The 42,871-nt window shown below is 71.9% G+C and carries 43 protein-coding genes; 11 read left to right on the top strand and 32 right to left on the bottom strand.

The window, feature by feature from the left end; genetic code table 11:
• Together gltB and dctA are read right to left on the bottom strand one after the other, a co-directional pair.
• Positions 1-3,923 (bottom strand): glutamate synthase large subunit (gene gltB, locus AC156L_RS28460; protein WP_484407419.1); only part of this gene is annotated, 3,923 nt, incomplete at its 3' end.
• A 523-nt stretch (positions 3,924-4,446) separates the two neighbouring features.
• A complete protein-coding gene (gene dctA, locus AC156L_RS28455) occupies positions 4,447-5,829 on the bottom strand; it encodes a C4-dicarboxylate transporter DctA (RefSeq protein ID WP_330875830.1) in 1,383 nt (460 codons plus the stop codon).
• Between the two features lie 156 nt (positions 5,830-5,985).
• Here dctA and AC156L_RS28450 point away from each other — a divergent pair, with 156 nt between their 5' ends.
• The gene (locus AC156L_RS28450) at positions 5,986-6,912 is read left to right on the top strand and encodes a TAXI family TRAP transporter solute-binding subunit (RefSeq protein ID WP_330875831.1); all 927 of its coding nucleotides are present in this window, start codon (positions 5,986-5,988) and stop codon (positions 6,910-6,912) included.
• Positions 6,913-6,933: 21 nt separating this feature from the next.
• Here the strand turns inward: AC156L_RS28450 and AC156L_RS28445 are convergent, their stop codons facing one another.
• The 11 genes from AC156L_RS28445 to AC156L_RS28395 form a co-directional block, all read right to left on the bottom strand.
• A complete protein-coding gene (locus AC156L_RS28445) occupies positions 6,934-8,292 on the bottom strand; it encodes a sensor histidine kinase (RefSeq protein WP_330875832.1) in 1,359 nt (452 codons plus the stop codon).
• A complete protein-coding gene (locus AC156L_RS28440; protein ID WP_330875833.1) occupies positions 8,292-8,957 on the bottom strand; it encodes a response regulator transcription factor in 666 nt (221 codons plus the stop codon). The genes AC156L_RS28445 and AC156L_RS28440 overlap by 1 nt, the downstream gene beginning before the upstream one ends.
• Positions 8,958-8,975: 18 nt before the next feature.
• Positions 8,976-10,112 carry a prolipoprotein diacylglyceryl transferase gene (gene lgt, locus AC156L_RS28435; RefSeq protein WP_330875834.1) on the bottom strand — a complete coding sequence of 379 codons (1,137 nt, stop codon included), beginning with the start codon at positions 10,110-10,112 and terminating at the stop codon, positions 8,976-8,978.
• A 72-nt stretch (positions 10,113-10,184) separates the two neighbouring features.
• Positions 10,185-10,637 carry a type II toxin-antitoxin system PemK/MazF family toxin gene (locus tag AC156L_RS28430; protein ID WP_330875835.1) on the bottom strand — a complete coding sequence of 151 codons (453 nt, stop codon included), beginning with the start codon at positions 10,635-10,637 and terminating at the stop codon, positions 10,185-10,187.
• Positions 10,638-10,900: 263 nt separating this feature from the next.
• On the bottom strand, positions 10,901-11,206 hold the full coding sequence (locus tag AC156L_RS28425; protein ID WP_330875836.1) for a hypothetical protein: 306 nt from the start codon (positions 11,204-11,206) through the stop codon (positions 10,901-10,903).
• Positions 11,207-11,782: 576 nt separating this feature from the next.
• Positions 11,783-12,565 carry an NAD-dependent epimerase/dehydratase family protein gene (locus AC156L_RS28420; protein ID WP_330875837.1) on the bottom strand — a complete coding sequence of 261 codons (783 nt, stop codon included), beginning with the start codon at positions 12,563-12,565 and terminating at the stop codon, positions 11,783-11,785.
• Positions 12,566-12,774: 209 nt separating this feature from the next.
• On the bottom strand, positions 12,775-13,566 hold the full coding sequence (gene trpA, locus AC156L_RS28415; protein WP_330875838.1) for a tryptophan synthase subunit alpha: 792 nt from the start codon (positions 13,564-13,566) through the stop codon (positions 12,775-12,777).
• Positions 13,563-14,813 carry a tryptophan synthase subunit beta gene (gene trpB / locus AC156L_RS28410; RefSeq protein ID WP_330875839.1) on the bottom strand — a complete coding sequence of 417 codons (1,251 nt, stop codon included), beginning with the start codon at positions 14,811-14,813 and terminating at the stop codon, positions 13,563-13,565. Before trpB ends, trpA begins: the two co-directional genes overlap by 4 nt.
• An 18-nt stretch (positions 14,814-14,831) precedes the next feature.
• Positions 14,832-15,641, bottom strand: coding sequence for an indole-3-glycerol phosphate synthase TrpC (gene trpC, locus AC156L_RS28405; RefSeq protein WP_330875840.1), 810 nt, complete (start codon positions 15,639-15,641; stop codon positions 14,832-14,834).
• Positions 15,642-15,873: 232 nt separating this feature from the next.
• Positions 15,874-16,347: a Trp biosynthesis-associated membrane protein gene (locus AC156L_RS28400; protein ID WP_330875841.1), complete on the bottom strand. Its 474-nt coding sequence runs from the start codon at positions 16,345-16,347 to the stop codon at positions 15,874-15,876.
• Positions 16,348-16,363: 16 nt separating this feature from the next.
• Entirely contained in the window at positions 16,364-17,911 is a 1,548-nt protein-coding gene (locus tag AC156L_RS28395) for an anthranilate synthase component I (protein ID WP_330875842.1), read from the bottom strand.
• Positions 17,912-18,018: 107 nt separating this feature from the next.
• Between AC156L_RS28395 and AC156L_RS28390 the strand changes: the two genes are divergently transcribed.
• Entirely contained in the window at positions 18,019-18,633 is a 615-nt protein-coding gene (locus AC156L_RS28390; RefSeq protein ID WP_330875843.1) for a TetR/AcrR family transcriptional regulator, read from the top strand.
• Here AC156L_RS28390 and hisI read toward each other — a convergent pair.
• Genes hisI through hisF form a run of 3 tightly spaced genes read right to left on the bottom strand, consistent with a single transcriptional unit; the run spans position 18,630 to position 20,121 of the window.
• A complete protein-coding gene (gene hisI / locus AC156L_RS28385) occupies positions 18,630-18,974 on the bottom strand; it encodes a phosphoribosyl-AMP cyclohydrolase (RefSeq protein WP_330875844.1) in 345 nt (114 codons plus the stop codon). The genes AC156L_RS28390 and hisI overlap by 4 nt on opposite strands.
• Positions 18,971-19,351, bottom strand: a complete 381-nt coding sequence (locus tag AC156L_RS28380) for a hypothetical protein (RefSeq protein WP_330875845.1) — start codon at positions 19,349-19,351, stop codon at positions 18,971-18,973. The genes hisI and AC156L_RS28380 overlap by 4 nt, the downstream gene beginning before the upstream one ends.
• Positions 19,348-20,121 carry an imidazole glycerol phosphate synthase subunit HisF gene (gene hisF, locus AC156L_RS28375; protein WP_330875846.1) on the bottom strand — a complete coding sequence of 258 codons (774 nt, stop codon included), beginning with the start codon at positions 20,119-20,121 and terminating at the stop codon, positions 19,348-19,350. The genes AC156L_RS28380 and hisF overlap by 4 nt, the downstream gene beginning before the upstream one ends.
• A gap of 278 nt (positions 20,122-20,399) precedes the next feature.
• Here hisF and AC156L_RS28370 point away from each other — a divergent pair, with 278 nt between their 5' ends.
• Together AC156L_RS28370 and AC156L_RS28365 are read left to right on the top strand one after the other, a co-directional pair.
• Positions 20,400-20,780: a PPOX class F420-dependent oxidoreductase gene (locus AC156L_RS28370; RefSeq protein WP_330875847.1), complete on the top strand. Its 381-nt coding sequence runs from the start codon at positions 20,400-20,402 to the stop codon at positions 20,778-20,780.
• Positions 20,781-20,812: 32 nt separating this feature from the next.
• Entirely contained in the window at positions 20,813-21,550 is a 738-nt protein-coding gene (locus tag AC156L_RS28365; protein WP_330875848.1) for a Clp protease N-terminal domain-containing protein, read from the top strand.
• Positions 21,551-21,746: 196 nt separating this feature from the next.
• Here AC156L_RS28365 and priA read toward each other — a convergent pair whose 3' ends face one another.
• From priA to AC156L_RS28340, 5 genes are read right to left on the bottom strand one after another with little or no spacing between them, the layout of a single operon-like run.
• Positions 21,747-22,493 carry a bifunctional 1-(5-phosphoribosyl)-5-((5-phosphoribosylamino)methylideneamino)imidazole-4-carboxamide isomerase/phosphoribosylanthranilate isomerase PriA gene (priA, locus tag AC156L_RS28360; RefSeq protein ID WP_330875849.1) on the bottom strand — a complete coding sequence of 249 codons (747 nt, stop codon included), beginning with the start codon at positions 22,491-22,493 and terminating at the stop codon, positions 21,747-21,749.
• Between the two features lie 10 nt (positions 22,494-22,503).
• Positions 22,504-23,136, bottom strand: a complete 633-nt coding sequence (gene hisH / locus AC156L_RS28355) for an imidazole glycerol phosphate synthase subunit HisH (RefSeq protein WP_330875850.1) — start codon at positions 23,134-23,136, stop codon at positions 22,504-22,506.
• A 9-nt stretch (positions 23,137-23,145) separates the two neighbouring features.
• Positions 23,146-23,658, bottom strand: a complete 513-nt coding sequence (locus AC156L_RS28350) for a hypothetical protein (protein WP_330875851.1) — start codon at positions 23,656-23,658, stop codon at positions 23,146-23,148.
• Between the two features lie 9 nt (positions 23,659-23,667).
• Positions 23,668-24,564, bottom strand: coding sequence for a transketolase family protein (locus AC156L_RS28345; RefSeq protein ID WP_330875852.1), 897 nt, complete (start codon positions 24,562-24,564; stop codon positions 23,668-23,670).
• The gene (locus AC156L_RS28340) at positions 24,561-25,241 is read right to left on the bottom strand and encodes a thiamine pyrophosphate-dependent enzyme (RefSeq protein ID WP_330875853.1); all 681 of its coding nucleotides are present in this window, start codon (positions 25,239-25,241) and stop codon (positions 24,561-24,563) included. Before AC156L_RS28340 ends, AC156L_RS28345 begins: the two co-directional genes overlap by 4 nt.
• Before the next feature lie 53 nt (positions 25,242-25,294).
• Here AC156L_RS28340 and soxR point away from each other — a divergent pair, with 53 nt between their 5' ends.
• Positions 25,295-25,756 (top strand): redox-sensitive transcriptional activator SoxR, encoded by a 462-nt coding sequence (gene soxR, locus AC156L_RS28335; protein ID WP_330875854.1) that lies wholly within the window; start codon positions 25,295-25,297, stop codon positions 25,754-25,756.
• A gap of 62 nt (positions 25,757-25,818) precedes the next feature.
• On the top strand, positions 25,819-26,367 hold the full coding sequence (locus tag AC156L_RS28330; RefSeq protein ID WP_330875855.1) for an RNA 2'-phosphotransferase: 549 nt from the start codon (positions 25,819-25,821) through the stop codon (positions 26,365-26,367).
• On the opposite strand, the gene AC156L_RS28325 is transcribed toward AC156L_RS28330, so the two are convergent.
• The 4 genes from AC156L_RS28325 to hisD are packed head-to-tail and all read right to left on the bottom strand — an operon-like array spanning position 26,364 to position 29,531.
• Positions 26,364-26,519 (bottom strand): hypothetical protein, encoded by a 156-nt coding sequence (locus AC156L_RS28325; RefSeq protein ID WP_330875856.1) that lies wholly within the window; start codon positions 26,517-26,519, stop codon positions 26,364-26,366. The two genes, AC156L_RS28330 and AC156L_RS28325, sit on opposite strands and share 4 nt — an antisense overlap.
• On the bottom strand, positions 26,519-27,118 hold the full coding sequence (gene hisB / locus AC156L_RS28320) for an imidazoleglycerol-phosphate dehydratase HisB (RefSeq protein ID WP_330875857.1): 600 nt from the start codon (positions 27,116-27,118) through the stop codon (positions 26,519-26,521). The genes AC156L_RS28325 and hisB overlap by 1 nt, the downstream gene beginning before the upstream one ends.
• Entirely contained in the window at positions 27,115-28,218 is a 1,104-nt protein-coding gene (locus AC156L_RS28315; RefSeq protein ID WP_330875858.1) for a histidinol-phosphate transaminase, read from the bottom strand. Before AC156L_RS28315 ends, hisB begins: the two co-directional genes overlap by 4 nt.
• Positions 28,215-29,531, bottom strand: a complete 1,317-nt coding sequence (gene hisD, locus AC156L_RS28310; protein ID WP_330875859.1) for a histidinol dehydrogenase — start codon at positions 29,529-29,531, stop codon at positions 28,215-28,217. The genes AC156L_RS28315 and hisD overlap by 4 nt, the downstream gene beginning before the upstream one ends.
• 156 nt (positions 29,532-29,687) lie before the next feature.
• Between hisD and AC156L_RS28305 the strand changes: the two genes are divergently transcribed.
• Positions 29,688-30,974, top strand: a complete 1,287-nt coding sequence (locus AC156L_RS28305; protein WP_330875860.1) for a M14 family metallopeptidase — start codon at positions 29,688-29,690, stop codon at positions 30,972-30,974.
• On the opposite strand, the gene AC156L_RS28300 is transcribed toward AC156L_RS28305, so the two are convergent.
• Genes AC156L_RS28300 through AC156L_RS28290 form a run of 3 tightly spaced genes read right to left on the bottom strand, consistent with a single transcriptional unit; the run spans position 30,955 to position 34,407 of the window.
• Entirely contained in the window at positions 30,955-32,142 is a 1,188-nt protein-coding gene (locus AC156L_RS28300; protein ID WP_330875861.1) for an aminotransferase class V-fold PLP-dependent enzyme, read from the bottom strand. The two genes, AC156L_RS28305 and AC156L_RS28300, sit on opposite strands and share 20 nt — an antisense overlap.
• On the bottom strand, positions 32,127-33,701 hold the full coding sequence (locus AC156L_RS28295) for an ABC transporter substrate-binding protein (RefSeq protein ID WP_330875862.1): 1,575 nt from the start codon (positions 33,699-33,701) through the stop codon (positions 32,127-32,129). The genes AC156L_RS28300 and AC156L_RS28295 overlap by 16 nt, the downstream gene beginning before the upstream one ends.
• Before the next feature lie 34 nt (positions 33,702-33,735).
• On the bottom strand, positions 33,736-34,407 hold the full coding sequence (locus AC156L_RS28290) for a DUF2848 domain-containing protein (RefSeq protein ID WP_330875863.1): 672 nt from the start codon (positions 34,405-34,407) through the stop codon (positions 33,736-33,738).
• Positions 34,408-34,451: 44 nt separating this feature from the next.
• On the opposite strand from AC156L_RS28290, the gene AC156L_RS28285 reads away from it, so the two are divergent.
• Positions 34,452-35,783 (top strand): MFS transporter, encoded by a 1,332-nt coding sequence (locus AC156L_RS28285; RefSeq protein ID WP_330875864.1) that lies wholly within the window; start codon positions 34,452-34,454, stop codon positions 35,781-35,783.
• Here AC156L_RS28285 and AC156L_RS28280 read toward each other — a convergent pair.
• Positions 35,744-36,373, bottom strand: a complete 630-nt coding sequence (locus AC156L_RS28280) for a GntR family transcriptional regulator (protein ID WP_330875865.1) — start codon at positions 36,371-36,373, stop codon at positions 35,744-35,746. The genes AC156L_RS28285 and AC156L_RS28280 overlap by 40 nt on opposite strands.
• A 29-nt stretch (positions 36,374-36,402) precedes the next feature.
• On the opposite strand from AC156L_RS28280, the gene AC156L_RS28275 reads away from it, so the two are divergent.
• A complete protein-coding gene (locus AC156L_RS28275) occupies positions 36,403-37,182 on the top strand; it encodes a carbon-nitrogen hydrolase family protein (protein WP_330875866.1) in 780 nt (259 codons plus the stop codon).
• 60 nt (positions 37,183-37,242) lie between these two features.
• Here AC156L_RS28275 and nadC read toward each other — a convergent pair whose 3' ends face one another.
• Genes nadC through nadA form a run of 3 tightly spaced genes read right to left on the bottom strand, consistent with a single transcriptional unit; the run spans position 37,243 to position 40,699 of the window.
• On the bottom strand, positions 37,243-38,067 hold the full coding sequence (gene nadC, locus AC156L_RS28270) for a carboxylating nicotinate-nucleotide diphosphorylase (protein WP_330875867.1): 825 nt from the start codon (positions 38,065-38,067) through the stop codon (positions 37,243-37,245).
• The gene (locus AC156L_RS28265) at positions 38,064-39,683 is read right to left on the bottom strand and encodes an L-aspartate oxidase (RefSeq protein WP_330875868.1); all 1,620 of its coding nucleotides are present in this window, start codon (positions 39,681-39,683) and stop codon (positions 38,064-38,066) included. Before AC156L_RS28265 ends, nadC begins: the two co-directional genes overlap by 4 nt.
• The gene (gene nadA / locus AC156L_RS28260; protein WP_330875869.1) at positions 39,680-40,699 is read right to left on the bottom strand and encodes a quinolinate synthase NadA; all 1,020 of its coding nucleotides are present in this window, start codon (positions 40,697-40,699) and stop codon (positions 39,680-39,682) included. The genes AC156L_RS28265 and nadA overlap by 4 nt, the downstream gene beginning before the upstream one ends.
• Before the next feature lie 68 nt (positions 40,700-40,767).
• Here nadA and AC156L_RS28255 point away from each other — a divergent pair, with 68 nt between their 5' ends.
• Entirely contained in the window at positions 40,768-41,472 is a 705-nt protein-coding gene (locus tag AC156L_RS28255) for an NUDIX hydrolase (RefSeq protein WP_330875870.1), read from the top strand.
• A 9-nt stretch (positions 41,473-41,481) separates the two neighbouring features.
• Positions 41,482-42,162: an LON peptidase substrate-binding domain-containing protein gene (locus tag AC156L_RS28250; protein WP_330875871.1), complete on the top strand. Its 681-nt coding sequence runs from the start codon at positions 41,482-41,484 to the stop codon at positions 42,160-42,162.
• Positions 42,163-42,871: the final 709 nt, after the last annotated feature.

Raw genomic sequence — 42,871 nt, 5'->3', positions numbered from 1 at the left:
GGCACGAAGGCGCCGAACGACTGCCCGGCCGACCCGCCGAAGGTGAGGTCGATCGTGCCGTCGGGCAGGCCCTCGCCACCGAAGCGGCGGGTCACCATCGAGCCCAGCATCGTGCCGACGGTGCGGTTCACGTTGCGCACCGGCAGCTCGAGGCTGACCGGCCGCGCGTCGAGCAGGGCGCCCTCGCACAGCTGGATCAGGGTCTGGTCCAGCGCGACGTCGAGGCCGTGGTCCTGCTCGCGGACGCGGCGCAGCGGCGCGCCCTCGGGCAGCTCGGGCACGACCAGGATCGGCGAGAGGTCCAGGCCCTCCGCCTTCCAGTGCCCGACCGCGCGACGGGTGTCCAGCATCTCGGCGTGCCCGATCGCCTCGTCGAGGGTGCGGAAACCCAGCTCCGCCAACAGCTCCCGCACCTCGTTCGCGATGAAGTGGAAGTAGTTGACGACGTGCTCGACCTGACCGGTGTACCGCTCACGCAGCACCGGGTTCTGCGTGGCGACGCCGACCGGGCAGGTGTCCAGGTGGCAGACACGCATCATGACGCAGCCGGCCACGATCAGCGGCGCGGTCGCGAAGCCGTACTCCTCGGCACCGAGGAGTGCCGCGACCACCACGTCGCGGCCGGTCTTCATCGCGCCGTCCACCTGCACGGTGATCCGGTCGCGAAGACCGTTGAGCATCAGCGTCTGCTGCGTCTCGGCGAGCCCGACCTCCCACGGCGTGCCGGCGTGCTTCAGCGAGTTCAGCGGGGAGGCGCCGGTGCCACCGTCGTGCCCGGAGATCAGCACGACATCCGCGTGTGCCTTGGAGACACCCGCGGCGACCGTGCCGACACCGAGCTCGCTGACCAGCTTCACGTGAACCCGCGCGTGCTCGTTCGCGTTCTTCAGGTCGTGGATCAGTTGCGCGAGGTCCTCGATGGAGTAGATGTCGTGGTGCGGCGGCGGCGAGATCAGGCCGACGCCCGCGGTGGAGTGCCGCGTGCGCGCGATCCACGGCCACACCTTGTTCGGCGGCAGCTGCCCGCCCTCGCCCGGCTTCGCGCCCTGCGCCATCTTGATCTGCAGGTCGGTCGCGTTGACCAGGTACTCGCTCGTCACACCGAACCGGCCGGACGCGATCTGCTTGACCGCGGAACGCCGCTCCAGGTCGTAGAGCCGGTCGGTGTCCTCGCCGCCCTCGCCGGAGTTCGAGCGGCCACCGATCCGGTTCATCGCGATGGCAAGGGTTTCGTGCGCCTCGCGGCTGATCGAGCCGTAGGACATCGCGCCGGTGTTGAAGCGCCGCAGGATGCTCTCGACCGGCTCGACCTCCTCGAGCGGGATCGGTGCGCGGCCCTCGGTCCTGAACCTGAACAGCCCGCGCAGCGCGCCGCCCTCGCGGTTGAGGCGCTCGACCTCTTCCGTGTACTTGCGGTACACGTCCTCGCGGCGGTTCTTCGTCGCGTGCTGCAACAGGAACACGGTCTCGGGCGTGAACAGGTGCAGCTCGCCCTCGCGGCGGTAGGAGTACTCGCCGCCGACCTCCAGCCGCCGGTGCGAGCGGTCGGTCGGGTTGTCCGGGAACGCCCGGCGGTGCCGGATCGCGACCTCCTCGGCGAGCACGTCGAGGCCGACGCCGCCGAGCTTGGACACGGTGCCGGTGAAGTACTCGTTGAGCACGTCGTGCGACAGGCCGACGGCTTCGAAGACCTGCGCCGCGGTGTACGCGCCGACCGTCGAGATGCCCATCTTGGACATGATCTTCAGGACGCCCTTGACCAGCGCGGACACGTACTGCCGCACGGCCTTGCGCGGCTCGATGCCGGTGATCGCGCCGGTGTTGACCAGGTCCTCGATCGTCTCGAAAGCCAGGTAGGGGTTGATCGCCGCCGCGCCGTAGCTCAGCAGCGCCGCGATGTGGTGCACCTCGCGGGCGTCGCCGGTCTCGACGACGAGCGCGACCCGCAGGCGCTCCTTGGTGCGCACCAGGTGGTGGTGCACCGCGGAGACCAGCAGCAGCGACGGGATCGGCGCCATCCGGTGGTCGGAGTCGCGGTCGGACAGGACGAGCGTTCGAGCGCCGTTCGCGATGGCCTCCGACGCCTCGCGACGCATCCGCTCGATCGCCGCCGCCAGCGCTTCGCCGCCGCCGTCGACCTCGTAGAGGCCCGACAGGACCGTGCAGGCGAAGCCCGGCAGGTCACCGTCGTCGTTGATGTGGATGAGCTTGGCCAGCTCGTCGTTGTCGATCACCGGGTAGTCGAGCTGGATGTGCCGGCAGGACACCGGTGACGGGTCGAGCAGGTTCTGCTCCGGGCCCATCACGCGCGACACCGACGTGACGATCTCCTCGCGGATCGCGTCCAGCGGCGGGTTCGTGACCTGCGCGAAGTTCTGCACGAAGTAGTCGTAGAGCAGCCGGGAGCGCTTCGACAGCGCGGCGACCGGGGTGTCCGTGCCCATCGAGCCGAGCGGCTCCATGCCGCCGATCGTCATGGGCGCGAGCAGGATGCGCAGCTCCTCCTCGGTGTAGCCGAAGGTGAGCTGGCGGCGCACGACCGACTCGTGGCTCTGCACCACGTGCTCGCGGTCGGCGAGGTCGTCGAGCTGGAGCAGGCCTGCGTGCAGCCACTCGTCGTACGGGTGGTCGTCGGCCAGCCCGGACTTGATCTCGGCGTCGTCGACGATCCGGCCCGCCTCGGTGTCCACCAGGAACATGCGGCCCGGCTGGAGGCGGCCCTTGGCCACGACCTGGCTCGGCGGCACGTCCAGCACACCGGTCTCGCTGGCCAGCACCACGCGGCCGTCGGCCGTCTGCCACCAGCGGGCGGGGCGCAGGCCGTTGCGGTCCAGGACCGCCCCGACCAGCGTGCCGTCGGTGAACGTGACGCACGCGGGCCCGTCCCACGGCTCCATCAGGCTGGCGTGGAACTGGTAGAACGCCCGCTGCGCGGGGTTCATCGAGGCGTGGTTCTCCCAGGCCTCGGGGATCATCATCATGACCGCGTGCGGAAGCGACCGACCGCCCAGGTGCAGCAGCTCCAGGACCTCGTCCATCGACGCCGAGTCAGAGCCCTCGGGGTCGCAGATCGGGAACAGCCTGGTCAGGTCGCCGGGGATCAGGTCGGACCGCAGCAGCGCCTCACGGGCGCGCATCCGGTTCCGGTTGCCGCGCACGGTGTTGATCTCGCCGTTGTGGGCCACGTACCGGAACGGGTGCGCGAGCGGCCACGACGGGAACGTGTTGGTCGAGAAGCGGCTGTGGACGAGCGCGATGGCGGACGCCAGGCGCTCGTCGCGCAGGTCGGGGAAGAACACGGGCAGCTGCCCGGTCGTGAGCATCCCCTTGTAGACGAGCGTGCGGGCCGACAGCGACGGGAAGTACGCGCCCACGTTCGCGGACGCGGTCTCGCGCTCGACCCGCTTGCGCAGGCAGTACGTGAGGCGGTCCAGCGCGACGCCCTCGTGGCCGTCCTCCGACCTCACGAACAGCATCGCGAAGTGCGGCACGACGGAGAGCGCGGTCGGTCCGACGTCGGCGGCCAGGGGGTCGACGGGCACGTCCCGCCAGCCCAGCACGACCAGGCCCTCCTCGACCGCGATCCGCTCGGCCATCGCGACGGCCTTCGCCCGGTCGTCGGGGTCGAGCGGGAGGAACGCGATACCGGCGGCGTAGCCGTCGCGTTCCGGCAGCTCGAAGTCGACCACGGCCCGCAGGAACGCGTCCGGCAGCTGGAGCAGGATGCCCGCTCCGTCACCGCTGGTCGGCTCGGCCCCGGCGGCGCCCCGGTGCTCCAGGTTGGCCAACGCCGTCAGCGCGTCGTTCACGATTCCGTGCGAACGCCGACCAGCGATGTCGGCCACCATCGCCACACCGCAGGCGTCACGCTCCGCAGTGGGGTCGTAGAGCCCCTGGGGGGCCGGGATGGCGGAGAAGATCACAGCGCAGACCTCCTTCGTCGTCCTGTAGCAGAACGATGTCCTCGTGCTCAGACCTGTCGAACGGTCTCTGGGCACGGGACGACGGTGGCCCGCGTGTTGACGCGACCTTAACAGCCGCGAAACGTGGAATCACCCTCCAATGGGTGGTCCTGCTCATGATCGCGTAACGATTCGTGCTGTCGGAACGACAGTGGGCCTACACCTCGAAACCGGTTACAACAGCGCAGCATATCCGAGGGTTCGGACGCCCGCGCGTCGGTGAGAGGTTGCCGACACGTGGCCGCACAGGGGCTAGCGGGACAACCGTACTGGTCAGGGCGTGTGCGGCCCTGTTAGTGGGCGGTAACAGGACCGATCGGTCGAGCGGGTAGCGCAGCGTCACGGACGGCGAGGCGCGAAGGCGGTCCACGGTCGGCTGTAGACAAAAAACAGGGCCGCCCGGAGGCGGCCCCGTGGAGAGCGAGCCCCGCCGCCGCGCTGCGTGGGTGGGGTGTGCGCGGCGGCGGGACTCGCGGCCGGTTGGTCAGTGGGCGCCCGCCACGGCGGGTGCGCGCTTCTCGTCCTCGTCGACGTCGTCACCGCTCTGCTGGTCGATCAGGTGGTCGACGTCCACGCTGGACGGGTTGTCGAGCACCTCGCGCAGCCGGTCCCGGTCCAGCTGGCCCTGCCAGCGGGCGACCACGAGGGTGCCGACACCGTTGCCGATGACGTTCGTGATCGCACGGGCTTCGGACATGAACCGGTCGATGCCGACGATGAGCGCGATGCCGACCGCGGGGATGGCGCTGTTGGCCTCGAACGCCTGGAGGGAGGCGGCCAGGGTGACCAGGCCCGCGCCCGTGACGCCCGCCGCGCCCTTGCTGGCGAGCAGCATGAACAGCAGCAGGCCGATCTGGGTGCCGAGGCCGACGTCCGTGCCGGTGGCCTGGGCGATGAAGAGGGCGCCCATGGTCAGGTAGATGCACGTGCCGTCGAGGTTGAACGAGTAGCCGGTGGGGATGGTGAGGCCGACGACGGACTTCTCCGCGCCCGCCGCCTCCAGCTTGACGAGCATGCGCGGGAGGACGGTCTCGCTGGACGACGTGCCCAGCACGATCAGCAGCTCGTCCTTGATGTAGCGCAGGAACTTGAAGATGTTGAACCCGGCGTACCAGGCGACGCCGCCGAGGACGACGAAGACGAACAGCACGCAGGTGACGTAGAACGACCCCATCAGCCAGGCGAGCTTGCCGAGGATGCTGCCGCCGAACTTGCCGATCGTGTAGGCGATGCCGCCGAACGCGCCGATCGGGGCCGCGTACATGACGATCTTGATGACGCCGAACATGACCTTGGCGAACGTGTCGAGCGCGGACACGACCTTCTCGCCGCGCTTGCCCATGCCCGCCACGGCGACCGCGACGAGCACGGCGATCACGAGGACCTGGATCAGCTGGCCGTCGGTGAAGGCGCCGACGAACGACTTCGGCACGAGGCTGAGCACGAAGCCGGTGATGCCGGTGTCGGCGCTCGACGCGTCCTGGAGGGTCTTGTCGGCGACGCCGTCCTTGATCGGGATGGTGGCGCCGTGGTGTCCGGGCTGGACCAGGTTCACGACGACGAGGCCGATGGCCAGCGCGACCGTGGTCATGGCGGTGAAGTAGAGGATCGTGCGGAGCGCCAGCCCGCCCGCCTTGGCCAGGTTCCCGAGTCCGGCGATGCCGACGACGATCGTGCAGAAGATGGTGGGCGCGATGACGACCTTGACGAGCGCGACGAACAGGTCCGCCAGCCACTTCATCTCGCTGGCCTGGGCGGGGAAGGCGTAACCGACGATGACACCGAGGACGATCGAGACCAGCACCCAGAAGTAGAGGTGCCGGTAGAGCGGCTTGCGTACTGCTGCTCCGGGTGGGCTGGCTGCCACGTCTCCTCCATGGGGGGCGGACGGCGGGATTGGTTGGTTCGTGATCCTGGGCACAGGCACCCCGTACAACAAGGACTCCCGAGGAAACTTGGGATTCATCTGACGTAACGAGTCCGGCACGCGCCGTTCACCCAGACCTCGGCGTACGCTCCGTCCGTGCCGCTCAGCCGTCGAACCGCGCTGCTGGCCGCCCTCGCGGCAGGTCTGCCGGTCGCCGCGTGCACGTCGACCGACACCCCGGAACTGGCCGAGCTGGTGCTCGCGACGGGCCCGGCGGGCGCGGTGTTCCGCGAGATCGGCGGAGCGCTGGCCGAGGCGCTGGCCGACCAGCTCCCGAACACGAGGGTGGTCGCCAGGGACACCAGCGCGTCGGTGGAGAACCTCCGCCTGCTGAAGGCGGGCGAGGCCCACCTCGGACTGTCCTCTTTGGACTCGGTGACGCACCTGGAGGACCTGGACGGGATCAAGGCCATCGGCAGGCTCTACGACAGCTTCCTGCACCTGGTCGTCCCGGAGGCGTCACCGATCCGGACGTTCGCCGACCTGGCGGGCCACCGGGTGTCCCTCGGACCGGTCGAGTCCGGCACCGAGTTCACCGCGGTGCGGCTCCTGCGGCTGCTGGGTGTGCGGGCGGTCGACGTGCGCATGGCCCACGCCGATTCCGCCAAGGAGCTGGAGAAGGGCACGATCGACGCGTTCATGGCGCTCACCGGCATCCCCACGCCCGCGATCAGCGGCCTGGTGGCCAAGGAGTTCCCGATCCGCCTGGTGCCGCTCGCCCAGGAGGCGCAGGCGCTGACGGTCGAGTTCCGCGGCCCCTACGTCCCCGCCACGATCCCGGCCACGACGTACGGCGACGTCGCCGCGAACGACACGGTCTCGGTCCCGAACCTGCTGCTGGCCATCGACTCCCTGTCCGACGACGTGGTGGAGGTGGTGACGCGCACCGTGTTCACCGAGTCCGCGCGCATCGCCGCCGAGCACCCGGAGGCGGGCAGGATCAACGTCCGCACCGGCATCGCCACGGGCCAGGTGCCGCTGCACCCCGGCGCCGCGCGCTGGTTCCGCTCGGTCAAGCGCTGACCGCCTCCCGGCGCGGGAGGGTCAGGCGCGCAGGCGGACCACCGCGTCGACGCCGTGGGGCTCGGCCGCGTCCAGGCGGAACTCGCCGCCCGCCGAGGTGATCAGCTCGGCGCAGATGGAGAGGCCGAGGCCGGTGCCCGCGATGTTCTGGTGCCGGGTGGAGCGCCAGAAGCGCCGGACCGCCTCGGTGCGCTCCTCGGCGGACAGGCCGGTGCCGTCGTCGGTCACGTGGAGTTCCACCCAGGGGCCCCCCGGCCGAGCGGCGATCGTCACGGCGGTGCCGCCGGAGAGCTTGACGGCGTTGCCGACGAGTTCGTCCAGGACGCTGCCCAGGCCGCCGGGGGGCGCCTGCACGACGAGACCCGAGGGCACGTCGACCCGCAACGAGACGGAGGCCTGACCGGCGAGCGCCCTCCAGGCGGGCACGTGCGTGACCATCAGGGCGTCCAGTTCGACCGGCTCGGCCGCCGAGGCGCTGTCGAGCCGGGTCGCGGCGAGCAGCGAGTCGAGGACGCGGCCCATCTCCTCGGCCTCGTCGACGGCGATCCGCTGTGCTTCCAGGCCGTCGCCGGACACGTGCGGCGCGAGGTTGTCGACCGCGAGCCTGAGGCTGGCCAGCGGGTTGCGGAGCTGGTGGGAGGCGTCGGAGACGAAGTCGCGCTGCCTGCGCAGGGCGCGGCTGACGACGTCGACCATCGTGTTGAACGAGCGCGCCAGCCGCCGCAGCTCCGGCGGACCGCCCACCTCGTCGGCACGGGTGTCCAGGCGACCGCCCGCGACGGCGGCGGTGGCCTCGTCCAGGCGCCGGACCGGACGCAGCACCCAGCGCGACATGGGCCACGCGACCAGCACGACACCCATCATCGGGATCAGCCCGAGGAGGCCGAGGATGCCCCACTGGCGGAGCACCGAGGAGCGCAGCCGGTCGGTCGGCGAGACCGTGACGACCGCCGCGACGACCTCGCTGTCCCGGCCGACGGGTTCGACCACGACCAGCCGGGTGTCCTCCCACGGCCACACGGTCTGGTCGGTGTCGCCGCGGAAGCCGCCGAACGCCGCTTTCAGCCCGTCGTCCAGGGTCGGCTGGGACAGGTCGATGGGCGTGCCGGAGTCGGCGATGACCCTGTTGTCGGTGCCGACCAGCGCGACCGCGATGCCGTACAGCTCGTCGTAGCGCTCCAGCTCGCCGCGCAACGCCGTCAGCCGGTTGGACGCGAGCGCGTTCTCCGCGAGGGACGCGAACCGGCTGGCGTCGCCGAGCCGGTCCAGGTAGGTCTCCTGCGTCTCGCCCTGCACCACCGCGAACGCCAGCGGCACGCCCAGGGCCGCGACCAGCGCGACCAGCAGCGGCACGATGAGGACCAGCAGCCGCCGCAGCATCAGGCCTCGGCCACGCGGTAGCCGACACCGCGGACGGTCTCGATCCGCACCCCGTCACCGAGCTTGCCGCGCAGCGCGGCGATGTGGGTGTCCAGCGTCCGCGACGGCGCCTCCCAGTGGGACTGCCACACCTGGTCGACGATCAGGTCGCGGCTGACCACCGCACCGGCCCGGCCGACGAGCAGCGCGAGCAGGTCGAACTCCTTGCGCGTCAACGAGACCGGCACGTCCCGCAGCGTCACGACGCGGGTCGCCGCGTCGAGGACCAGCGGCCCGAACCGCAGAGACCGCTCCGACCCCGACGACGCCCGCGCGGTGCGGGTGCGCCGCAGCACGGCCTCGATGCGCGCCAGCAGCTCGGCGGTGCCGAAGGGCTTCACCACGTAGTCGTCCGCTCCGGCCCGCAGCCCGAGCACGCGTTCGCGCTCCTCGCCCCTGGCGGTCACGGTGATCACGGCCGTGCCCTCGCGGCGACGCAGTTCGCGCAGCACGTCCAGGCCGTCGCCGTCGGGCAGGCCGAGGTCGAGCAGCACCACGTCGGCGGCGGGCGCCTTCACCGCGGCAGCGGCCGTGCCGACCCGGTGGACCTCGTAGCCCGCGTGCCGCAGAGCGGTGAGCAACCCACGAGCCACCCGGTCGTCATCTTCGACGACGAGGATGCGCATGGGGGGATGGTAGGCGCGTTACTCCGACTTCTCCGCCGACGGCATGTCCTCGGAGGGCCTCTCCTCGGACTTCGCGACCGGCTCCGGCTTGGTGTCCGGCACCGTCACGGCTTCCTGGTCGGCCTTCACGACCGGCTCGCCGTGCGCCTTCTCCGCCAGGTCGGCGTCGGTGGGGTCGGCGACGGTCCCGTCCGCGGTCTCGTCCGTGATCTTGTGCGTGGTCTTGTGCGCGGTCCTGCGCGTGGACGCGGCGGCGGACTTGTCCGCGTCGAACGCCGGGATCAGCGTCAGGTCCTCGCGCGGACCGCGGCTCTTCGCCAGGACGAACGCGACCACCGCGCCGATGAACACGAGGACGGACACCCACACGTTGATCCGCTGGCCGAACACCAGGGTCGCGGGGTCGGTCCGCATCAGCTCGATCCAGAACCGGCCCGCCGTGTAGCCGGCGACGTAGAGCGCGAACACCCGCCCGTGGCCGAGCCGGAACTTCCGGTCCGCCCACACGATCAGGATGGCGACGCCGACGTTCCACAGCAGCTCGTACAGGAACGTCGGGTGCACGATGTCGATCGGGGTGTGGTCGATCGCCACGCCGGCCAGGTCGTCCCTGATCTTGGTCACCGGGTCGACGCGCTCGTAGATCTCCAGACCCCACGGCAGCGTGGTGGGACCGCCGTAGAGCTCCTGGTTGAAGTAGTTGCCGAGCCTGCCGATGGCCTGCGCCAGCACGATGCCGGGCGCGAGCGCGTCCGCCATCGCGGGCAGCGGGATGCCCCGCCTGCGGCACGCGATCAGGGCACCGACGGCACCGAGCGCGATGGCGCCCCAGATGCCGAGGCCGCCCTTCCAGATCGCGAGCGCCTCCAGCGGGTTCTTGCCCTCGCCGAAGTACTTCGGGTAGTCCGTCGCCACGTGGTACAAACGGCCGCCGACCAGGCCGAACGGCACCGCGAACACCGCGATGTCCGTCACCGCGCCCGCGGGACCGCCCCGCGCGACGAACCGGCGCTCGCCCCACCAGATCGCCACGATGATGCCCGCGATGATGCAGAGGGCGTAGGCCCTCAGCGGAATCGGGCCGAGCTGCCAGACGCCCTGCGAAGGGCTCGGGATCGTCGCCAGGAACGTGCTGGCCGCGTACGTCGTCACCACGGCGACCACCGTAGCCGGTAGCGCGTCAGGACCACGTCAGAGTCCCCATTCGTTATCGCCGTGGTGCCTTCGTCAGCGCGCCCAGCCGGTGGGGTGCTGGTCGCGGACTGTCTTCCACGAGGTCGAGGCGATGCGACCGGCCTTGCGGGTGAAGGCGCGGTCGGCGAGGCGGAACGGTTCGGAGAGGTCCACGAAGCTGTCGTGGGTCGCTTTCGGGTCCCAGGACCTGGTCGGGATGCGCAGGTGGTCCAAGCGGTCGCTCTTGTCCTGGCTGGTGATGCGGAGGACGTCCACGCGCCTGGGGTAGGTGCGGAGGACCACGCACGGGCGGACCTTGGCCCCGTCGCCGTCGCGGAAGGGGACGTCGGCCCACCAGATGTCACCCGGTTGCGGTCTGGTCAGCCACGAGTCGTCCGGGGGTGAGGACTGGAGCGCGCCCGGCCCGCGGGTCCTGCGGACGAGGAGGGCGGCGAGGAGGGCCGCGGCGGCCACTGCCGCTGCCGCGAGGAGGTACCAGGGGGTCATCGGTGCTCCGCTGTCCGGGTGCTGGTGGGGACCGGGGCCAGTCTGGCCGTTGGACGGGCGGCGCACCGATCGGCGGGGGGTCTGGTGCTCTGGAACCCGGTGTGCACCCCGTGCGGGCCGCGACCGGACCGGGGGTGGTCGAACGCGCCGGGCGCGGTGCGGCCGCCCCCGAGGCGCTCGCTGATCACCGGCAGACCTGCCACGGTCAGCACACCGGCGGGCAGCGGGCGGCGGCGTGGCAGGCCTGTCGAGGAAACCGGTGATCAAGGAATGATCAGCACGTCCGGGTGGGCGGCCCGGTCGAAGACCGCGGTCTGCCTGCCGCGCAGGTGCAGGTCGAAGAACGCCGCGATGTACACCCGCTGCGCGGCGAGGCTGCGCTCCGGATCGATGGTGCCGATCATCGCGGTGGCGTCGCGGCCGAGTCGGGGCAGCAGCGCCTGCGCGTCCGTGAAGCTCATGTGCTCGGCGTCGGGGAGGTAGACGTCGCGCCGCCAGCCGGTCGACGCCGACCAGAAGGCACCCCAGTCGTCGCTGTGGGCGTGGTTGTGCGGAAGTCCGCTGCTCAAGCCGCCGCCCATCAGCAGACCCGGTTGCGTGCGGCCCCGCTTGAGCGGTGGTTCGGTTGCGGTGGGTAGGCAGCCGCTGTGCGAGCAGGTAGGTGAGCGGGCACAAGCAGGCAGGTAAACGGGTAGGTGGGTAGGTGGGTAGGTGGACGGGTAAGCGAGCGCTGTGCGAGCAGGCAGACAGGCCGGCCGGCTGGCGAGCGAGCAGGCAGGCGGGCGGGCGGGCAGGCAGGAGGATAGGCGGGGCGGGCGGGTAGGTAGGTAAGCAGGCGAGTAGGCATCTGGGCGAGTAGGCGGGCGGGCCAACTGGGCTAGCAGGCGGGCTGGCTGGCTGCGCGAGCAGGCAGGCGTGCGGCTGGGCTAGCAGGCGAGTAGGCGGGCCGGCCGGCTGCGCGAGCAGGCAGGCGTGCGGCTGGGTTCTGTGCCGTCGCTTGGTGGCTGTTCTCGCTTCGCTTCGGCGGTGTTGTGCTGGCCCGCGCCCGTGCCCGTGCCGGGTGGTGGGTGCCGGGTGGTGGGCGGGTGGTGGTGGGTGCGGGTGGTGGGCGGGTGGGGGGTGGGTGGTGGTGGAGTGGTGTTGGGTCAGCTGTGGTTCAGGTGGGGCAGGGTGTAGGTCTTTCCCGCGTAGGTGCCGCCTTGGACGCCCTCGAACTCGCCTTCGATGCCGTACGTCTCGGCGTTGTCGACCGGCGTGTAGCCGAGTGTTGGTGAGAGTTCCCAGAAGCGGTTGGTGTTGGCCGAGACCGCGTACGCCGTCTCGAAGTGCAGGTTCGGGGTGGTCAGGGCGGCGTTGATGAAGCCCGTGCAGTCCCTCGGGCTCAGCCAGGTCGCTCGGTGGCGGGGTTCTGATGGTTCCGCCTCGAAGCTGCCGATGCGCAGGCAGACCACGGAGACGCCGAACTTGTCCGCGTACAGCCTGGCCAGGGCTTCCACCGCTACCTTGCTGACGCCGTACAGGCCGTCCGGGCGTGGGGTGTCGGTTGGGGAGACCACCTGCGTCGTCGGGTAGAAGCCGGTCAGCCTGTTGCTGCTCGCCAGCACCACGCGGCGCAGGCCGTGGAGGCGGGCGGCCTCCAGGATGTGGTGGGTGCCCAGGACGTTGCTGGTCAGCAGGTCAGGTAGCGGTGCCTCGTCCGGGATGCCGCCCAGGTGGACCACGGCGTCCGCTCCCGCCAGGGCCGCGACCACCGCCGCCTCGTCGCGCACGTCCAGGACCAGGGACTCCTCAGCTTCCCCAAGGCCTGCGACCTCCGCCAGGTCGGCCAGCACGACCCGGCTCGCCACGCCGTGCAGTCCGGCTCGGACCGCACGGGCTACCTGGCCTGCCGCTCCCGTCACCACGACGGTTCCCAATTCGGTGTTCACGGCCCGAACCCTTCCAGCCGCGCAGCAGGAGGAGGAAGGGGACCAGGATCAGCAGGAGCAGGGGTGTGGTGGTCATGGGTCCACTGTCCGCAGGGGTACCGACAATTTCGGGAGCTTTTGCGGCCTGCTCGTGGCTGTTCACCCGATCGGGGTTCAGAAATGCGAGAACGCCGCCCCTCGTTCACACGTGGGACGGCGTTCTCCGCTGGTCAGGCTGGTGCTACCGCGCTGCGTACGCCCGTGGCCAGGTCTTCGGTCAGGGCGCGCACCGCCGCCGGGCTGTCCGCCGCGGCCGTGACGAACGCCGAGCCGACGATGACGCCGTCGGCGAACGCGGCCAGTTCCGCCGCCTGCGCGCCCGAACGGACGCCCAGGCCCACTCCCACCGGCATGTCAGTGTGCTCACGCACGCGCTTGACCAGCGCGGGAGCGAGGTTGGAGACGACGTCGCGGGCTCCGGTCACGCCCATGACCGAGGTCGCGTAGAGGAACCCGCGCGAGGACTTCGAGGTGAGGTCGATCCGCTCCTCCGTGGACGAGGGCGCGACGAGGAAGATCCGGTCCAGGTCGTGCTCCTCCGCGGCGGCGATCCAGTCCGCGGCCTCGTCGGGCACCAGGTCGGGCGTGATCAGGCCCAGGCCGCCCGCTGAGGCCAGGTCGCGGGCGAACTCGGCCACGCCGTAGCGCAGGACCGGGTTCCAGTACGTCATGACCACGGCCCTGCCGCCCGCCGCCGCGACCGACTCGACGACGCCGAACAGGTCGCGCACCCGGAAGCCCGCGCGCAGCGCCTGCTCCGCGGCCACCTGGATGGTCGGGCCGTCCATCACCGGGTCGGAGAACGGGAGACCCACCTCGACCAGGTCGCAGCCGGAGTCGACCATCGTGCGGAGGGTGTCCTTCGAGCCCTCCACGGTCGGGTAGCCGGCGGGCAGGTAGCCGATCAGGGCGGCGCGGTCCTCCGCGCGGCACTGGTCGAAGACCGGGGCTAGCCTGCTCATTCCGTCTCCCCCTCGACGCCGAGGCCGAACCACTTCACGGCGGTGTCCATGTCCTTGTCGCCGCGGCCGGACAGGTTGACCAGGATGACGGCGTCCTCGCCCAGCTCCTTGCCGAGCTGCATCGCACCCGCGAGGGCGTGCGACGACTCGATGGCCGGGATGATGCCCTCGGTGCGCGAGAGCAGGGCGAACGCCTCCATGGCCTCCGCGTCGGTGACCGGCCGGTACTCGGCGCGGCCGATGTCCTTGAGGTGGGAGTGCTCGGGGCCGACACCGGGGTAGTCCAGACCGGCCGAGATCGAGTGCGCCTCGGTGATCTGGCCGTCCTCGTCCTGCATGACGTAGGACATGGCGCCGTGCAGCGAACCGGGCAGGCCCTTGGTGAGCGTGGCGCCGTGCCGGTCGGTGTCGATGCCGTCGCCGCCGGGCTCCAGGCCGACCAGGCGGACCGACGGGTCGTCGATGAAGCCGTGGAAGATGCCGATCGCGTTGGAGCCGCCGCCGACGCACGCGGCGACGACGTCCGGCAGCCGGTCGATCTGCTCCAGGATCTGGGCGCGCGCCTCGATGCCGATGATCCGGTGGAAGTCGCGCACCAGCAGCGGGAACGGGTGCGGGCCCGCCGCGGTGCCGAGCAGGTAGTGCGTGTCGTCGACGTTGGCGACCCAGTCGCGCAGCGCCTCGTTGATCGCGTCCTTCAGCGTCCGCGACCCGGTCTTGACCGGGATGACCTCGGCGCCGAGCAGGCGCATCCTGGCGACGTTGAGCGCCTGCCGCTCGGTGTCGACCTCGCCCATGTAGACGACGCAGTCGAGGTCCATCAGCGCGCACGCGGTCGCGGTCGCGACGCCGTGCTGGCCCGCGCCGGTCTCGGCGATCACGCGCTTCTTGCCCATGCGCTTGGTGAGCAGCGCCTGGCCCAGCACGTTGTTGATCTTGTGCGAGCCGGTGTGGTTCAGGTCTTCCCGCTTGAGGAAGACCCGCGCGCCGCCCGCGTGCCGCGAGAACTTCTTCGCCTCGGTCAGCAGCGACGGACGACCCGCGTAGTCCTTGAGCAGCCTGGCGAACTCAGCGAGGAAGTCCGGGTCGACGCGCGCCTTCTCGTAGAAGACGGCGAGCTCGTCGACCGCGGCGATGAGCGCCTCCGGCATGTACCGACCGCCCCAGGGGCCGAAGTGCCCCCGCTCGTCGGGATCGTGCGGCGTGGGCGCGAACTGACCGCTGCCCACGGTGCCGGTTGGCGACATGCCATCCTCCAGGGTTGCTTAGCGACTCGGGCGCGGACAGGCGGGGTGCGAACCCGCCGTCACGAGCTTGTTCACGGCGACCTTCGGGTCGGGCGCGGTGACCAGACCCTCGCCGACCAGCACCGCGTCGGCCCCGTGGCCCGCGTACGACATGAGGTCGCCCGGCCCGCGCACACCGGACTCGGCGATCTTGATCGTCTCGAACGGGAGCCCCGGCGCGATGCGCCCGAACGTGTCCCGGTCGACCTCCAGGGTGTGCAGGTTGCGCGCGTTGACGCCGATCACGCTCGCGCCCGCCTCCAGCGCGCGGTCGGCCTCCTCGGCCGTGTGCACCTCGACGAGCGCGGTCATGCCGAGCGACTCGACCCGGTCGAGCAGCGCGATCAGGGCGTTCTGCTCCAGCGCGGCCACGATCAGCAGCACCAGGTCGGCGCCGTGCAGGCGCGCCTCGTGCACCTGGTACGGGCTGACGATGAAGTCCTTGCGCAGCAACGGGATCTTGACCGCCGCGCGCACCGCGTCGAAGTCCTCCAGCGACCCGCCGAAACGACGGCTCTCGGTCAGCACGCTGATGACGCTGGCGCCACCGGCCTCGTAGGCCACGGCCAGGTCCGCGGGCTCCGGGATGGCCGCCAGGTCACCCTTGGACGGACTGCGCCGCTTCACCTCGGCGATCACGCCGACGGCCGGAGCACGCAGGACGGACATCACGTCCTGGGGCGGCGCGACCTTCGTGGTGCGCGCGCGCAGCTCGGGAAACGGAAGAGCGGCCTCGCGGACGGCGAGGTCCTCACGAACGCCTTCGATGATCGATTCGAGAACGGTCACCCGGACACCTCGCACTTGCTCGCCGGCCCGGTACTCGGTGCCTCACTGCCAACTACATCGGTCGCAAGTTCGCACACGTCACGATCCCCTTCCCGCCGCAAGGATGCTAACCCCGCCGGACAACCCGACCGGCCACCGGGGTGGCACGATCGGGGCTGCTCCGCGAGGCACCCACGGGTACGACGTGCGCGAACGTGCGGCGCAGGCGTGTCAGCACCTCGTCAGCCACGGGTCAGCCCCGATCGGTGGGGTCGTCGCCGCGTTCCAACGCACGCCACAGGTCCTTGTCCGGGTCCGTGGAGCGCTTCGCCGCGGCGGGCGTCTGGTAGCTGCCGCCCAGGCGCGGCATGGCCTGCCCGCGCACCAGCAGCAGCACGCCCGCGGCGACCACGAGCAGCGCACCGAGCACGACCAGCCCCTTGGGCACCGGGCCGCCCGGCGCCGCGAGCGCGAACCACACCGCGCCGAGGCCGGTGACCAGCACGATCCCGCCCAGCACCCGCCGAACCCAGCCCGAGAGGGCCACCACGGCGGCGACGGCGGCCGCGCAGAGCACGGCCAGCGGCACCAGCTCGGGCACTACGTCGGCCCCGGACCTGTCGACCGCGGTCGCCGCGGCTCCGGGGCGCTGCACCGACTCGGTGACCCAGGTCAGGCCGGAGGCCCCCCACAGCGCGAGCGCCCCCAGCAGCAGGAGGAGCACCACGATCCACAGTGGACGCCTAAACACTCGTCGGACTCGCGGCGGGCTTCATCGTCTGCGCGGTGGCGATGGCGGCCAGGACGGCCCCGGCCTTGTTCAGGCACTCGTTGTCCTCGGAGACCGGGTCGGAGTCGGCCACGATCCCGCCGCCCGCCTGCACGTACGCCACGCCGTCGCGCACCAGCGCGGTCCGGATGGCGATGGCGGTGTCCGCGTCGCCCGCGAAGTCCAGGTAGCCGACGACGCCGCCGTAGAGGCCGCGCCGGGTCGGTTCCAGCTCCTCGATCAGCTCCATCGCGCGCGGCTTCGGCGCGCCGGACAGGGTGCCCGCCGGGAAGCAGGCCGCGACCGCGTCGTACGCCGTCTTCCCGTCCGACAGTTCACCCGTCACGGTGGACACGATGTGCATGACGTGGCTGTACTTCTCGACCTTGAAGAACTCCACGACCGTCACGGAACCCGGCCTGCACACGCGGCCGAGGTCGTTGCGGCCGAGGTCGACGAGCATGAGGTGCTCGGCGCGCTCCTTCTCGTCGGAGAGGAGGTCCTTCTGGAGGACGGCGTCCTCCTCCTCGTCCACGCCCCTCCAGCGGGTGCCCGCGATCGGGTGGGTCGTCGCCTTGCCGTCGCGGACCGTCACGAGCGACTCGGGGCTGCACCCGACGATGTCGAAGCCCTCCAGGCGCAGCAGGTACATGTACGGGCTGGGGTTGGACGTCCGCAGCACGCGGTAGATGTCCAGCGGGTCGGCGTCCGTGCGCATCTCGAACCGCTGCGACAGCACGACCTGGAACGCCTCGCCCGCGCGGATCGCGGCCTTGGCCTTCTCGATGACGTCGTGGTGCTCCTGGGGCGTGCGCCTGCGGGTGAACTCCGGTCGCTGGCGGGTGAACACAGCGGCCGTCGCGGGCGCCGGGTTCTGCAGGTCCAGCGTCATCTGTTCGAGGCGGGCCACGGCGTCGTCGTAGGCCGCGTCGATGTTGTGCGTCGAGTCGTCCCAGTTCAGGGCGTTCGCGATGAGCGTGACGGTGCCCTCGTGGTGGTCGAGCGCGGCCAGGTCGGTGGCCAGCAGCATCACCAGTTCGGGGACCTTCAGGTCGTCCTCGGCCAGCGTCGGCAGCTTCTCCAGCCTGCGCACGGCGTCGTAGCCGATGTAGCCGACCATGCCGCCGGTCAGCGGGGGCATGCCGGGCATGCGGTCGGTGCGCAGCACCTCGATGGTCTCGCGCAGCGCCTGGAGCGGGTCTCCGCCCTCGGGCAGGCCGACCGGGCGCACGCCCGTCCAGTAGGCCTCGCCACCGGTGGCCGTGAGCGCGGCCGAGGAGCGCGCGCCGACGAACGACCAGCGCGACCACGACCGGCCGTTCTCGGCGGACTCCAGCAGGAACGTGCCCGGCCGGTCCCCCGCGAGCTTGCGGTAGAGGCCGACGGGCGTCTCCGCGTCGGCGAGGAGCCGTCGGACGACCGGGATGACCCGGCGATCGGCGGCGAGCTCGCGGAATTCCTCACGGGTGGGGCTGATTTCGCCCAGACCCGAGCCTGCACCGGCTCCGATGACGCTGACCATTCGGCCATTCTGCCGTGAAGACCTATACGAGCCCTCTTCAGGGCTTCGGGCAGACGCAGATTTCATCGCTTGTTGAAATTTGGTCCGGACGGCGGGATGATGGTGCCGTGACCACAGCGAGCGAGCAGGCGGAGCCCAAGCGCCGCGGGCGGCGGGCGGGCGGCGAGGACACCAGGACCGTGCTGCTCGACGCGGCGCGCGAGGTGTTCATCGCCCGCGGGTACGAGGGTGCCACCGTGCGGTCCATCGCCGCCAGGGCGGGGGTCGACGCCGCGATGGTCAACCACTGGTTCGGCGGCAAGGAGAACCTGTTCGCGCAGGCCGTCCTCAAGCTCCCGTTCGACCCGACCGTGCTGGTCGCGCGCCTGCTCGACGGGCCGCCGGAGCAGATCGGCGAACGGATCGCGCGCAACTTCACCACCATCTGGGACGCCACCGGCGGAGGCCCGTTCGCCGCGATCGTGCGCAGCGTGACCAGCCACGAGGGCGTGGCGAACGCCCTGCGGGAGTTCTTCCTGCACAACGTGTTCGGCAGGATCACCGAGGGTCTCGACGTCGACCGGGTCGACCTGCGGGCCTCGCTGTGCGCGTCGCAGGTCATCGGCATGGGCATGGTCAGGTACGTGGTGAAGTTCGAACCGCTCGCCTCGGCCGACGTCGACACCGTCGTCGCGGCCGTCGGGCCGACCCTCCAGCGCTACCTGACCGGCGACATCGACTAGTCCTCCAGCAGCACGTCCGCGTCGAAGCAGGTGCGGTCGCCGGTGTGGCAGGCCGCGCCGGTCTGGTCGACCACGAGCAGCAGGGCGTCGCCGTCGCAGTCCAGGCGCACCTCGTGCACGTACTGCGTGTGGCCGGACGTGTCGCCCTTGCGCCAGCGCTGCTGCCTGCTGCGGGAGAAGTACACCGCCTGCCGGGTCGTCAGCGTCTCGTGCAGCGCGGCGTCGTCCATCCACGCCACCATCAGCACCTCGCCCGTGCCGCGCTGCTGCGCGACCGCGCACACCAGCCCGTCGGCGGTGCGCTTGAGCCTGGAGGCGATGGCGGGGTCGAGTTCGGTCACCGGTTTCCTCCGCGTTTGAGGTGGATCAGCGCCGGGGCCGTGTTGAGCAGCACCACGCCGTAGACGTGCGCGGCCGACAGGACGCCCGTGATGACGCGCGCCCACACCGGGCCGTCGTTGAGCGTGGCGAGCAGGTGGACCAGCGCGAGCAGCAGGAACAGGATGATCGCGGTGACCCGCGCCGGCCGGAACCCGATCACGAGACCGGCCGCGACGACGAGTTCCAGCGCGGCCACGACCGCCGGGAACCGCACCCAGACCACGTCGCCGTCGACCTGCCACTTCACGACGCCCACCAGCAGGAACAGCAGCGCTCCACCGGCCGCGACGGCCGCCGAGATGAGCACCTCCGGCGGCGCGGAGGGGTTCCGCGTCACCGGACCACCACCCCGGCCGCGCGCAGCCCGTCCTTGACCTCGGAGATCCTCAGCTGGCCGAAGTGGAACACGCTCGCGGCGAGCACCGCGTCGGCCCCGGCCTCGACGGCGGGCGGGAAGTGGTCAACCGCGCCCGCGCCGCCGCTCGCGATCAGCGGCACGTCCACGACCGCGCGGACCAGGCGCAGCAGCTCCAGGTCGAACCCGACCTTGGTGCCGTCGGCGTCCATGGAGTTCAGCAGGATCTCGCCGACCCCCAGCTCCTGACCGCGCGCGGCCCACTCGACGGCGTCGATCCCGGTGCCCTTGCGCCCGCCGTGGGTCGTCACCTCGAACCCGGACGGGGTCGGCCGCTCCCCCTCCGGCACGCGCCGCGCGTCCACGGACAGCACGATGCACTGCGCCCCGAACCGCTGCGACAGCTCGCCCAGCAGCTCCGGCCGCACGATCGCCGCCGTGTTGACCCCGACCTTGTCCGCGCCCGCGCGGAGCAGCTTGTCGACGTCGTCGGGGCTGCGGACGCCGCCGCCGACCGTGAGCGGGATGAAGACCTGCTCGGCCGTGCGGCGGACGACGTCGAACGTCGTCCCGCGGTCCGAAGAGGACGCCGTGACGTCCAGGAAGGTCAACTCGTCCGCGCCTTCGGCGTCGTAGGCGCGAGCCAGCTCGACCGGGTCTCCCGCGTCGACGAGGTTGGTGAAGTTGACGCCCTTCACCACCCGGCCTCGGTCGACGTCGAGACAGGGGATCACACGGACAGCGACGGACATGCCGACCAGCCTACGGTCAGGCGGACGGCAGGTCGGTGAGGGCGGGTACGAAGTCCTCCAGGTCCGGACCGACCGAGGGGTCACCCCCGCGAAGACCGGGGACGGCGACCACCGCGACGCCCGGTTCGTCGAGTGGACCGGGCGCACGACTGCGCGGAGCGACGACACCGCCCGCGACGTCGTGCGGATCGCACAGGGGTCGCCCTTGGGGACAGTCGTGGCGGGAGAACCGGTTTCACCACCGTCCCGAGGTCCGGGGTGCCACTAGTGTCCGAGGGGTGATCGGTGACCTCGGTGATGGCAAGTACCTGTTGTTGACGACGTTCCGCAAGGACGGTCGGGCCGTGCCCACCCCCGTGTGGGTGGTGCGGGACGGGGACGGGCTGGCCGCGTGGTCCGCCACCGACAGCGGGAAGGTGAAGCGGATTCGGCGGGACGGGAAGGTGCTGGTCGGGCCCTGTGACATCCGGGGGAACCCGACCGGGGAGCCGGTGGGGGCGCGGGCCTCGCTGATGGACCAGGAGCAAACCGACCGGGTGCGTGGGTTGATCGGCAAGAAGTACGGCGTCGCCGGGAAGTTGACGCTGTGGGGCAGCAAGCTCAGGCGTGGACGCACCGGATCGATCGGCATTTCCATCGTGACGTCAACCGAGGGTTGACGAGGATTCATCCGTCAACCTAGAGTTGACGGATGATTGCGGCACCCGTTCAACTCACGGATCTCATCGTCACCGTCGCGTCGGAGCACACGGCGGTGCTCGACCGGTTGACGACCGCGGTGCTGCTGAGCCGCCAGCTCGACGAACTCGGTGATCACCTGATCGGGCACTTCGTGGACGAGGCGCGGCGGTCGGGGGCCTCGTGGACGGACATCGGCGAGAGCCTGGGCGTGAGCAAGCAGGCGGCGCAGAAGCGGTTCGTGCCGCGGGAGTCGCCCGACGTCGAGGCGCTGTCGAAGCCCTCGTTCGACCGGTACACCGAGCGGGCGCGGCGGGTGGTGGTGCTGGCTCGGCACCACGCGCGGTTCAGCGAGACCATCGGCACCGAGCACCTGCTGCTCGGGCTGCTCGACGAGTCGCACGGGCTGGGCGCGAAGACGATCCACCACCTGGAGGCGTCGGAGGGCACCACGCGGATGACCCTGCTGCTGAAGCTGGACAAGACCAGCAAGCAGCCGTCCGAGCAGCAGCCGTTCACCACGCACTGCAAGAAGGCGCTGGAACTCGCGGTGCGGGAGGCGCTACGGCTCGGGCACACCTTCGTCGGGACCGAACACCTGCTGCTCGGCCTGCTGGCCGAAGGCGCGGGAACCGCGGCCGAGGTGCTGGCGGGGACCGGGGTCGAGCGCAAGGCGGCTGAGGTCCACATCGTCGGGGAGATCGACGCGGCCATCAGCCGTGCGCGGCAGCGGCCGCTTCCGGGAGCCTGAGCAGTCGGTCACCACCCACCCGCCCCGCGGTCGGAGGGGAGGACCGGGTGTGCGCGGTCGGGGCTGCCGGACCCGGTGGCCAGAACCGCGGAGGTGGGGAGAGGCATGTCCTCACGGTGGCGAGAGGACCGCTCAACGGACAACATCCCGTGGGATGGTCGAAAACCATCCCACGGGATGACAACTGCCGGACGGGTCAGATCTCGGCGGAGGCGCGCACCGCGGCGAGGGCTTCCGGCAGGGTGAAGTTGCCCGCGTACAGGGCCTTGCCGATGATCGTGCCCTCGACGCCGTCGCGGGACAGCGAGGCGAGCGCGACCAGGTCGTCCACACTGGACACGCCGCCGGACGCGATGACCGGGGCGTCGGTGCGGGCGCAGACGTCGCGCAGCAGGTCGATGTTCGGGCCCTGGAGCATGCCGTCGCGGCCGACGTCGGTGACGACGTAGCGGGCGCAGCCGTCGCGGTCCAGCCGCTCCAGCACCTCCCACAGGTCACCGCCGTCGGTGGTCCAGCCCCGGCCGGACACGCGGTGGCCGCGCTCGGTGATGCGCAGGTCCAGGCCGACGGCGATCTTCTCGCCGTGCTCGGCCACGACCTTCGCGCACCAGTCGGGGTTCTCGATCGCGGCGGTGCCCAGGTTGACCCTGGCGCAGCCGGTCGACAGCGCGGCGGCGAGCGACTCGTCGTCGCGGATGCCGCCGGACAGCTCGACGTTCACGTCGAGTTCGCCGACGACCCTGGCCAGCAGCTCGCGGTTGCTGCCGCGACCGAAGGCGGCGTCGAGGTCGACCAGATGCACCCACTCGGCGCCGTCGCGCTGCCACGCGAGGGCGGCGTCGAGCGGTTCGCCGTAGTTGGTCTCGGTGCCGGCTTCGCCCTGGACGAGCCGAACGGCACGGCCGTCCACCACGTCAACGGCCGGGAGCAGCGTGAATGTCACGCCATTCAGCCTAGTTGAAGGTGCTCAGCCAGTTCTCCAGCAGGTGCGCGCCCGCGTCGCCGGACTTCTCGGGGTGGAACTGCGTCGCCCACAGAGGGCCGTTCTCCACCGCCGCCACGAAGTCCGTGCCGTGCTCGGCCCACGTGACCAGCGGCGGGCGGATGACGTCGGACGGCTCCAGCTCCCACTTGCGCACGCCGTAGGAGTGCACGAAGTAGTAGCGGGTGTCGGCGGGCAGGCCGGCGAAGAGCTTCGTGCCCTCGACCGGGCGGACGGTGTTCCAGCCCATGTGGGGCACGACCGGCGCGTCCAGCCGCTCGACCGTGCCGGGCCACTCGCCGCAGCCCTCCGTGAGGACGCCGTGCTCGATGCCGCGGTCGAACAGGATCTGCATCCCGACGCACACGCCGAGCACCGGACGCCCGCCCGCGAGGCGTTCGCCGATCATCCGGCCGCCGCGGATCGCGTTGAGCTGCTCCATGCACGCCGCGTACGCGCCGACGCCGGGGACGAGCAGGCCGTCGGCTTCGCGCACGGCTGTGCGGTCGGCGGTCACCTCCACGTCGGCGCCGACGCGCTGGAGCGCGCGCTCGACCGAGCGGAGGTTGCCGGATCCGTAGTCCAATACGACGACTCGTGCCACGTGTCCAGGTTAGGTCAGCGGCGGTTCGGGCGGCGCCGCGCCCTGCGTGACCGGGATGACAGGCAGCAGGGTGTTGATCGGCAGGTCGGCGAGGCGGCTGCGCGCCGAGGGCAGCCCGGCCACGTGGGTGTCCGCCCTCCCCTCGTCGACCAGGCCCACGACCTGGGTCACGTCGGCGGTGAGGTCGGCCTCGCCGCGCTCCCGGCCCTTGAGCAGCCACCACGTGACCGGGCCGACCAGCCTCATCGCCGAGAGCGGGGAGCCGCGGTAGGTGGTGCGCACGCCGTCGGACCCGACCCGCGTGGCACCCGCCCACCGCAGCACCAGCGCCGTGCCCCCGATCTCGCGGCACCTCGCCGCCAGTCTCATCGCCGCCGCGAAACCGCCCTGCCGCGCGGGCAGCAGCACGGTGCCGGAGGTCACCGGCACCAGCGCGGCAGGGCCGGAGCCCTCCCGGTGCAGGGCGCGTTGCAGTTCCGCCGTGGGTGCTGCGGTCCAGATCAGGGTTCTCGGCACTCTCACGGGACTAGATCATGCCTGACCCCCGTGGCCGAACATCCGCCGCACGGCCGCCGCGACGCCCAGCGCGTCGAGGTCGTGGGCGGCGTCGTGGTCCTCCGCCGTGCCGTACGCGCGCAGTTCGGCTTCCCGTTGCACGCCAAGGGATCTCACCCGTGCGGGCAGGTCGGCCAGCGCCTCGGTCACCAGGTGGGTCGACGTGCCCTCCAGGTACGGCTCGACCAGCAGCACGTCGGCGTGGTCGGCGGCGCGCACGGCCCGGCGCAGGCCCTCGGCGTCGAACGGCCGGACGGTGGCCGCGTAGAGCACCGTCACGTCGGTGTCGGCGGTCGCCTCCAGCACCCGGTCGAGCATCGGCCCGACGGCCACCACGACGCCCAGCCTGCCCCCGCGGACCTCGGTGAACCCCTCCGCCACCGGGTACGCGCGGGTGTTGGTGCGCAGCGACAGCCGCAGGTAGACGCGGTCGTCGCCCGCGAGGGCGGGCCGCAGCAGCGGTTCCACCTCGTCCGGGTGGCCGGGGACGTGCACGGTCCACCCCGGCAGCGTGTCGATCAGCGCCACGTCGCCGGGCGCCTGGTGCGTCCGGCCCCAGCCGGGGTCGTCGTAGGAGCCGCCGACGCTGACCAGGACTCCCCCGACGTCCTGGTGCCCGAAGTCGAGCTTGATCTGCTCGAACGGCCGCTCCACCAGGAACGGCGCGTAGCTGTGCACGACGGGCCGCAGCCCGGACAGCGCCAGCCCCGCCCCCACGCCGACCATGGCCTGTTCGCGGATTCCGACGTTGATCACCCGATCGGTCACCGGGAAGACGTCCCGCGAGATCTCCGCGAGCACGACCACCACCCTCGGGTCGGTCTCCATCGCGTCGGTCACGGTCCTCACGAACGCCTCGCGCATGGTGCTCATCGGACCTCCGCCACGACCGCGAGGGGCGTGCCGACGTGCGGGGTGAGGAGCGCCTCGTGCAGCGCGTCCTGGTCCCGGCCGTCCACCGTGATCGCCTCCCAGCCCTCGACCGCGAACCGGGCCGCGACACCGCCGGGCCAGCCGTGCGTGCCGGACCTGTTGTCCACCACCACGACGGTCAGCCGCTCCAGCCCCATCCGGCTCGCGAACGCGATGGCCTCGTGGTTGCTGCCCTCGTCCAGCTCACCGTCGCCGATCAGCACGACCACGCGCTGCCGCCCGCCCTGGAGCCCCAGGCCGATCGCCGTGCCCACGCCGATCGGCAGCCCGTGGCCGAGCGAACCGCTGCCGATCTCCACGCCGGGCACGAGGACGCGGTCCGGGTGCAGGCCCAGCGGCGAGTCCCACCGGGTCCACGTGTCCAACAGGGACGGATCCAGGAACCCCTTCGCAGCCAGCACCGCGTAGTACGCCATCGGCCCGTGCCCCTTGGACAGCAGGAAGCGGTCGCGGCTCGGGTCGTCGACCCGGTCCGGCGCCACGTCCAGCACTCGGTCGTAGAGCACCCACAGCACGGGCAGCGTGGACGCCGAGGCCCACTCGTGCTTCTCGTCGCCCGCCATCCTCCCGTAGAGCGCGGGGATGTCGGCGAAACCCATTTCCCTCGTCACCGTCATGCCCCCACCTTTCAACCTCGACCATGGTGGAGGTCAAGAAGTAGGGTGGACCCGTGACCAAGTTGCCGGAGAACCTGACCATCGGACAGGTGGCCGAGCGCAGCGGCGTACCCCACACCGCGCTGCGCTTCTACGAGGAGCGCGGGCTGATCGCGTCGCACCGCACGGCGGGCAACCAGCGCCGGTACGCGCGGTCGGTGCTGCGGCGGCTCGCGTTCATCCGCACCGCGCAGCGGGTCGGCCTGAGCCTGGAGGAGGTGCACGCCGCGCTGGCGACGCTGCCGGACGGCCGCACCCCGACCAAGGCCGACTGGAGCAGGCTGTCCCAGTCGTGGCAGGAGGAGCTGGACGCGCGGATCGACGCCCTCAACCGGCTGCGGGACCGCCTGACGTCGTGCATCGGCTGCGGCTGCCTGTCGCTGCGGAGCTGCTTCCTGCACAACTTCGACGACGCGCAGGCCGTCGACGGCCCCGGCGCGCCGAAGCTGAAGGCCGCGGCCGAGGGCGGCACCTGAGCCGCTCGGCGGTCGTGGAAAGCGGTGGCGGGGCCGGTGTTCGACGTGCTGAGGTGTGCTCCATGCACGAGAAGGACGTCATCCGCTTGTCCAAGCGGCTCTCCAAGCACCTCAGACACTCCCCCGAGGCCATCGGCCTGCGCCTGGACGCCGCGGGCTGGGTCGACATCGACGACCTGCTGGCCGCGCTCGGCCGGGGCACGACCCGCGCCCAGCTGGAGGAGGTGGTCGAGCGCAACGACAAGAAGCGCTTCGCGATCGAGGGCGACCGCATCCGGGCCAGCCAGGGCCACAGCGTCGAGGTGGACCTCGACCTGCCGGTGGCCGAACCACCCGCCGTGCTCTACCACGGCACCGTCGGCCGCGTGCTGCCCGAGATCCACCGCGACGGGCTGAAGCCGATGAACCGGCACGACGTGCACCTGTCCTCGACGGTCGAGACCGCCCAGCGCGTGGGGGCGCGGCGCGGCAAGCCCGTGGTGCTGGTGGTGGACACCGCCGCCATGCGGGCCGACGGCCACGAGTTCCGCGTCAGCGCCAACGGCGTGTGGCTGGCGGCGTCCGTGCCCCCTCGGTACCTGTCCGAGCTGCCGCCGACGCACGGGGCCTAGAGGAACCAGGCCACCGCTCCGCCGACGGCGACCAGCGCGAAGATCCCCAGCACGACGGCCACGGCCTTGGCCGTCTTCCACGTGCTGTAGACGCCACCGAGCAGGAAGCCCGCGAGGGCCAGCAGCCCGATGGCGACGTACTCCTCCGGCATTACAGGACACCCTTGGTGGACGGCACGCCCGCCACCCGCGGATCCGGCTCGACGGCCGCGCGCAGGGCCCGTGCGATGGCCTTGAACTGGGCTTCGGCGATGTGGTGCGGGTCGCGGCCGTACTCGACGCGGACGTGCAGCGCGATCTGCGCGTGGAACGCGAGCGAGTCGAACACGTGCCGGTTCAGCACGAACGGGTAGTTGCCGCCGATCGTGAAGGTGGTGAACTGCTCCGGCTCGCCGGTGTGCACGCAGTACGGCCGACCCGAGACGTCGACGGCGGCGTGCGCGAGGGTCTCGTCCATCGGGATCCAGCAGTCGCCGAAGCGGCGGATGCCCTTCTTGTCGCCCAGCGCGTCGCGCAGCGCCTGGCCGAGCACGATGGCGACGTCCTCGACGGTGTGGTGGGCGTCGATCTCGACGTCACCGGTCGCCCGGACGACGAGGTCGAAGCTGCCGTGCACGCCGAACGCGGTGAGCATGTGGTCGTAGAACGGGACCCCGGTGCCGATCTCGACCCGGCCGGTGCCGTCGAGGTCGATCTCGACGTACACCGACGATTCGCTGGTGGCGCGTTCCACCTTGCCGACCCGACTCACCGAAGAACCTCCTTGCTCGCCGCGAGGAAGGCGTCGTTCTCCTCGGGCGTTCCGATGGTGACCCGCAGGTGCCCTGCGATGCCGACGTCCCTGATCAGGACGCCACGCTCCAAATAGGACCGCCACGTCGCGTGCGCGTCGGTGAACCAGCCGAACAGCAGGAAGTTGGAGTCGCTCTCGACGACCCGGAAACCCAGTCCCGCCAACGACTCCGCGACCCGGTCGCGTTCGGCGGCGAGCTTCGCCACCGAGCCGAGCGTCTCGGCCGCGTGCCGCAGCGACGCCCGCGCGGCGGCCTGCGTGAGCGCCGACAGGTGGTACGGCAGCCGCACGAGCAGCAGCGCGTCGACCACGGCGGGCGCGGCGGCCAGGTAGCCGAGCCGCCCGCCCGCGAACGCGAACGCCTTGCTCATCGTGCGACTGACGATCAGCTTCTCCGGGAACTCCTCGATCAGCTCCACGGCGCTGCGGCGCGGCGAGAACTCCGCGTACGCCTCGTCCACCACGACCACGCCCGGTGCCGCCGCGATCAGCTCGCGGAGGTCGGACGGCGGCACGCTCTGCCCGGTCGGGTTGTTCGGGCTGGTCACGAACACCACGTCCGGCCTCCGGTCCGCCACGACCTCCGCGGCCCGCGCGGTGTCCAGCGAGAAGTCCTCGCGGCGGGGCGTCGGCGCCCACTCGGTGCGGGTGCCCGCCGCGATGATCGGGTGCATCGAGTACGACGGCTCGAACCCCAGCGCGGTGCGGCCGGGGCCGCCGAACGCCTGGAGGATCTGCTGGAGGATCTCGTTCGACCCGTTGGCCGCCCACAGGTTGCGCTCGGTCAGCGGCACACCGGTCGCGTCCGCGAGGTACGCGGCGAGGTCGGAGCGCAGCGCCAGCGCGTCGCGGTCGGGGTAGCGGTGCAGCTCGCCCGCGATCTCGGCGACCGCCGCCACCACGTCCGCGGCCAGCGCGGGCGTGGGCGGGTAGGGGTTCTCGTTGGTGTTGAGCCGGACGGGCACGTCCAGCTGCGGCGCGCCGTACGGCGTGCGGCCCCGCAGGTCCTCGCGCAGGGGCAGGTCGGACAGCTCGACGCGGTCGCCGACGGGCCTCATCGCCGGAACCTCGCCGTCACGGCCTGACCGTGCGCGGGCAGGTCCTCCGCGTTGGCCAGCGCCACGACGTGGTCGGCCACCTCGCGCAGCGCGTCCTCGGAGTAGTCGACCACGTGGATGCCGCGCAGGAAAGTCTGCACGGACAGCCCGGACGAGTGCCGGGCGCAGCCGCCGGTGGGCAGGACGTGGTTGGAGCCCGCGCAGTAGTCGCCGAGCGACACGGGCGAGTGCGGGCCGACGAAGACCGCGCCCGCGGACCGGACGCGGGCGGCCACGGCGGACGCGTCCGCGGTCTGGACCTCCAGGTGCTCGGCCGCGTAGGCGTTCACCACGCGCAGGCCGTCGTCCACGGAGGACACCAGGACCGTGCCGGACTGCGTGCCGCTCAACGCCGTCCGCACGCGCTCGTGGTGCTTGGTCTCGGCGGTCTGCCGGACCAGTTCCGCGTCGACCGCGTCGGCCAGCTCCACCGAGTCGGTCACCAGCACGCTCGCGGCGGCCGGGTCGTGCTCGGCCTGGCTGATCAGGTCGGCCGCCACGTGCACGGGGTCGGCGGTCGAGTCCGCGAGGACGGCGATCTCCGTCGTGCCCGCCTCGGCGTCGATGCCGATGAGGCCGCGCAGCATCCGCTTCGCGGCCGTCACGTACAGGTTGCCGGGCCCGGTCACCAGGTCGACGGGCTCCAGCTCGCGGCCGTCGGTGTCGACACCGCCGTAGGCCAGCAGCGCCACGGCCTGCGCGCCGCCGACGGCCCACACCTCGTCCACGCCGAGCAGCGCGGCGGCGGCGAGGATCGTCGGGTGCGGGAGGCCCGCGAACTCCTCCTGGGGCGGTGAGCAGACGACCAGGGACTCGACCCCGGCGGCCTGCGCGGGGACGACGTTCATGATGACGCTGGACGGGTAGACGGCGAGGCCGCCGGGGGCGTAGAGGCCGACGCGGGCGACCGGCACCCAGCGCTCGGTGACCGTGCCGCCGGGCACGACCTGGACGGTGGTGTCGGTGCGGCGCTGCTCGGCGTGGACCTTGCGGGCCCGCGCGATGGACTCCTCCAGCGCCGCCCGGACGGCCGGGTCGAGCGCGGTCAGCGCGGCGGCCACCTCGGCCGCGGGCACGCGGACCGAGGCGGGGCGCACCCCGTCGAAGCGCTCGGAGTACTCCTGGGCGGCCTCGGCACCGCGGGCGGCCACCGCCTCGACCACCGGCCGGACCTGATGCAGCACCGCGTCCACGTCCTCCTCGGCACGCGGGAGGACCGCGCGGAGTTCGGCTGACGACGGGACACTGCCTCGCAGGTCGATGCGGTTGAGCATGCCCCCAAGCCTAGGGGAAGCGGAATTGTGTCAACTGTCAGCCCGGTGCGGAGCACGGCGAACCCGGCGAACGGCGCTACCTGACCACCGAGGAGCGCGCGACCCTGCAATGAGCACCACTCCGTCGCAAAACCCCTGCTGATGATGGAGACGCACATGTTCGCAAAACGACGTGGCCTGGTCGCCCTGGCCTGTCTGGCCGTCATGGCCACCGCGGCCCCCGGATACGCCGAACCCACGGCCGTCCAGGGCGAGCGGACCGTCTACGAGGTCACCGCGGTCAACGCCGAGGCCCGCACGAAGGTCGCCCGAACCGGGGTCGACGTGCTCGGCATGGACGGCGACAAGCTGACCGTGATCGCCGAGCGCTCCCAGCTCCGCGCCCTGCGCGCGACCGGGCTGGCGGTGAAGCCGAAGGGCGACGCCGACGAGCAGCTCGCCCAGCTGGGCTCGGCCGAGATCGGCACGATGGACTTCCCGTCGGGCTACACCGGCTACCACAACTACGCCGAGATGACGGCGGAGCTGAACCAGACCGTCACCGACCACCCGAACCTGGTCCGGCTGTCGTCGCTGGGCAACTCCTACCAGGGCCGGTCCCTGCCCGTCCTGAAGATCAGCAACAACCCCGCGGTGGACCAGGCGAAGCCGGAGGTGCTGTTCACCTGCAACCAGCACGCCCGCGAGCACCTGACCGTGGAGATGTGCCTGCACATCATCAAGCGCTTCACCGACGGCTACGCCACCAGCACCGCGATCAAGGCGCTGGTGGACAGCCGGGAGATCTGGGTCGTGCCGAGCGTGAACCCGGACGGCGCGGAGTACGACATCGCGGCGGGCACGCTGCGCGGCTGGCGCAAGAACCGGCAGCCGAACTCGACGTCCACGGGCACCGACCCCAACCGCAACTGGGGCTACCAGTGGGGCTGCTGCGGCGGTTCCAGCGGCACCGGGTCGAGCGAGACCTACCGCGGTCCCAGCGCGTTCTCCGCGCCGGAGACCCAGCGGGTGCGGGACTTCACGAACTCCCGCGTGGTCGGCGGCGTCCAGCAGATCAAGGCGCACATCGACTGGCACACCTACTCCGAGCTGATCCTGTGGCCCTACGGCTACACCTACAGCGACACCGCGACGGGCCTCAACGCCGACCAGGCGAACGCCTTCGGGACGCTGGGCAGGCAGATGGCGGCGCTGAACGGGTACACGCCGCAGCAGTCCAGCGACCTGTACATCACCGACGGCGGCATCAACGACTGGATGTGGGCCACGCACAAGATCTGGAGCTACACCTTCGAGATGTACCCCAAGTCGGGGACGGGCCTCAACGGCTTCTACCCGCGCGACACCCAGATCGCCACGCAGGTGGCGCGCAACAACACCGCCGTGGACCTGTTCCTCGGCTACGCGGACTGCGTGCCGCGGGTCATCGGCCAGACCTGCTGACCGCCTCGACCGCCTGGTCGACCTGCTCGGGTGAGACGAAGTAGTGCGGGGACGCCCGCACTACCTCGTCGAGCCCGCGCCTGCCCATGTCGATCCTGGTCGACCCGACGGAGCTGGTCGTCACCGTCACGCCCTCGGCGGCCAGCCGGGCCTTCACGTCCGGGGCGGCGACCCCGTCGACGGTGAACGTGACCAGGCCGCACCGCCGTTCGCCCAGGTCGTGGACCCGCACGCCGGGCAGGTCGGCCAACCCGGCGCGCAAGCGCTTGGCGCGGTCGCCGACCTCGGCCGCGATGGTGTCGACGCCGAGGGCCAGCGCGTACCGGGCCGCCTCGACGAGGCCGAGCTTGGCCGCGATCGAGCACTCCCACAGCTCGAACACCCGCGCGTCGTCGCGCAGCCCGTAGGCCGTCGGCGACGTCCACGAGCCGCTGTGCAGGTCGACCAGCCGGGGCCGCAGCCGGTGCAGGACCTCGCGGCGCACGGCCAGCAAGCCGGTGCCGCGCGGACCGCGCAGCCACTTGCGGCCGGTGCCGGACAGCACGTCCACCCCCAGGTCGTGCAGCCGGACGGGGATCTGGCCGATGGACTGGCACGCGTCCAGCAGCACCAGCGCGCCGACCTCGTGCGCGGCGGCGGCGACCTCGGCGACCGGGTTCACCAGGCCGCCGTTGGTCGGCACGTGCACCAGCGACACGAGCTTGACCCGCTCGTCCAGCAGCTCGCGCAGCGCGGCCACGTCGACCTGCCCGTGCGCGTCGGACGGCACGGCCTCGACCGTCGCCCCGGTCTCCTCGGCGCGGCGCAGCAGCGGCACGGCGTTGCCCGCGTACTCGACCTCGGTGACCAGCACCCGGTCACCCGCGGCGAGCGGCACGGCGTCGAACGCGCTCAGCCACGACCGGGTCGCGCTGTCGGAGAAGGCGATCTCGTCCGGCGCGGCGCCCAGCAGCTCGGCCAGGACGCCGTAGCCGGCCTCCAGGTCGTCGAACCGCTCGGCGGCGGCCAGGTAGCCGCCGACCTCGGCCTCGCGGCGCAGGTGGCCGATCTGGGCCTCCAGGACTGGTGCCGGGGGCAGGGAGGAGCCCGCGCTGTCCAGGAAGACCCGGTCCAGCGCGGCGGGGGTGTCGGCGCGCACGGCTCGCAGGTCCACTACTTGGGCGTCCACTTCTGGAGGTTCCACCACGGGCCCCACGACAGTCCGCCGTGGTCGGAGGGGTCGACCACCTGCTGGTAGCCGTTCCAGTTCTCGCGCACCACGTAGGTGTGCGTCACGAAGGCGAGGGTCACCATGCCGGGCGCGGCGAGGTACGCGCGCTGGAACTGCACGTACGCGGCCACCCGCTGGGCCGGGTCGAGCAGGGTGCGGCCCGCGTCGAGCGCGGCGTCGACCAGGGGGTTCGAGTAGCCGCCGGGGTTGTCCGCGCCAGCGGTGTGCAGCGTCCCGTGCAGCGCCTGGTCCGGGTCGAACGGGTCGCCCTCGCCGCCGAGGACGGCGTCCTTGCCGAGCCGCGGCACGATGGCCTCGCGGCTGAGCCCGGCGAGCTGCACGTCCACGCCCACGGCCCTGGCGTCGGCGGCGAACGCCGTCGCCAGGTCAACGCGCACGACGTCGCCGATCGGGTACATGAGCGTGAACGACGCGGCCACGCCGTCGCGCGAGCGCAGCCCGTCCGCGCCCTTGATCCAGCCCGCCTGGTCGAGCAGGGCGTCGGCCTGGGCCTTGTCGTAGCGGAACGCCGAGTCGGGGTCGACGAACTCCGGGAGTTCGGCGGGCACGGGGGTGCTCGCCGACGTGCCCTTGCCCGCCAGCAGGTTGTCGATCATCCCCTGGCGGTTGACGGCGGTGTTGAGCGCGAGCCGCATCGCCGGGTCGCCGGTCACCGGGTTCCCCGTGGGCAGCGTGATGGCCCTCAGGTCGGCGGTCTGGTGGTCGATGACCCGCATCCCGTTGGCCTGGGCGAACTTCGTGGCCAGCCGCGGCGGCAGGTCGGTGCCGTCGAACTCGCCCTTCTCCATCCGCTGGGCCCTGGTGTTGTCGTCCGGGACGAACACCACCGTGACCTTCTTGATCCTGGGGTCGCCCTCGACGTGCGAGGGGTTCGACTCCAGGACCATCTTGTCGCCCCTGGCCCACTCGGTCAGCCGGTACGGGCCGGTGCCGACGGGCGCGGTGTTGACCGGGCTGCTCGCCAGCGGGCCGCCCGCGGCCAGGGCCTCGCTCGGCAGGATGCCGAGCACCAGCAGGTTCGGGAACGGCGCGTACGGCTTCGACAGCGTGAACCGCACGTTCTGCGCGTCCAGCTGCTCGACGCCGGTCAGCATCGCGAACCTCGACCTCATCGTCGACCCGGAGGCCGGGTCGAGCAGCGCCCGGTAGGTCGCCACGACGTCCTCGGGCCCGAACGCCGTGCCGTCGGTGAACTTCACGTCGCCGCGCAGCCTCACCGTCCACGACAGGCCGTCCGCGGCGGGCTTCGGGGCCTCGGCGGCGAGCTGGGGCCGCAGCGTCCGGTTCGCGCGGTGCTCCACCAGCCCGTCGAAGATCTTCGACACGCCCTCCGACCCGTAGCCCAGCAACGGGTTCAGCGTCGCGGGCTCGGTCGCGTCGGCCAGGACGATCGAACTGTTGTCGTTCGTGCCCTCCGCGCTGGGCGTGGTCGTGCCGGTGCACGCGGAGGCAGCGACGGCGGCCACGAGCAGGACGGGGGGCAACAGGAAGCGCACGACACCCGACCCTAGTCCGTAGCCCCGAACGGCGTCAGCCGATCGGGGCGGGCAGTGGGCGCACCCGGTAGGCGAGGTCGATCGCGCCGCCGGTCTCGGGGTCGCGCAGCTCCACCCGCCAGGACGAGGCGAACTGGTTCACGCCCTCGCGCATCGGGATGGTGCCGGACAGCAGCACGGTGCCGGGCCTGAGCAGGTCACGGGCCCGCAGCACGTCCACCCAGTACGCGGGGGTGAGCAGTTCGGCGAGCGTGCCGACCTGGATCTCGACGTCGTCGGCCCACGCGGTCAGCTCGATCCCGTCGATCCGGTCGGCCACGTCGGAGAGCCGCCACGCACCGCGCCCCAGCACGTCCGGCCCGGCCTGCTTGCTCCACGCCACCCCGTGGGCCTCCAGCGCGCGGTCGGTGTGGTCGCAGGCGACGGTCAGCAGCACGTCGTCGTCGGTCACGACCAGAGCCCACTCGGCCTCGCCGGAGGTCCGGCCGTGCTGCACCGGCACGTCGTCGGTCTGCTGCGCCAGGTAGGGCGCGACCGGGTAGAGGCTCGGCGTCTCGGTCGGCGCGGGCACCCCCAGTTCGGCGAGTTCCCGCACGTGAGCGGCCACGTCGTCCTGGCTGCGGCCCGCGTAGCCGCCGTTGAGCAGCGTGGTCACGGTCACCGCGACCTGGGAGCCGTCGGGGAGGTCGAAACGCAGATTTGACATTCCACTCCTTGCGCATACGAGTTGTATACAGGCAGTATTACACGATGCCGCCAATCCAGACCACCGATGTGCGCAGGCCCGCGCTCATCCGCGCGTTCGCCGCGTCGCTCTCCGGCACCGCGTTGGAGTGGTACGACTTCGCCATCTACAACGTGGCCGCCGCCGTCGTGCTGGGCCCGCTGTTCTTCCCCAGCTCCGAGCCGCTGACCGCGACGCTGCTCGCGTTCTCCACCTACGCCGTCGGGTACCTGTCCCGACCGCTGGGCGGGTTCCTGTTCGGCAGGCTCGGCGACCAGCTGGGCCGCAAGCGCGTGCTCGTCACGACGCTGCTCATCACCGGCATCGCGACGATGCTGATCGGCCTGCTGCCCACCCACGCGGCCATCGGCGGTCTCGCGGGCGTGCTCCTCGTCGTCCTGCGGTTCGCGCAGGGCGTGGGCCTCGGCGGCGAGTGGGGCGGTGCCGTCCTGCTGTCCAGCGAGTACGGCGATCCCCGGCAGCGCGGGTTCTGGGCCTCGGCGGCGCAGATCGGCCCGCCGGCGGGAAACCTGATGGCGAACGGCGTGCTGGCGCTGCTGGGCTTGCTGCTCAGCGACGAGCAGTTCATGTCGTGGGGCTGGCGGGTCGCGTTCCTGCTGTCGGCGGTGCTCGTGGTGTTCGGCCTGTGGATCAGGCTGAAGCTGGAGGAAACGCCGGTGTTCAAGGCGATCCAGGAGCGCGGTGACCGCCCGACCGCGCCGATCAGCGAGGTGTTCCGCACCCAGCGCAGGCCGCTGCTGGCCGCCGTCCTGTGCCGCGTCGGCCCGGACGTGCTCTACGCGCTGTTCACCGTGTTCGTGCTCACCTACATCACCACCCAGCTCGGCCTGCCGCGCAACGCGGGCCTCACCGCCGTGCTGATCGCGTCGGGCCTCCAGCTCTTCCTGATGCCGCTGGCGGGCTGGCTGTCCGACCGGGTCAACCGGCGCGTCCTGTACGCGGGCGCGGCCGTCTGCGGCGCCGTGTGGCCGTTCGTGTTCTTCCCGCTCGTCGACACCGGGTCCCGACTGCTCCTGGTGCTGGGCATCGTGGTCGGGCTCGCGTTCCACGCGTTCATGTACGGCCCGCAGGCCGCGTTCATCTCCGAGCAGTTCACGCCGAGGCTCCGCTACACCGGCAGCTCGCTCGCCTACACCCTCGCGGGCGTGATCGGCGGCGCCGTGGCACCGCTGGTGTTCACCGCGCTGCTGGCGGCGTTCGAGACCTGGACCCTGGTCGCGGCCTACGTCGCCGTCGCCTGCGCGGTCACGCTGCTCGGCCTCTACCTGGGCCGCGACCCCGTGGACGAGGAGGTCGATCAGGCGCCGAGCAGCACCTTGAGCGTGGACTCCAGGTGAGAGCTGATCGCCGCGGTGGCCGCCTCGACGTCCCCGGACTCGAGCGCGGCCACGATGGCCTCGTGCTCCAGCAGCACCGCGTCCTGCCGCCCCGTCGCCCGGAACAGCGCGACCACACCCGCCCGCACCTGCCGGGCGCGCAGCCCCTCGTACATCTTCGTCAGCAGCTCGTTGCCGGTCGCCCGCACCAGGAGCGCGTGGAACTGCCGGTCGACGTCGATGAACTCCCGCGCGTCCGCCATGCCGCGCAACGCCGTCTGGCGCTCGATCGCCTCGCGCATCCGAGCGATCGGCGCCGTCCCGGCCTCGAGAACCCGTTCCGCGGCGAACCGCTCGACCATCCCGCGCAGCTCCACCAGCTCCGCCACCTGGCGGCCGGACACCGGCGCCACGTAGGCGCCCTTCTTCGGCACCAGCTGGACGAGGTCCTCGGCGGCGAGCAGCAGCAGCGCCTCCCGGATGGGCGTGCGGGACACACCGATCCGATCGGCCACGTCCTGCTCGCTGATGAACCGCCCCTGCATCTCGGGGTCGGCCAGAATGGTGTCCTTGAGGAACTCGTAGGCCTTCTCGCGACCGGACACCTGCATACTGTCTGTATACCAGAGGGGATCACGCCGTGCGCGCAGCGCTTTGCCAGATCAGCTCCACCACCGATCCGAAGGCCAACCTGGAACTGGTGCGCGACGGCGTCCGCCGGGCAGCCGCCGGAGGCGCACGCGTGGTGCTGTTCCCGGAAGCCACCCAGTGCCGGTTCGGGGTGTCGCTCAAGCCGATCGCCGAACCGCTCGACGGCCCCTGGGCCACGGCCGTGCGGGAGATCGCGACCGACCACGGCGTGGTCGTGGTGGCGGGCATGTTCACCCCCACCGCCGACGGCCGCGTCACCAACACGCTCCTCGTCACGAGCGCCGACACCCACCTCGGCTACGACAAGATCCACCTCTTCGACGCCTTCGGGTTCCAGGAGTCGAGCACCGTCGCACCCGGTTCCAAGCCGGTGACCGTCGAGGTCGACGGCACGACCCTGGGCATCGCCACCTGCTACGACATCCGCTTCCCCGAGCTGTTCCGCGCGCTGGCGGACCAGGGCGCCTCGGCGGTGCTGCTCGGCGCGTCCTGGGGCTCCGGGCCGGGCAAGGTGGAGCAGTGGGAGCTCCTGGTCCGCGCCCGCGCGCTGGACTGCACGTCGTGGGTGCTCGCCTGCGGCCAGGCGGACCCCGGCGACCTGGGGACCACGGCTCCGACGGGTGTCGGGCACAGCATGGCGGTGGGTCCGCTCGGCACTGTCGTGGGCGGTCTCGGGGGTGAGCCGGACCTGCTGCTCGTGGACATCGACGCGGAGACGGTCGAGGACGCCCGCCGCACGCTGCCGGTGCTCGCGAACCGGCGGCTCTGACCGGCGCCCGTGCGGGGCCTGCCGGGGTGACGGCGCCGGGGCCCGACGCCGTCACCCGGTTCAGCGCAGGTCCATCCCCAGGTCCAACGCGGGCGAGGAGTGGGTCAGCCCGCCGACGGCCAGGTAGTCCACACCGGTCTCGGCGTAGGAGCGGGCCACGGCCAGGGTGAGGCCGCCGGACGCCTCCAGCCGAACGCCCTTGGCCCGGCGAACGGCCTCCGCGCACATCTCGGGCGTGAAGTTGTCCAGCAGCACCAGTTCCGCCCCCTCGGCGACGGCCTCGTCCAACTGCTCCAGGCTGTCCACCTCGACCTCGCAGGGCAGGTGCGGAGCACGAGCGCGCACAGCCCGCAGAGCGGCCCCCACCGACCCGGCGGCCAGAACGTGGTTGTCCTTGATCAGCACGGCGTCGCCGAGCCCCATCCGGTGGTTCACCCCGCCACCGCACCGAACCGCGTACTTCTCCAGCAACCTCAACCCCGGCAACGTCTTCCGCGAGTCCCGCACCCGAGCCCCGGTCCCCGCCACGGCGTCCACCCACGCGGCCGTGGCGGTGGCGACGCCGGACAGGTGCGTGAGGAAGTTCAACGCCGTCCGCTCGGCCGTGAGCAGGTCCCGCACCCGACCCCGCACGACCAGCGCGGGCTCACCGGGCACCGCCTTCTCCCCGTCCTCGCGCCGGGACAGGACCTCCACCCCGGACCCGAACACCTCCAGCGCCACCGGGATCCCGGCCAGCACACCGGCGGCCCGCGGCGTCAGCTCGGCGACCGCCACCGCGTCCGCGGGGACGGTCGCCTCCGTCGTGGCGTCCGGTCCGTAGGCCAGGTCCTCGGCCAGCGCGACCGCGATGGCCCGACGTGCGTCTTCCAGGTCGAGAGTCATGCCGCTCCCCAAGCCATGAACGGATCCGCCAACACGGGCTGGCCGGACGGCGTGAGCCGGACGACCTGGCTGCGGTGCCACCGCACCTCGTCGCGCGCGGTGAAGTCCGTCCGCACGTGGCACCCGCGCGACTCCGTCCGCTCCGCCGCGGCCGCGATCAGCGCCCGAGCCGCCAGCGTCAGCGCCGCGTCCTCCACCAGCCGCCGGGTGTCCAGCACCCGGTCGACGGTCGACAGGTCCAGCACGGAGCCGACCACCGCGAGGCCTTCGGCGTCGCGCCCGATCGCCGCGTACCGGCTCATCACCCGTTGCAGGGAGTCGCGGTCCGCGACCGGCGCGGTGGGCAGCACCGGGTCCGACGCCGCCTTCGGATCGGCCAGCACACCCAGCGCCAGGTCCGCCGCGATGGCCTCGGCGGCCCGCGTGCCGACGACCAGTCCCTCCAGCAAGCTGTTGGAGGCCAACCGGTTCGCGCCGTGCAGCCCGGTCCGGGCGACCTCACCGGCGGCGTACAGACCGGTGACCGCGGTGCGCCCGTCCACGTCGGCCACCACCCCGCCGCAGGCGAAGTGCGCCGCCGGGGCGACCGGGATGGGGTCGCGCGCCGGGTCGATCCCCGCCGCGACGCAGGCCGCGTGCACCGTCGGGAACCGCGTCGCCATCGAACCGAGGCCGGTGGCGTCCAGGAACACGTGGTCGTCGACACCGCCCGGCTCGCCCACCATGTGCCGCGTGATGGCCGCCGCGACCACGTCGCGGGGAGCCAGGTCCTCCAACGGGTGCACGCCCTTCATCACCCGCGCGCCGGTCGCGTCGACGAGCACCGCGCCCTCGCCGCGCACGGCCTCCGTCACCAGCGGGCAGCGGCCACGAGCGCCGCGCCCGGTGTACAGGACGGTCGGGTGGAACTGGACGAACTCGACGTCCGCCGCCGCGGCGCCCGCCCGCATCGCCAGGGCGAGACCGTCGCCCGTGGCCACCTCGGGGTTGGACGTGGCCTGGTAGAGCTGCCCGAGACCACCGCTGGCCAGCAGCACGGCGGGGGCGCCGATCGCGCCGGGCACACCGTTGCCGTCCAGCACCAGCAGCCCGCACACCACGCCGAGCGGGGTGCGCAGCGCGTCGACCGCGACGTGCTGCTCCAGCACCGGGAGCCGGCCGTCGACCGTGGCGGCGAGCAGTGCCCGTTCCACCTCCGCGCCGGTCGCGTCGCCGCCGGAGTGCACCACGCGGAACGCCGTGTGGCCGCCCTCGCGGGTGCGGGCCAGGTGGCCGTCGGGCTCGGCGTCGAAGACGGCACCGCGTTCCCGCAGCCGCTGCACGGCGTCCGGGCCGCCGGAGACGACCGCCGCGACGGCGTCCTCCTCGCACAGCCCCGCGCCCGCGACGAGCGTGTCGGCGATGTGCGCGCCGACCGTGTCGCCCTCGTCGTGCTCACCGGGCAGCACGACGGCGACGCCGCCCTGCGCCCAGCGCGTGTTGCCGTCCGGCCCGCTGGCCTTGGTGACGACGAGGACCCGCAGGCCCAGTTCGTGGGCGCGCAGCGCGGCCGTCAGGCCCGCCACCCCCGTGCCGACCACGACCAGGTCGGCACGGGCCTCCCACCGCGGCCTCACTCGCCGCCGCCGGGCTTGCCGATCTCGATCATCCGCTGCACCGACGCCTGCGCCCGCTTCGCGGTCTCCGGGTCGACGTGCACCTCGTCCTTGTTCTCGCGCAGGCAGCGCAGCAGCGCGGTCGGCGTGATCATCTTCATGTACTTGCACGACGCCCGGTCGTTCACCGCGCGGAAGTCGATCTCCGGCGCGGCCTTGCGGAGCTGGTGCAGCATCCCGATCTCGGTCGCCACCAGCACCGACTTGGCGGTGGTGCCGCGGGCGGCGGTGATCATGTCACCGGTCGAGAGGATGCGGACCTGGTCCGGGGGCACGATGCCCTCGCCAGCCAGGTAGAGCGCCGAGGTCGCGCAGCCGCACTCGGGGTGGATGAACAGGTCGGCCTCGGGGTCCTCGGCCGCGCGCGCGGCCAGCTCGGGCCCGTTGATGCCCGCGTGCACGTGGCACTCGCCCGCCCAGATGTGCAGGTTCTCGCGGCCGGTCTCGCGCTTCACGTGCGCGCCGAGGAACTGGTCCGGCAGGAACAGCACCTCGCGGTCGGCCGGGATCGAGGCGACCACGTCGACCGCGTTCGACGACGTGCAGCAGATGTCCGTCTCCGCCTTCACCTCGGCGGTCGTGTTGACGTACGACACGACGACCGCGCCGGGGTGCTCGGCCTTCCACTCGCGCAGCTGCTCACCGGTGATCGAGTCGGCCAGCGAGCAGCCCGCCCGCTCGTCCGGGATCAGCACGGTCTTCTCCGGCGCGAGGATCTTCGCCGTCTCGGCCATGAAGTGCACGCCGCAGAAGATGATCGTGGACGCGTCGCTGGCGGCCGCGATCCGGCTCAGCGCCAGCGAGTCGCCCGTGTGGTGGGCGATGTCCTGGATCTCGGGCAGCTGGTAGTTGTGGGCGAGGATGACCGCGTCGCGCTGACGTGCGAGTTCGAGCACCTCCGCGCGCCAGGACGCGTCGGCTTCGATGCCGTCGTACGCGCCGTCAGAGGTTCGCTCCACATATGCGGTAGCGACCATGGGGTCCTCCTCGCGACTCTCCGAGGTTTTCGCCTTTGGGTCGAAAACGTGGCCGATACTATCAGCCCGTGGGTCTCGCGGGACATGAGGTGTTGGCCGCAGTACTCCAGGTGAGAGCCGGATCACTCCAGGTCATGCTCTGGCGACGCGCTAGGGAACCGCACGCTCACCGCTGGTCACTCCCCGGTGGCGCGCTGGGCGACAGGGAGGACATCGAGGCGTCCATCCGCCGCCAGCTGGCGGAGAAGGTCGACGTCAGGCAGCTCTCGCACGTGGAGCAGCTGTCGGTCTTCAGCGCCCCGGACCGCGTCCCCGGACCGCGCGTCGTCGCCACCGCGTTCCTCGGTCTCGTCCCGTCGAACATCGTCCCGGTCGTCCCCGACGACACCGCCTGGTTCCCGGTCGACGACCTGCCCGAGACCGCGTTCGACCACCGGTCGATCATCCACAAGGCACGTCACCGGCTGAGCTCGAAGCTCTCCTACACCAACCTCGGCTTCGCCTTGGCGCCACCGGACTTCACGATCTCCGCGCTGCGCGAGCTGTACTCGGCGGCGCTGGGCTACCGGGTGTCCGCCACCAACCTGCAACGCGTGCTGTCCCGGCGCGGACTGCTCGAACCGACCGGCGACACCAGCCCACCCGGCCCGACCGGCGGCCGACCGGCCGCACTTTTCCGTTTCAGCGCAAGGGGAATCCTGGTGACCGATCAGTTCGCCGTGCTGCGACCCCCGTCGACCGGCCGTCCGGCGGGCACGAGCGCCACGTCGTAACGTGGTCGCGTGACCGAGACGCTCCCCCTGTTCCCGCTGGGCACCGTGCTGCTGCCCGGAGCGTCGCTGCCCCTGCACATCTTCGAGCCCAGGTACCGCCAGCTGACGGTCGACCTCGTCACCGGCGCCCTGCCGGACCGCCAGTTCGGCGTGGTCTCCATCCGCGAGGGCTGGGCCATGGGCACCGACAACGTCGCGTCCCTGCGCGAGGTCGGCTGCTCCGCGCTGCTGCGCGAGGCGCGCAGGCTCAACGACGGCCGGTTCGACATCGTGACCAAGGGCCAGCAGCGCTTCCGCCTCCTGTCGGTGGACCACACCTCCGCGCCCTACCTGGTGGGCGAGGTCGAATGGCTGCCGGACACCCCGACCCCCGAACCGGTGGCCGAGGTCCTACCCCTGATGGCCGACTCGGCCCGTGCCGCCCACCAGCGCTACTGCGCGGCGGCGTGGCACCGCGAGGACTGGGCACCGCCACCGGAGGAAACCACCCACGACCTGCTGTCGTACCTGCTGGCAGGCGACTGCCTGCTGGCGCTGGAGGACAGGCAGCGCCTGCTGGAGGAAACCTCCCCGGCCAGGCGACTGCGCCTGGTGCGCCGAATGCTGCACCGCGAGGCGGGAATCCTGGACGCGCTGCGCGCGGTCCCGGTGCCGCTGGCGGAATTCGGCCACGTACCGAACCCGAACTGACGAAGCCCGCCCGACCGAACGGCGGGCCACTGAGGCGACTGCCCGCGTGGGACGGAGCCGCCCGAGCGACGACCGCGACAGCGGCGCGGCTGAAGCCACCACAGCCAGGCGGACCCGCCCAGGCCGCTTGACCACGGGCAAGCGGCCTGCCCCACGCGGACCCTCCACGGCCAAACGACCCGGCTCAAGCCGCCTGACTGCCGCCAAGCGGACCCGCACAAGGCGTTTACCACCGCCCAGCGGACCCGCTCAACCGACCGGCCACGGCAAGCGGACCCGCACAAGCCTGCTGACCTGCGCCCGAGCGGACCCGCACAAGCCGCCCGACCACCGCCAAGCGGACCCCCAAAGGCAACCCACCACCGCCCGAGCGGCCTCACAAAGGCGACCCACCACCGCCCGAGCGGCCTCACAAAGGCAACCCACCACCGCCCAAGCGGGACCCCCAAAGGAGACCCACCACCGCCAAGCGGACCCGCACAAAGCCGACTGTCGCCCACACCCCACCCGGCCCCCCGATCCCCAGCGCCCTCTTGGCCGGACGTGCCGGGTCAAGGCATCTTTCCCGCCTTGACGCGGCACGCCCGGCCATGACGACACTCGCGCACCGGGGGGACAGCCCCACCACCCCACAGGGCCCACACAACCCGAGGGCCCACACACCCACAGCCACACGAACCCGCTGGACCCGCAGACCCGGAGGACCCGC

Source organism: Umezawaea sp., from assembly GCF_057122925.1.
Note: the sequence above shows the minus strand (reverse complement) of the source record. Positions and strands in the feature narration are given on the sequence as shown.

Excerpts from the sequence above, each read along its gene's own strand:
- AC156L_RS28445 (WP_330875832.1), bottom strand. The coding sequence starts at position 8,292 with ATGCTGCGGCGGCTGCTGGTCCTCATCGTGCCGCTGCTGGTCGCGCTG.
- AC156L_RS28440 (WP_330875833.1), bottom strand. The coding sequence starts at position 8,957 with ATGCGCATCCTCGTCGTCGAAGATGACGACCGGGTGGCTCGTGGGTTG.
- AC156L_RS28430 (WP_330875835.1), bottom strand. The coding sequence starts at position 10,637 with ATGACCCCCTGGTACCTCCTCGCGGCAGCGGCAGTGGCCGCCGCGGCC.
- trpA (WP_330875838.1), bottom strand. The coding sequence starts at position 13,566 with ATGAGCAGGCTAGCCCCGGTCTTCGACCAGTGCCGCGCGGAGGACCGC.
- trpB (WP_330875839.1), bottom strand. The coding sequence starts at position 14,813 with ATGTCGCCAACCGGCACCGTGGGCAGCGGTCAGTTCGCGCCCACGCCG.
- AC156L_RS28395 (WP_330875842.1), bottom strand. The coding sequence starts at position 17,911 with ATGGTCAGCGTCATCGGAGCCGGTGCAGGCTCGGGTCTGGGCGAAATC.
- hisF (WP_330875846.1), bottom strand. The coding sequence starts at position 20,121 with ATGTCCGTCGCTGTCCGTGTGATCCCCTGTCTCGACGTCGACCGAGGC.
- AC156L_RS28365 (WP_330875848.1), top strand. The coding sequence starts at position 20,813 with ATGATTGCGGCACCCGTTCAACTCACGGATCTCATCGTCACCGTCGCG.
- AC156L_RS28345 (WP_330875852.1), bottom strand. The coding sequence starts at position 24,564 with ATGAGCACCATGCGCGAGGCGTTCGTGAGGACCGTGACCGACGCGATG.
- AC156L_RS28340 (WP_330875853.1), bottom strand. The coding sequence starts at position 25,241 with ATGACGGTGACGAGGGAAATGGGTTTCGCCGACATCCCCGCGCTCTAC.
- AC156L_RS28330 (WP_330875855.1), top strand. The coding sequence starts at position 25,819 with ATGCACGAGAAGGACGTCATCCGCTTGTCCAAGCGGCTCTCCAAGCAC.
- AC156L_RS28325 (WP_330875856.1), bottom strand. The coding sequence starts at position 26,519 with ATGCCGGAGGAGTACGTCGCCATCGGGCTGCTGGCCCTCGCGGGCTTC.
- AC156L_RS28315 (WP_330875858.1), bottom strand. The coding sequence starts at position 28,218 with ATGAGGCCCGTCGGCGACCGCGTCGAGCTGTCCGACCTGCCCCTGCGC.
- hisD (WP_330875859.1), bottom strand. The coding sequence starts at position 29,531 with ATGCTCAACCGCATCGACCTGCGAGGCAGTGTCCCGTCGTCAGCCGAA.
- AC156L_RS28305 (WP_330875860.1), top strand. The coding sequence starts at position 29,688 with ATGTTCGCAAAACGACGTGGCCTGGTCGCCCTGGCCTGTCTGGCCGTC.
- AC156L_RS28290 (WP_330875863.1), bottom strand. The coding sequence starts at position 34,407 with ATGTCAAATCTGCGTTTCGACCTCCCCGACGGCTCCCAGGTCGCGGTG.
- AC156L_RS28285 (WP_330875864.1), top strand. The coding sequence starts at position 34,452 with ATGCCGCCAATCCAGACCACCGATGTGCGCAGGCCCGCGCTCATCCGC.
- AC156L_RS28280 (WP_330875865.1), bottom strand. The coding sequence starts at position 36,373 with ATGCAGGTGTCCGGTCGCGAGAAGGCCTACGAGTTCCTCAAGGACACC.
- nadC (WP_330875867.1), bottom strand. The coding sequence starts at position 38,067 with ATGACTCTCGACCTGGAAGACGCACGTCGGGCCATCGCGGTCGCGCTG.
- nadA (WP_330875869.1), bottom strand. The coding sequence starts at position 40,699 with ATGGTCGCTACCGCATATGTGGAGCGAACCTCTGACGGCGCGTACGAC.